Origin of the sequence: Mesorhizobium sp. YC-39 (assembly GCF_025753795.1) — a bacterium.
Classification (GTDB): domain Bacteria; phylum Pseudomonadota; class Alphaproteobacteria; order Rhizobiales; family Rhizobiaceae; genus Mesorhizobium.
On sequence record NZ_JAOWPS010000002.1, the window covers coordinates 672,001 to 727,917 of the forward strand.

The 55,917-nt window shown below is 63.2% G+C and carries 56 protein-coding genes (2 of these 56 cut by a window edge); 25 read left to right on the forward strand and 31 right to left on the reverse strand.

Annotated features, from left to right (window positions below; all coding sequences use genetic code 11):
- From OHD62_RS12680 to phnE (OHD62_RS12700), 5 genes are all read left to right on the forward strand, one after another.
- Positions 1-277 carry the end of a DUF1868 domain-containing protein gene (locus tag OHD62_RS12680; protein ID WP_263783077.1) on the forward strand. The gene continues 434 nt to the left of window position 1, outside the view, so 277 of the gene's 711 nt are visible here — the last part of the coding sequence; its start codon lies beyond the left edge, outside the window; its stop codon occupies positions 275-277.
- Positions 278-444: 167 nt separating this feature from the next.
- Positions 445-1,311, forward strand: a complete 867-nt coding sequence (gene phnC, locus OHD62_RS12685; RefSeq protein WP_263783078.1) for a phosphonate ABC transporter ATP-binding protein — start codon at positions 445-447, stop codon at positions 1,309-1,311.
- Positions 1,312-1,459: 148 nt separating this feature from the next.
- Positions 1,460-2,368, forward strand: coding sequence for a phosphonate ABC transporter substrate-binding protein (gene phnD / locus OHD62_RS12690; protein WP_263783079.1), 909 nt, complete (start codon positions 1,460-1,462; stop codon positions 2,366-2,368).
- A 55-nt stretch (positions 2,369-2,423) separates the two neighbouring features.
- Positions 2,424-3,383, forward strand: coding sequence for a phosphonate ABC transporter, permease protein PhnE (phnE, locus tag OHD62_RS12695; protein WP_263783081.1), 960 nt, complete (start codon positions 2,424-2,426; stop codon positions 3,381-3,383).
- A 61-nt stretch (positions 3,384-3,444) separates the two neighbouring features.
- Positions 3,445-4,812, forward strand: coding sequence for a phosphonate ABC transporter, permease protein PhnE (gene phnE / locus OHD62_RS12700; RefSeq protein ID WP_263783082.1), 1,368 nt, complete (start codon positions 3,445-3,447; stop codon positions 4,810-4,812).
- Positions 4,813-4,917: 105 nt separating this feature from the next.
- On the opposite strand, the gene OHD62_RS12705 is transcribed toward phnE (OHD62_RS12700), so the two are convergent.
- From OHD62_RS12705 to OHD62_RS12715, 3 genes are all read right to left on the reverse strand, one after another.
- Entirely contained in the window at positions 4,918-5,769 is an 852-nt protein-coding gene (locus tag OHD62_RS12705) for a sugar phosphate isomerase/epimerase family protein (protein WP_263783084.1), read from the reverse strand.
- Positions 5,770-5,804: 35 nt separating this feature from the next.
- The gene (locus OHD62_RS12710; protein WP_263783085.1) at positions 5,805-6,992 is read right to left on the reverse strand and encodes a Gfo/Idh/MocA family protein; all 1,188 of its coding nucleotides are present in this window, start codon (positions 6,990-6,992) and stop codon (positions 5,805-5,807) included.
- A 158-nt stretch (positions 6,993-7,150) separates the two neighbouring features.
- Entirely contained in the window at positions 7,151-8,206 is a 1,056-nt protein-coding gene (locus OHD62_RS12715; RefSeq protein ID WP_263783086.1) for a sugar phosphate isomerase/epimerase family protein, read from the reverse strand.
- Positions 8,207-8,605: 399 nt separating this feature from the next.
- Here OHD62_RS12715 and OHD62_RS12720 point away from each other — a divergent pair, with 399 nt between their 5' ends.
- From OHD62_RS12720 to OHD62_RS12735, 4 genes are read left to right on the forward strand one after another with little or no spacing between them, the layout of a single operon-like run.
- Entirely contained in the window at positions 8,606-9,493 is an 888-nt protein-coding gene (locus OHD62_RS12720) for a sugar phosphate isomerase/epimerase family protein (RefSeq protein WP_263783872.1), read from the forward strand.
- Between the two features lie 56 nt (positions 9,494-9,549).
- Positions 9,550-10,719, forward strand: a complete 1,170-nt coding sequence (locus tag OHD62_RS12725) for a mandelate racemase/muconate lactonizing enzyme family protein (RefSeq protein WP_263783088.1) — start codon at positions 9,550-9,552, stop codon at positions 10,717-10,719.
- Between the two features lie 2 nt (positions 10,720-10,721).
- The gene (locus OHD62_RS12730; protein ID WP_263783089.1) at positions 10,722-11,438 is read left to right on the forward strand and encodes a FadR/GntR family transcriptional regulator; all 717 of its coding nucleotides are present in this window, start codon (positions 10,722-10,724) and stop codon (positions 11,436-11,438) included.
- A 1-nt stretch (position 11,439) separates the two neighbouring features.
- On the forward strand, positions 11,440-12,420 hold the full coding sequence (locus tag OHD62_RS12735) for a hydroxyacid dehydrogenase (protein WP_263783091.1): 981 nt from the start codon (positions 11,440-11,442) through the stop codon (positions 12,418-12,420).
- 131 nt (positions 12,421-12,551) lie between these two features.
- On the opposite strand, the gene OHD62_RS12740 is transcribed toward OHD62_RS12735, so the two are convergent.
- Positions 12,552-12,677 carry a hypothetical protein gene (locus OHD62_RS12740; RefSeq protein WP_263783092.1) on the reverse strand — a complete coding sequence of 42 codons (126 nt, stop codon included), beginning with the start codon at positions 12,675-12,677 and terminating at the stop codon, positions 12,552-12,554.
- 187 nt (positions 12,678-12,864) lie between these two features.
- The gene (locus tag OHD62_RS12745) at positions 12,865-14,160 is read right to left on the reverse strand and encodes an amidase (protein WP_263783094.1); all 1,296 of its coding nucleotides are present in this window, start codon (positions 14,158-14,160) and stop codon (positions 12,865-12,867) included.
- Positions 14,161-14,281: 121 nt separating this feature from the next.
- Between OHD62_RS12745 and OHD62_RS12750 the strand changes: the two genes are divergently transcribed.
- Positions 14,282-14,629: a GFA family protein gene (locus OHD62_RS12750; RefSeq protein WP_263783095.1), complete on the forward strand. Its 348-nt coding sequence runs from the start codon at positions 14,282-14,284 to the stop codon at positions 14,627-14,629.
- A 37-nt stretch (positions 14,630-14,666) separates the two neighbouring features.
- On the opposite strand, the gene OHD62_RS12755 is transcribed toward OHD62_RS12750, so the two are convergent.
- The gene (locus tag OHD62_RS12755) at positions 14,667-15,575 is read right to left on the reverse strand and encodes an SDR family oxidoreductase (protein ID WP_263783096.1); all 909 of its coding nucleotides are present in this window, start codon (positions 15,573-15,575) and stop codon (positions 14,667-14,669) included.
- 95 nt (positions 15,576-15,670) lie between these two features.
- Between OHD62_RS12755 and OHD62_RS12760 the strand changes: the two genes are divergently transcribed.
- Positions 15,671-16,240, forward strand: coding sequence for a TetR/AcrR family transcriptional regulator (locus OHD62_RS12760; RefSeq protein WP_263783097.1), 570 nt, complete (start codon positions 15,671-15,673; stop codon positions 16,238-16,240).
- Between the two features lie 48 nt (positions 16,241-16,288).
- Here OHD62_RS12760 and OHD62_RS12765 read toward each other — a convergent pair whose 3' ends face one another.
- Entirely contained in the window at positions 16,289-17,503 is a 1,215-nt protein-coding gene (locus OHD62_RS12765) for an MFS transporter (RefSeq protein WP_263783098.1), read from the reverse strand.
- 90 nt (positions 17,504-17,593) lie between these two features.
- On the opposite strand from OHD62_RS12765, the gene OHD62_RS12770 reads away from it, so the two are divergent.
- On the forward strand, positions 17,594-18,562 hold the full coding sequence (locus OHD62_RS12770) for an AraC family transcriptional regulator (protein WP_263783099.1): 969 nt from the start codon (positions 17,594-17,596) through the stop codon (positions 18,560-18,562).
- 118 nt (positions 18,563-18,680) lie between these two features.
- On the forward strand, positions 18,681-19,112 hold the full coding sequence (locus tag OHD62_RS12775) for a DUF4437 domain-containing protein (RefSeq protein WP_263783101.1): 432 nt from the start codon (positions 18,681-18,683) through the stop codon (positions 19,110-19,112).
- Between the two features lie 84 nt (positions 19,113-19,196).
- On the opposite strand, the gene OHD62_RS12780 is transcribed toward OHD62_RS12775, so the two are convergent.
- The 7 genes from OHD62_RS12780 to OHD62_RS12810 all read right to left on the reverse strand — a co-directional run bounded on the left by OHD62_RS12780 (position 19,197) and on the right by OHD62_RS12810 (position 25,902).
- Positions 19,197-20,282, reverse strand: a complete 1,086-nt coding sequence (locus OHD62_RS12780; RefSeq protein WP_263783103.1) for an ABC transporter ATP-binding protein — start codon at positions 20,280-20,282, stop codon at positions 19,197-19,199.
- A complete protein-coding gene (locus OHD62_RS12785) occupies positions 20,282-21,391 on the reverse strand; it encodes an ABC transporter ATP-binding protein (protein WP_263783104.1) in 1,110 nt (369 codons plus the stop codon). The genes OHD62_RS12780 and OHD62_RS12785 overlap by 1 nt, the downstream gene beginning before the upstream one ends.
- On the reverse strand, positions 21,388-21,597 hold the full coding sequence (locus OHD62_RS12790; protein ID WP_095493280.1) for a hypothetical protein: 210 nt from the start codon (positions 21,595-21,597) through the stop codon (positions 21,388-21,390). Before OHD62_RS12790 ends, OHD62_RS12785 begins: the two co-directional genes overlap by 4 nt.
- The gene (locus OHD62_RS12795) at positions 21,594-22,553 is read right to left on the reverse strand and encodes a carbohydrate ABC transporter permease (RefSeq protein ID WP_263783108.1); all 960 of its coding nucleotides are present in this window, start codon (positions 22,551-22,553) and stop codon (positions 21,594-21,596) included. The genes OHD62_RS12790 and OHD62_RS12795 overlap by 4 nt, the downstream gene beginning before the upstream one ends.
- Before the next feature lies 1 nt (position 22,554).
- Positions 22,555-23,460, reverse strand: a complete 906-nt coding sequence (locus tag OHD62_RS12800) for a carbohydrate ABC transporter permease (protein WP_263783109.1) — start codon at positions 23,458-23,460, stop codon at positions 22,555-22,557.
- A gap of 73 nt (positions 23,461-23,533) precedes the next feature.
- Entirely contained in the window at positions 23,534-24,850 is a 1,317-nt protein-coding gene (locus tag OHD62_RS12805) for an ABC transporter substrate-binding protein (protein WP_263783110.1), read from the reverse strand.
- Between the two features lie 359 nt (positions 24,851-25,209).
- A complete protein-coding gene (locus OHD62_RS12810) occupies positions 25,210-25,902 on the reverse strand; it encodes a TetR/AcrR family transcriptional regulator (protein ID WP_263783111.1) in 693 nt (230 codons plus the stop codon).
- Positions 25,903-26,002: 100 nt separating this feature from the next.
- Between OHD62_RS12810 and OHD62_RS12815 the strand changes: the two genes are divergently transcribed.
- From OHD62_RS12815 to OHD62_RS12825, 3 genes are read left to right on the forward strand one after another with little or no spacing between them, the layout of a single operon-like run.
- Complete coding sequence (locus tag OHD62_RS12815; RefSeq protein WP_263783112.1) at positions 26,003-27,199, forward strand: Tm-1-like ATP-binding domain-containing protein; 1,197 nt, start codon at positions 26,003-26,005, stop codon at positions 27,197-27,199.
- Positions 27,200-27,211: 12 nt separating this feature from the next.
- Positions 27,212-28,075 carry a phosphoenolpyruvate hydrolase family protein gene (locus tag OHD62_RS12820; RefSeq protein WP_263783113.1) on the forward strand — a complete coding sequence of 288 codons (864 nt, stop codon included), beginning with the start codon at positions 27,212-27,214 and terminating at the stop codon, positions 28,073-28,075.
- 4 nt (positions 28,076-28,079) lie between these two features.
- Positions 28,080-28,499 carry a cupin domain-containing protein gene (locus OHD62_RS12825; RefSeq protein WP_263783114.1) on the forward strand — a complete coding sequence of 140 codons (420 nt, stop codon included), beginning with the start codon at positions 28,080-28,082 and terminating at the stop codon, positions 28,497-28,499.
- A gap of 6 nt (positions 28,500-28,505) precedes the next feature.
- Here the strand turns inward: OHD62_RS12825 and OHD62_RS12830 are convergent, their stop codons facing one another.
- Positions 28,506-29,696: a M24 family metallopeptidase gene (locus OHD62_RS12830; RefSeq protein WP_263783115.1), complete on the reverse strand. Its 1,191-nt coding sequence runs from the start codon at positions 29,694-29,696 to the stop codon at positions 28,506-28,508.
- A 383-nt stretch (positions 29,697-30,079) separates the two neighbouring features.
- Here OHD62_RS12830 and OHD62_RS12835 point away from each other — a divergent pair, with 383 nt between their 5' ends.
- The 7 genes from OHD62_RS12835 (at position 30,080) to OHD62_RS12865 (ending at position 35,905) form a co-directional block, all read left to right on the forward strand.
- Positions 30,080-31,690: an ABC transporter substrate-binding protein gene (locus OHD62_RS12835; RefSeq protein ID WP_263783116.1), complete on the forward strand. Its 1,611-nt coding sequence runs from the start codon at positions 30,080-30,082 to the stop codon at positions 31,688-31,690.
- 264 nt (positions 31,691-31,954) lie between these two features.
- Positions 31,955-32,941 (forward strand): ABC transporter permease, encoded by a 987-nt coding sequence (locus tag OHD62_RS12840; RefSeq protein WP_263783117.1) that lies wholly within the window; start codon positions 31,955-31,957, stop codon positions 32,939-32,941.
- On the forward strand, positions 32,938-33,768 hold the full coding sequence (locus OHD62_RS12845; RefSeq protein ID WP_263783118.1) for an ABC transporter permease: 831 nt from the start codon (positions 32,938-32,940) through the stop codon (positions 33,766-33,768). The genes OHD62_RS12840 and OHD62_RS12845 overlap by 4 nt, the downstream gene beginning before the upstream one ends.
- Entirely contained in the window at positions 33,765-34,562 is a 798-nt protein-coding gene (locus OHD62_RS12850) for an ABC transporter ATP-binding protein (RefSeq protein ID WP_263783119.1), read from the forward strand. The genes OHD62_RS12845 and OHD62_RS12850 overlap by 4 nt, the downstream gene beginning before the upstream one ends.
- Entirely contained in the window at positions 34,559-35,341 is a 783-nt protein-coding gene (locus OHD62_RS12855) for an ATP-binding cassette domain-containing protein (protein ID WP_263783120.1), read from the forward strand. Before OHD62_RS12850 ends, OHD62_RS12855 begins: the two co-directional genes overlap by 4 nt.
- A gap of 58 nt (positions 35,342-35,399) precedes the next feature.
- Entirely contained in the window at positions 35,400-35,537 is a 138-nt protein-coding gene (locus tag OHD62_RS12860; protein WP_263783121.1) for a hypothetical protein, read from the forward strand.
- Entirely contained in the window at positions 35,534-35,905 is a 372-nt protein-coding gene (locus OHD62_RS12865) for an L-2-amino-thiazoline-4-carboxylic acid hydrolase (RefSeq protein ID WP_263783122.1), read from the forward strand. The genes OHD62_RS12860 and OHD62_RS12865 overlap by 4 nt, the downstream gene beginning before the upstream one ends.
- A 15-nt stretch (positions 35,906-35,920) precedes the next feature.
- Here OHD62_RS12865 and OHD62_RS12870 read toward each other — a convergent pair whose 3' ends face one another.
- From OHD62_RS12870 to OHD62_RS12895, 6 genes are all read right to left on the reverse strand, one after another.
- Positions 35,921-36,709 (reverse strand): DeoR/GlpR family DNA-binding transcription regulator, encoded by a 789-nt coding sequence (locus OHD62_RS12870; RefSeq protein WP_263783123.1) that lies wholly within the window; start codon positions 36,707-36,709, stop codon positions 35,921-35,923.
- 143 nt (positions 36,710-36,852) lie between these two features.
- Positions 36,853-38,439 (reverse strand): gamma-glutamyltransferase, encoded by a 1,587-nt coding sequence (gene ggt, locus OHD62_RS12875; protein ID WP_263783124.1) that lies wholly within the window; start codon positions 38,437-38,439, stop codon positions 36,853-36,855.
- A gap of 32 nt (positions 38,440-38,471) precedes the next feature.
- Entirely contained in the window at positions 38,472-39,272 is an 801-nt protein-coding gene (locus OHD62_RS12880; protein ID WP_263783125.1) for an ABC transporter permease, read from the reverse strand.
- Positions 39,269-40,177 (reverse strand): ABC transporter permease, encoded by a 909-nt coding sequence (locus OHD62_RS12885; RefSeq protein WP_263783127.1) that lies wholly within the window; start codon positions 40,175-40,177, stop codon positions 39,269-39,271. The genes OHD62_RS12880 and OHD62_RS12885 overlap by 4 nt, the downstream gene beginning before the upstream one ends.
- A complete protein-coding gene (locus OHD62_RS12890; RefSeq protein ID WP_263783128.1) occupies positions 40,174-41,277 on the reverse strand; it encodes an ABC transporter ATP-binding protein in 1,104 nt (367 codons plus the stop codon). The genes OHD62_RS12885 and OHD62_RS12890 overlap by 4 nt, the downstream gene beginning before the upstream one ends.
- A 102-nt stretch (positions 41,278-41,379) precedes the next feature.
- Positions 41,380-42,417, reverse strand: coding sequence for an ABC transporter substrate-binding protein (locus OHD62_RS12895; RefSeq protein WP_318528597.1), 1,038 nt, complete (start codon positions 42,415-42,417; stop codon positions 41,380-41,382).
- A 245-nt stretch (positions 42,418-42,662) separates the two neighbouring features.
- On the opposite strand from OHD62_RS12895, the gene OHD62_RS12900 reads away from it, so the two are divergent.
- Positions 42,663-43,364, forward strand: a complete 702-nt coding sequence (locus OHD62_RS12900) for a GntR family transcriptional regulator (RefSeq protein WP_263783129.1) — start codon at positions 42,663-42,665, stop codon at positions 43,362-43,364.
- A 35-nt stretch (positions 43,365-43,399) separates the two neighbouring features.
- Here OHD62_RS12900 and OHD62_RS12905 read toward each other — a convergent pair whose 3' ends face one another.
- The 6 genes from OHD62_RS12905 to OHD62_RS12930 all read right to left on the reverse strand — a co-directional run bounded on the left by OHD62_RS12905 (position 43,400) and on the right by OHD62_RS12930 (position 49,982).
- Positions 43,400-44,281, reverse strand: a complete 882-nt coding sequence (locus tag OHD62_RS12905) for an ATP-binding cassette domain-containing protein (RefSeq protein ID WP_263783131.1) — start codon at positions 44,279-44,281, stop codon at positions 43,400-43,402.
- Complete coding sequence (locus OHD62_RS12910; RefSeq protein WP_263783132.1) at positions 44,278-45,123, reverse strand: ABC transporter ATP-binding protein; 846 nt, start codon at positions 45,121-45,123, stop codon at positions 44,278-44,280. Before OHD62_RS12910 ends, OHD62_RS12905 begins: the two co-directional genes overlap by 4 nt.
- Entirely contained in the window at positions 45,120-45,974 is an 855-nt protein-coding gene (locus OHD62_RS12915; RefSeq protein WP_263783133.1) for an ABC transporter permease, read from the reverse strand. Before OHD62_RS12915 ends, OHD62_RS12910 begins: the two co-directional genes overlap by 4 nt.
- Positions 45,971-46,894 (reverse strand): ABC transporter permease, encoded by a 924-nt coding sequence (locus OHD62_RS12920; RefSeq protein ID WP_263783134.1) that lies wholly within the window; start codon positions 46,892-46,894, stop codon positions 45,971-45,973. Before OHD62_RS12920 ends, OHD62_RS12915 begins: the two co-directional genes overlap by 4 nt.
- A 74-nt stretch (positions 46,895-46,968) precedes the next feature.
- Positions 46,969-48,540 (reverse strand): ABC transporter substrate-binding protein, encoded by a 1,572-nt coding sequence (locus OHD62_RS12925; protein WP_263783136.1) that lies wholly within the window; start codon positions 48,538-48,540, stop codon positions 46,969-46,971.
- A gap of 20 nt (positions 48,541-48,560) precedes the next feature.
- Positions 48,561-49,982: an amidase gene (locus OHD62_RS12930; protein WP_263783137.1), complete on the reverse strand. Its 1,422-nt coding sequence runs from the start codon at positions 49,980-49,982 to the stop codon at positions 48,561-48,563.
- Positions 49,983-50,128: 146 nt separating this feature from the next.
- On the opposite strand from OHD62_RS12930, the gene OHD62_RS12935 reads away from it, so the two are divergent.
- A complete protein-coding gene (locus OHD62_RS12935; protein WP_263783138.1) occupies positions 50,129-52,798 on the forward strand; it encodes a LuxR C-terminal-related transcriptional regulator in 2,670 nt (889 codons plus the stop codon).
- Positions 52,799-52,821: 23 nt separating this feature from the next.
- Here OHD62_RS12935 and OHD62_RS12940 read toward each other — a convergent pair whose 3' ends face one another.
- The 4 genes in view from OHD62_RS12940 to OHD62_RS12955 are tightly spaced (at most 41 nt apart) and all read right to left on the reverse strand, a layout consistent with a single transcriptional unit that may run on beyond the window.
- Positions 52,822-53,463 carry a ThuA domain-containing protein gene (locus OHD62_RS12940; protein ID WP_263783140.1) on the reverse strand — a complete coding sequence of 214 codons (642 nt, stop codon included), beginning with the start codon at positions 53,461-53,463 and terminating at the stop codon, positions 52,822-52,824.
- Between the two features lie 41 nt (positions 53,464-53,504).
- Complete coding sequence (locus tag OHD62_RS12945) at positions 53,505-54,356, reverse strand: TIGR01459 family HAD-type hydrolase (protein WP_263783141.1); 852 nt, start codon at positions 54,354-54,356, stop codon at positions 53,505-53,507.
- The gene (locus OHD62_RS12950) at positions 54,353-55,639 is read right to left on the reverse strand and encodes an FGGY-family carbohydrate kinase (protein WP_263783142.1); all 1,287 of its coding nucleotides are present in this window, start codon (positions 55,637-55,639) and stop codon (positions 54,353-54,355) included. Before OHD62_RS12950 ends, OHD62_RS12945 begins: the two co-directional genes overlap by 4 nt.
- 1 nt (position 55,640) lies before the next feature.
- Positions 55,641-55,917, reverse strand: partial view of a class II aldolase/adducin family protein gene (locus tag OHD62_RS12955; protein ID WP_263783143.1) — the end only. Its footprint extends 779 nt past the window's final position; only the last 277 of its 1,056 coding nucleotides appear in the window; its start codon lies beyond the right edge, outside the window — the gene reads right to left on this strand; it ends in the stop codon at positions 55,641-55,643.

Sequence of the window (55,917 nt, forward strand, 5' to 3'; positions counted from 1 at the left end):
AACCGACCGGGACGTGCGTATCATGAGCGCGTGGCGCGATGCCTTGTCGGCGCCGTTCGGATACCGGCATCCCGACCACGACACTTACGTCTTCCACATCACTTTCGCCTACCAGATCCGGCGTCTGTCGGACGAAAGGGCGCCCGAGTGGCAAGATCTGTTCGACGATTGCCTCTCGCTGTTTGCCCGCCAGGCTCCGGTCATCGAGCTGCGGCCGCCTGCCTTTTGCAGCTTCAGGGACATGGAACATTTCGAGGAGTTGCTGGTGCTCGGCTGATCCCATGCATGCCGCCCGGACGGCACGGGTTTGGGTCAACTCGCCTGCCCGCTCGACGCGCCTGTGGGCGGTAACAAAACTGACATCAATCCGACACCGCAGGTTCATGGCGTTGCGCTAGCGAGGGTTAACAGACCTTCAACCGCGACGGGACTGGAGCTTACCCCATGTCAGCAACGCAAGAAATGTCAGCAACGCTCGAAATTCGCGGCGTCACGCGCCGGTTTGGCAAGAACACCGCTGTCAGCAATGTCGACATCTCGATCCCGCACGGTCAGATGGTCGGCATCATCGGTCGCTCCGGCGCCGGCAAATCGACCCTTTTGCGCATGATCAACCGCCTTATCGACCCGAGCCAAGGGTCGATTTTTTTTGACGGCGCCGAAGTTTCCCGGCTGCGCGGCTCGCCACTCCGACGCTGGCAGCGCGACTGTGCCATGATCTTCCAGCAGTTCAACCTGGTGCCGCGCCTCGACGTGCTGACCAATGTGCTGCTCGGCCGGCTCAATCACCGTTCGACCGTGTCCAACCTGCTCGGCGTCTTCTCCCGCAACGAATGCGCCGAGGCGGTCGCCGCGCTCGAGCGCCTCGACATCGCCCGCACCGCGCTTCAGCCCGCCGGCACCCTGTCTGGCGGCCAGCAGCAGCGCGTCGCGATTGCCCGGGCCATGATGCAGCAGCCGAAGGTGATCCTCGCCGACGAACCGATCGCCTCGCTCGACCCTCTCAACGCCAAGGTGGTGATGGATTCGCTGCAGGACATCAATCTGCGCGAGGGCATCACCGTCGTCACCAACCTGCACACGCTGGATACGGCGCGGGCCTATTGCAACCGCATCATCGGCATGGCGGCCGGCAAGGTCGTGTTCGACGGCTCGCCGGAAGACCTCAACCGCGAAGCAGTGCGCATGGTCTATGGCGCCGACAGCAACGGCGCCGAGATTTCCGAGGCCATCACTTCGACCAGCGTCACCATCAAGCCGAAGATCACCGCATCCGCCGGACCGCTTGAGCCAGCATTCCCTGGTTACTGAGGCCATGATCCCGAAAAGTGGAAACCGGTTTTCGGGAAAGATCATGGACAAGCAAAAGAGCAACCCGGATCGCCAGCCAGCGTCAAAGGCACCTGTCAAAATTCGAACGCTGCCGGCGCGAGGCCGGAACAACAGGAGAGAGATCCACATGTTTAGGAAGATGGTTTTTGGCGCCGTATCAATGCTCGCGATAGTGGCGGGCGCTGCCCATGCCGCCGATATCAAGGAATTCCGCGTCGGCATCCTTGGCGGCGAGAACGAAACCGACCGGCTGCGCAACTACCAGTGCCTGGCCGATCATCTGAAGACCGAATTCGGCTTCGAAAAAGTGTCGCTGTTCCCGGCCGCCGACTATGACGGCGTCATCCAGGGCCTGCTCGGCGGCACGCTCGATTTCGCCGAGCTTGGCGCTTCCGGCTACGCCAGCGTTTATCTCAAGGACCCAAAGGCGGTCACCCCGATCCTCACCACCCAGCAGACCGACGGCGCGACCGGCTATTATTCGATCGGCCTGGCGCTCAAATCCTCGGGAATCACCGACATCAAGTCCGCGAAAGGCAAGAAGCTTGGTTATGCCGATCCGGATTCGACTTCCGGCTACCTGATCCCGCTGACCCAGATTCCGAAGGACACCGGCGCTTCGAACGAAACTTTCTTCGCTTCGACCCAGTTCAATGGCGGCCATGAAAACAACATCCTGGCGGTGCGCGACGGCAAGGTCGACGTGGCGGTGGACGATTCCTCGGGCATTGGCGACTTCAAGGACGGCTTCACTTCCGGCAGCTTCCACAAGGTGGTCGCCAAGGGCGCCATCGACCCTCAGGACTTCGTCGAGGTCTGGCGTTCCAGCCTGATCCCGAATGGTCCGCTGGTCGTGCGCACCGCGCTCGGCGCCGAGATGACCACCAAGCTCACCGACTTCTTCACCAAGCTCCCGACCACCGACAAGCCCTGCTTTGAGGCTGTGGAAGGCGGCGACTTCACCGGCTACGTTCCGGTCAAGGCGGACTTCTACAATGTCATCGTCGAAGCCCGCAAAGCCGCGATCGGCGGCTGACGGCAATTCAAGAAGGGCGGCGTTACCAGCGCCGCCCTTTTTGCATCTCCCGATCATGACATCAGCGACAATCCATTCTGACGCGACCCATCAGGCGGCCGATGCCTGGCGGCGCCAGACGTCCTTGCGCCGGCTCTATACGGGCCTGGGCATCGGCCTGCTGTTTGTGGCCTTGTGCGCCACCATGTGGTTCGCCGACGAAGCCAATGCCGGCCACTTTTTCGACCGGCTGCCGCACCTGCTGGATTTCCTGAGCTGGCTTATCCCCAAGGACTGGAACGATGTCTGGCGGGCGCTGTTCGACATCGCTTCCCCGCATGACTCCGGCTCTCAGGAATTCAATTTCCCGCTCGGCCGGGTCTATATCTCAGGCGGTTTCTACATACCCGAATATTTCGAGCTGATGATCACCACGCTCAACGTGGCTCTGGTCTCGACCTTTATCGGCTTCGTTTTTGCCGTGCCGTTCTCCTTCATCGCGGCGCGCAATCTGACCCCCCATCCGGTGCTGAGGCTCGTCGTCAAGCGCCTGATGGAACTGCTGCGCGCCTTTCCCGAAATCGTCATCGCCGGCCTGTTCGCTGCCGTCCTTTCGATCGGCCCGATTGCCGCCATCATCGCCATCGGCCTGCATTCGATCGGCGCGCTCGGCAAGCTGTTCTACGAGATCAACGAGAACATCGACATGCGCCCCGACGAAGGCCTGACGGCGGTCGGCGCCAACTGGTTCGAGCGGGTGCGCTTCGCTGGCCTGCCGCAGGTCCTGCCCAATTTCATGTCCTACACGCTGCTCAGGATCGAGATCAACGTGCGTGCGTCTACGATCATTGGCGCGGTCGGCGGCGGCGGTATCGGCGAGGAGCTCAAGCTCTCCATTTCGCGCGGCTTCGGCGCCAAGACGCTGGCGCTGGTCCTGCTCCTGTTCACCACCATCTTCATCGTCGACCAGTTCTCCGCCTGGCTGCGCCGCAAGCTGGTCGGCGAGCAGGCATTTCTGATGAACGGCTCGCCATGATCCCAAAAAGTGGATTCCGGTTTTTGGGAAAGATCATGGCGAACCACCAAGAAGACAGCCCATGGCAGCGATGACCGCCGACGAAATAAGCTCGATCGAGGAACGCTTCCCGCAAGTCTTCCGGCGGCCGTTCCACAAGCGTTTCGGCCCGCTGCTGCTGATTGTCGGCACCTTGCTCTACTTCGTCTATGCCTTGTGGTTCTTCAACCTGCCGCAGGTCATGCGCGAATCGCATTGGGAGCGGCTGCCGCTCTTCCTGACCCAGTGGATCAGCTACGACGTGCAGCCGATATTCCGCCTCGACGAGCCTGAGATTACGCCGAAATATCCACGCTTTTCCGCGCTCGGCGACGACCCGCATCCCGACTGGGTCAAGACCAATCCGGATGGTTCCGTCACGGTCCTGATCAATGGTGTCGCCAAATCCATCACCTTCAGCAAGACCGCGGCCACGCTGGTCGCTCATGGCCAGACGGTGCCGGTATCGCTGGCTAGCGGCAAGCCGGTGGTTTCCGGGCCAATTCCTGATTGGATCACCGCTCACGACGACGAGATCGTCGCCGATATGGGCTTTGCCGGCGAGGTCCGGGTCGCGACGGACCGCGTCAGGATACGCAAGCGCTTTCTCGGCTGGGCGAACTTCGTCTTCGATACGCGCTCGCCCTTTTTCGGCAAACCAGCCGGCGAGGTGGTTTCGCTGTTGATTTCGGGACCCGAGCTCAAGCCGGGCACATCCAACCTGGCGCTGGCCGCCAACAATATCTGGTACAATTCGCAGTGGCAGCACGGCGACGTGTGGACCAAGCTGCTGCAGACCATTGTCATGGCGTTTCTCGGCACCTTGCTCGGCGGCATCGTCGCCTTCCCGCTCGCCTTCTTCGCCGCCCGCAACATCACGCCGAGCGGGCTGCTCAGCCAGATCCTCAAGCGCTTCTTCGATTTCATGCGCTCGGTCGACATGCTGATCTGGGCGCTGTTCTTCACCCGCGCCTTCGGTCCTGGCCCCTTGGCCGGCAGTGCGGCGATCTTCTTCACCGAGATCGGCACGCTCGGCAAAGTCTATTCGGAAGGTCTCGAGAACATCGACGACAAGCCGCGTGAAGGTGTGCTGTCGACCGGCGCCAACGGCCTTTTGGTGCAGCGCTATGGCGTCCTGCCGGAAGTGATACCGATGTTCATCAGCCAGACGCTCTACCAGTGGGAATCCAACACCAGGGGCGCGACCATCATCGGCGCCGTCGGCGCGGGCGGCATCGGCCTGAAACTTTGGGAAGCGATGCGCACCAATTCCAACTGGGCCAATGTCTTCTACATGGTGCTGCTGATCCTGTTCGTCGTCTTCATCTTCGACAACATCTCCAACTTCCTGCGCCGCCGGCTGAGCCGGACGATCCATGATTATAACAGGATCCAGGCCGAGCAGGGGTGACCGCCTCGACGCCATGATCGGCAGCGGCCCACCCGCGCCTTCGTCATCCACGGGCGGAGCAAGGAGCGAAGCGGCGCAGAACCCGAGGATGACGAAGGGAGCAGCTTACGCGGCCTTCTTCCACCCGTCCCTGATATGCTTATACCCGTCCCGGTAAACCGCCTCCGGGCTTTCCGAAAAATCGCGCCACACCTTGGTCGCCGCCGCGAGGTCTTTCAACGAACGTCCGAAGGCCTCGATCGTCAGCCAGTCGTCATAGCCGCTCTTGCGGATGGCTGAAAACGTCTCCTGCCACGGAATGTGGCCGCGCCCCGGCACACCGCGATCATTCTCTGAAATGTGGATGTGGACGATGTTTTTCCGATTCCGCCTATAGGCGCCGATCGGATCGGCCTCCTCGATATTGGCATGGAACGTGTCGTACATCGCCTTGATGTGCGGCCGGTCGATGGTGTCGATATGCGCCGACAGATCGTCCATCGTGTTCACGAGATAGCATTCGAAGCGGTTGAGCGCTTCCAGCCCGATGGTGACATTCCGCTTGCCTGCATGATCGCCGATGGCGCGTTGCGAGGCGACCGAGCGCTTCTTTTCCGCCGCTGTCGGCCCAGTGCCGGAGAAGGCGCCCAATGTCGAATGCAGCGGGCCGCTCAACGTGTTCGCGCCAAGCGCCTGAGCGCAGTCGATCGCCCATTTCATGTAGGCGATGCCGGCCTTGCGCGTCGCGGCATCCGGCGAGATCAGGTTCATCGCCGGATCGCCCATGGCCGAGACCGCCGTTCGCTCCAGCCCGATGCGGTCGAGCAAGTCGCCGAGTTTGCGGTAGTCGTCGGGTGTGCCTGAGAACACCGGGATCTCGACACCGTCGAAGCCTGTCGCCTTGATGTCCCGGAGCAATGGCTCGTGTTTCTTCGACACGGCCGTCGTCCACAAGAACATGCACATGCCGATTTTCATCGACGCCCCCTCCCTTAAATTTCCCCCGACTGCTTTTAGAGCTTCGTCCACGCCCCATTCTTCTTCGACGACTTCACGCAGGCCTCGATGAAGGCCATGCCTTCGACGCCATCCTGGATGGTCGGAAAGACGACGTCCTTTGCCGGCTTGCCGCCCTTCTTGCGCGCCGCGCGGATGGCGCGGGCTGCCTCCTGGTAGATGTTGGCGAAGCCTTCGAGATAGCCCTCGGGGTGGCCTGACGGTACGCGGCTGACACGTCCCGCGACTGGCAGAGCACCTGCGCCATTTCGGGTGAGCAACTGCTTCGGCTGACCGAACGGCGTGTACCACAGATAGTTCGGGTCGGCCTGCACCCATTCCAGCCCGCCCTTCGTGCCGTAGATGCGCAGCTTCAGCCCATTCTCATGGCCGGGCGCCACCTGGCTCGCCCACAACATGCCCTTGGCCGGGTGCGTCTTGCCAACAGGTTTGAAGCGCAGCATCACGTTGACATTGTCGTCGAGTTGCCGCCCCGGCACGAAAGCGTCGAGATCTGCCGACAGTGCGTCAAGCTCCAGCCCGGAGACGAAACGCGCCAGATTGTAGGCATGCGTGCCGATGTCACCCAGCGCGCCGCCCGCACCGGCCTGTTTGGGATCGGAGCGCCAGGACGCCTGCTTCTGGCCGGTGGCGGCGAGGTCCTCGGTCAGCCAGTCCTGGGGATATTCCGACTGCACGATGCGGATGTCGCCGAGCACGCCCTTGGCCACCATCTCACGCGCCTGCCGCACCATCGGATAGGCGGTGTAATTGTGCGTCAGCACGAACACCTTGCCTGTCTTTTCGACCAGGGCGGCAAGCTTCTTTGCTTCTGCCAGCGTGGTGGCCAACGGCTTGTCGCAGATGACGTGGATGCCGGCTTCTAGAAAGGCTTTGGCTGCTGGCACGTGCACATTGTTGGGGGTGACGATGGCCACCGCCTCGATGCCGTCGGACCGCTTGGCTTCGGCCTTGGCCATCTCGGCGAACGAGCCGTAGCTGCGCGCGGGGTCGAGCCCGAGCTCCTCGGCTGATGCTTTGGCCCGTGCCGGATTGGACGACAGGGCACCGGCGACCAGCACGAAATCATTGTCCATGCGCGCCGCGATCCGGTGCACGGCACCGATGAAGGCGCCTTGCCCGCCACCGACCATGCCGTAGCGGATCGGGCCGCCTCCCGTTTCCGACTTCGATGCGCCGACCATGCTTTTTCTCCCGTGTTGGCTGAGATACCCCTCCCCCTTGAGGGGAGGGTGGCCCGAAGGGCCGGGTAGGGTCGGTTCATGCCGAGCTCTGCGCCCGACGACCCCATCCCGATCCGCTGTGCGGATCGACCCTCCCTCAAGGGGGAGGGTAAGCCGCGTTATATTCCCATCATGGCGCGCAGCATCTTCTTGTCGGTCGCACCGCCGGCAAAATCGTCGAATGCCTTTTCCGTCACCCTGATGATGTGGTGCTGGATGAAAGGAGCGCCCTCGGCCGCTCCGTCCTCGGGATGCTTCAGGCAGCATTCCCACTCCAGCACCGCCCATGAATCATAGTTATATTGGGCAAGCTTGGAGAAGATGCCGCCGAAATCCACCTGCCCGTCGCCGAGCGAACGGAAACGCCCGGCCCGGTTGGTCCAGCTCTGGTAGCCGGAATAGACACCTTGCCTGCCGGTCGGGTGGAACTCTGCGTCCTTGACGTGAAACGCCTTGATCCGCTCGTGATAGATGTCGATGAATTCGAGATAGTCGAGTTGCTGCAGCAGGAAATGCGACGGATCGTAATTGATGTTGCAGCGCTTGTGGCCGCCGACCGCGTCGAGGAACATCTCGAAGGTCGCGCCGTCGAACACGTCCTCGCCGGGATGGATCTCGTAGCCAAGGTCGACGCCATTGTCCTCATAGACATCAAGAATCGGCTTCCAGCGTTTGCCCAGTTCGGCAAACGCTTCCTCGATCAGTCCGGCGGGGCGCTGCGGCCACGGATAAAGGTAAGGGAAGGCTAACGCTCCGCAAAACGACACCGAAGCCTTCAAGCCCAGGTTCTTCGATGCCTTGGCGCCGAACTCCATCTGCTCGACCGCCCATTTCTGTCGCGCTTTCGGATTGTTATGCACCTCGGACGGCGCGAAGCCGTCGAACTGCGCGTCATAGGCCGGATGAACGGCCACCAGTTGCCCCTGCAGATGTGTCGACAATTCGGTGATCTCGACGCCGGCATCCGCACAGATGCCCTTTACCTCGTCGCAATAGGCCTTGGATGATGCCGCTTTCCTAAGGTCGAACAGCCGGCTGTCCCAGGTCGGGATCTGCACGCCCTTGTAGCCTAAGCCGGCAGCCCATTTGGTGATCGAGGCCAGCGAATTGAACGGTGCGGCGTCGCCCGCGAACTGCGCCAGAAACAGACCTGGACCCTTCATGGTCGACGGCATCGGCATCCTCCCTCATTGTTTACATGACCAAGCATAGCGCCGATTGAAAGCAGGGCCAGCCCGTTTGATGTTTTCCCGAAGACACTTGTTTGTGTCGCCATTCTGGTATTACCAAATATGGCCGAATGGTCAAGCGGCGGGACGTGCCACCGAAGAGCCAGCAGTCACCACAAACTACGAAAATACGCTAATCTATTCAATATAGTAATCGGCACAACGAGTTGCAGTGCGCGGCTTCTTGCCGTCCAGAGGAATTTGCTGTAGACCTGCCGTCAGGCCCAATTGGTCGAACCAGTTCGTCAAAAAACACTGGAACGTCCCTGGGGAGGAATCATGCGGCGGGCCTTGCTGGAGGGCGCCGCGGGAAACGTGACGGGCGAATTCTGGGAAGGACAGACCATGCATCTTTCGACGCACAACTGGATGCGGGCGGAACCGTTGGAGACGACGCTTAAGCGCATCAAGAAATTCGGCTACGAGTCGATCGAGATTTCCGGCGAACCCGAGCAGTACAAGACCAAGGAGACTCGCGCGCTCCTGAAGGAGCATGGCATTCGCTGCTGGGGTGCGGTCACGCTGATGCTGGGCGAACGTAACCTCGCCGCCAAGAACCAGGGCCAGCGCGAACGCTCGGTCCAGTATGTCAAGGACGTGCTGACGATGGTCAGCGAACTCGATGGCGAGATCATCACGCTGGTTCCCGCGACCGTCGGCAAGGTGGTGCCTGACGGCACCGAGGAGGAAGAGTGGAAATGGGTGGTCGACGCCACCAGGGAATGCTTCACCCATGCCAAGAAGGTCGGCGTCAAGATCGCGGTCGAGCCGCTCAACCGCTTCGAGACCTATCTGTTCAACCGCGGCGCCCAGGCGCTGGCGCTCGCCGATGCTGTCAGCCCCGAATGCGGTGTCTGCCTCGACGCCTACCACATCCACATGGAAGAATTTAACGTCTATGACGCCATCCGTAAGGTCGGCAAGCGCCTGTTCGACTTCCACGTCGCCGACAACAACCGCTTCGCCGCAGGGCTGGGGCAGATCGACTGGCCGAAGATCGTCGCGACGCTGAAGGAGGTCGGCTATGACGGCGCGCTGACCAATGAGTTCGTCGCCCCGGTCGACCGTACGCCGGCCGCGCCCTATCCCGATATGGTCGAGCGCCACCCGGTCGACATCTCGCCCGAACAGCTGAAGTTCATCCAGGATCACGGCTCCAGCGTGCTGACGGAGAAATTCTATACCGACCAGATGCGCATCACCGCCGAAACGTTGCTGCCGCTGATCAAGTAGCCGATCCGACTGGGAATGAGCCCTTCCGCCCGCTGGCGGCAGGGCCGGGGATGAACATGCGCATCAAGACGGTCCAAGCCTGGTGGGTCCGCGTACCGATCGAAGCCGCGAAGCAGCATCGCAGCGACTTCGGTCAGGTAACGACGTTCGACGCCGCCATTCTGCGCATCGAGACCGACGACGGGCTGGTCGGCTGGGGCGAAGGCAAGAACGCCGCCGGTAGTGCTGGCAGCTATGGCGCCCTCGTCCACATGCTGAACCACGAAATCGGCCCGCAACTGATCGGCTGCGATGCGGCCGATATCGGTATCATATGGGAAATGCTCTACAACGGCGTGCGCCACGACACGGCCGCACGTGCTGGCCACGCCATGCCGCAACTGGCGCGGCGCGGCATCAGCATCGCCGCCATCAGCGCCGTCGACATCGCGCTGTGGGACATTCTGGGTAAATCGCTCGGGGTTCCGGTCTGGCGGCTGCTTGGCGGCCGCAAGCTTGACCGCATGCCGGCCTACGCTTCCGGCGGCTGGGCTTCCAGCGAAGCGATCGGCGACCAATTGAAGTCCTACATCGCCAAGGGCGGCTTCAAGGCGCTGAAGATGCGGGTCGGCGCCATGGACGGCGCTCCGCATATTTCCGCTGCCCGCGTTCGCGCCGCAAGGCAGGCGCTAGGCCCCGCAGTCGACCTGATGGTCGATGCACATGGCACCTACACGGTGGCGGAAGCCAAACGCTTCATCCATCTCGCCGTCGATCTCGACTTGGCCTGGTTCGAGGAACCCGTCGTCGCCGACGACAAGTCGGGGATGGCCGAGGTGCGGGCCTCCGGCTCCATCCCGATCGCCACCGGCGAAAGCGAGGCGACGCGCTATGCGTTCCGCGACCTCGCCACGCTCAAGGCGGCCGACATCTTCCAGCCGGACCCCGCCTTCTGTGGCGGCATCAGCGAGGCGATGAAGATCGGCACCATCGCCAGCACCTTCAATCTCCGCTTCGCGCCGCATCTGTGGGCCGGTGCGCCCTGCTTCTTTGCCGGGCTGCATGTCTGCGCCGCCTCACCGGCGAGCTTCACCGTGGAATATTCGCTCGGTGCCAACCCGATGATCCACGACCTGATCGAGGAGACTGTCGAAGCAAAGGACGGTATGATAGCGATCCCCGAAAAACCCGGACTGGGATTCACCATTTCGGAGCGGTTCCTGGAGGCGCACGCGCAACGCAATTGACGATGAAAGAAAAGAACCTTCTCGCGGAGCTCGCCGCTTATCTGTTCTCCCACTCCGACAAGGGGACGGGCCGGACGCCCTCGGAGCGTGAACTGGCCGAGCATTTCGCCGTCAGCCGTGGCCAGATCCGCGAGGCGCTGGCCATCCTCGAAGCCATGCGCATCGTCGAGCGCCGCGCCAAATCCGGCATCTATATCGACACCAAACAGGCCAGCGTCGAGGCGATGGCGCTGTTTGCGCGGGCTGGCCTGCCGCTCGATCCGGTCCGGATCTATGAAACGGTCGAATTGCGCAAGATCCACGAGATCAAGGCGGCGGAGCTGGCCTGCTCACGCGCCACCGAGGAGAATTTCGAGCGGCTGCGCGAGATTCTGAAAGCTTCGGAAGAGCGCATTGCGGCGGGCGAAGGCCTCGCCAAGGAAGACCGCGAGTTTCATCTCGAGATCGTGCGGGCGACCAAGAACAGCGTCTTTCACAATGTGTGCAGCGTCTACTACATGATGGGCCAGCAACGCCTGCCGATCTATTTCAACGATCCCGAGCGCAGCCGGCGCTCGCATGTCGAGCACATCCAGATCTACGAGGCGCTGCTTCGCCGCGACGGCAATCTCGCGCAGGCGTTGATGAGCGCCCATCTGCAAGGCGCGGAAAGCTACTGGAAGGGCCTGATCGAAGGCGGCGGGACGCAACCCCAGAGCCCGACGCTAGAACAGGTCTGACATGCCGAGAATTCTGTCGACGCATACGCTGCACCCGCGCGCCTCCGCCATGCTGACTGGTGCCGGTGACCTCATTGTCGCCTCCGCCCTCGACGCCGCCACGCTGACCGCCGAGGCGCGGAACGTCGATGTCATCATCGTCCGCGCCCCGCTGCCATCGATGCTTTTCGAAGGGGCGAAGAAACTCAGGGCCGCAATCCGCCATGGCGCCGGGCTCGACATGGTCCCGATGGAAGCGGCCACCGCCGCCGGCGTGCTGGTGGCGAACGTGCCGGGAGTGAATGCGCGGTCCGTCGCCGAATATGTGATGTTCGCCGCCCTGGCGCTGCTTCGACGTTTCCGGGCGCTGGATCGCGACTTGCGGGCGAAGGGCTGGCTGGCCGGCCGCGAGCACACTGTCGTGGCCAGTGAGCTCGCCGGCAAGACGATCGGCATTGTCGGCCTCGGCGCTATCGGCCAGGCGGTTGGCCATATTGCGGCACATGGCTTCGACCTGAACGTGGTGGCGACGACGCGCAGCATGCGGCCGGCGCCTGACAGAGTCGGCTTCCTGTCGATCGATGCGCTGATCGAACAGAGCGACATCATCGTTCTGTGCTGTCCGCTGACACCGGAGACGCGCGGCCTGATCAGCCGCGAGCGCATCGGCCGGATGAAGCCGGATGCGCTGCTGATCAATGTTTCGCGCGGGCCAGTGATCGACGATGATGCGCTGATCGAGGCGCTGAAAAAGGGACGCATCGGCGGCGCCGCGCTCGACGTCTTTGCGACGCAGCCGCTGCCGCCAGATCATCCCTATTTCAGCTTCGACAATGTCATCGTCACCCCGCATATGGCAGGGATCACCGAGCAATCGATGATGCGCATGGGCGTCGGCGCGGCGGCCGAGGCCTTGTTGGTGCTGGCCAACAAATTGCCGGTCAATCTGCGCAATTCCGAAGTGGTCGAGCACTACCGGCGGCGCTTCCCGGCTGACACGTAGCGCATCGCGGTTTCGCCCCAATTCTTCGCGACGTTGAGAACCATGTTCGGTCTTCGCCTCGCCTTTCTGACCGTCGCCGCGTCTTCAATCGCGGTATTGCCATCGCTCGCCGCAGCCGAGAGCAGTTATGTCTATTGCGACAACGGCCTGCGCTGCGTCATGGCGCCCTGCCCGTCGAACAGCGCGCTCGACCTCGCCACCGGCAGGATCGTCAAGGGCGTGTCGATCGACATCAGCGGATTGCCGCGGACCGACAAGGCGACAACAGACCTTTCAGACGCACTTTATACCGGAAAAATCGTTTTCAGAGGCTCGATCGAGCGCCGCACCCAGACATCGCCGGCAAGGACTACAGCCTTCCCTGGTTGGTCGCGACCCGCATCGTGCGCACCGCCAGCGACGGCGAACGCAAGCACTGTTCGTCGCACTGATCCTCACGCCCGGTCACTGACCAAGCAGCCGCTCCACTTCAGCAGCAATCCGCAACAGATGACGGTCATGGCCATTGCGCGCCACCAGCATCAGTCCGGCCGACGGAGCGGTCCCCGGCATCGGTAATGAGATCGCGCAGAGGTCGAACTGGTTGGCAACCTGCGTGTTGCGCAGCAGCAGCCCCTCCGTCTGGTCGCACAGCACCTCGTCGCTGGCTATCGAGACAATGGTCGGCGCCGCGACAGGCGTGGTCGGCAGGGCCAGCACGTCGACCAATACCAGCCGTTCGTCCATGGCCGCAACCAGCGCCGTGCGCCGGCGGATCGTCCTGATATAGACGGACGCGGGAACGGCCAGCGCGCGCGACAACGGCCCGCTTACCCTGGGATCGACAGGGACCGGCACGCCCGTCGCCAGCCAGTCGGCGTGAACCTCGGCACCTTCCATTGATGCGATCGAGGCCCGCTTGGTGGCGGCGCGCATGTCGGCGAGGAGATCGTCAATGGACAGATCGGCGAGACGTGCGCCTCTGAGCTCTATCTTGCGAACACATCGGTCGAATGCCGCCGCGATCTCTTGTTGCGTATCGTCGAAGAGCATGCCGCGTGGAATGCCGATGCGCAGTCCCGCAAGCCCAAGCGGTACAAGCGCTGCAGGCTCCTCGCCCGCCATCACCGCGTCGGCCGTGGCACATTCGGCAACGGTGCGGGCGAGCGGGCCGATGGAGTCCAGCGTGGCGGACAGCGGGAACGCGCCATCAAGGGGCACGCGCCGCGCCGTCGGCTTGAGGCCGACGACGCCGTTCAGCGATGCCGGAATGCGCACCGAACCGCCAGTATCGGAGCCGATAGAGATGTCGCTGGTGCCCTCGCCGACCGAAACGCCGGCGCCGGAGGATGAGCCGCCGGGGATCAGGCTGGCGTCGGTCGCGTTGCCGGGTGTGCCGTAGTGCTGATTGTTGCCGATCGCGGTGAAGGCGAATTCGGTCATATTGGTCTTGCCGAGGATCACCGCTCCCGCCTGCCGCAGCCGCCGCACGATGACGGCGTCCCGCATCGCCGGCGCCGCGGTGGCGAGCAGCAGCGAACCGGCCGTGGTCGGTTCGCCGGCGACATCGAACAGATCCTTGATCGAGACGATCGCCCCGTCGAGCGACCCAAGCGTCACGCCGGCCCTCCGGCGAGTGTCGGCGGCATCCGCCGCAGCCCGCGCCGCTTCCGGATAGAGTTTTACAAACACGTTTTCATCATCCGCACGGGCGGCGAGACGCGACAGGATGGCTTCGAGACGATCGCGCGCTGATTGCATTTCGGTGTCGGACTCCGGCCACTTGCAACGTCTTAAAGGCTAACAGCCAACATGGCCTGCGCAGACATAACCCGGCAAAGCCGGATTTGCACCTGCCGGACGAAGGAAAGGAGAATGCCCGATGCTCTACAAAGGCAGCTGCCACTGCGGCAAGGTCGCATTCGAAGTCGAAGGCGAATTGACCGCAGCCCTGCGATGCAACTGCTCGATCTGCTCGCGCAAGCGTGCGCTGCTATGGGCTGTGCCGCATGGCACGTTGCGCGTGCTTGCCTGGGGCGATGATCTCGGCAGCTACACATTCGGCAATCAAATTATCGCACACCGCTTCTGCCGCACCTGCGGCATTCACCCCTTCGCCGAGGATGTCAGCGAAGGGAATGGACGAAGCGCCTACATCAACATCAATTGCCTCGACGACATCGATCTTGGCGCGGTGCCGGTGATCGATTTCGACGGCCGCTCGGCCTGAAGCCGGAGCGGCTGTCGGCTCGCGATCCCCTGCCAATCTAGCGGTACCCCGTCGCGTCGGCCGGCTTGCCGGCGTCCTGAATCTCGGGAACATAGCGCCAGGCATCGGGTCGCGAGCCGTCGACATCGGTGAAGCCATAGATCTGCGCCAGCCCGCCGCTCGATAATGACTGTCCGTTCCAGCGCGAACGGTCCGGGTCCGCGGCCAGCGCCGCTATCGCGCGGCCAATGAAGCGCGGTGTCTCCGAGATGACGAAGTGCGGCACCTTTGCGGTCGCGTCGCGCCAGTTCTCTTCGGTGACACCGAACGCCTCCAGCATCATTTCGGACCGCAACCAACCCGGCGTCAGCGACACCGAAGTGGCGCCGTGCGCGGCGAGATCCTTGGCGTAGGCCCATGCCATGCGCGTCACCGAGACCTTGGCGAGATCATAGAAAGGCGATAGCCGATAGTGATCGGCATTGTATTCGGCGGTACCATCGGTGACTTCGACCAGCAGCCCGCCGGGACGCTCAATCAGCAGCGGCAGCGCATGGTGGGCGGTAATCAGATGCGTGTCGATGCCGAGCCTGAGCATGCGCAGCCCATTGTCGAGATTGTGCTCCCAGACCGGCTTGTTCCATTCGAACAGCTTTTCGCCGCCCCATATGTCATTGACCAATATGTCGAGCCGGCCCTGTTCGGCGCGGATGCGCTCGACCAATTTACCCACGTCCTCGGAAATCAGGTGATCGACCTGCACTGCAATGCCCTTGCCGCCAAGCGCAGTGACCTGCTCGGCCGTTTCCTCGATCGTTTCGGGGCGGGCATATTCGGACGGCTTACCGCGCGTCGACCTGCCGGTGACGTAGACGGTTGCGCCGGCCGCACCCAGTTCGACCGCAATGCCCCGGCCGGCCCCGCGCGTGGCGCCGGCGACCAGAGCGACTTTTCCTTGAAGCGTCATTAGGCTCTCCCAAATCTCGATTCGACCAGGCAAGTGCTGGTTTTCGTCAGCGCCATAATATATAAATGATCATTCGGTTATAAATGGATGTCAAGATGCCCCGGCCAAAAACCCAGTCCGATGAAGACGTGCTCGAAGCAGCCCACAGGCTGATCCACGCCCATGGCCCGGAGGCGCTTACCTTCGAGCGGCTGTCCGAGGCGTGCGGGCTTTCGGGCTCGACTCTGGTGCAACGTTTCAAGAGCAAGGCCGCGCTGAAGCAGAAGGCCTTGCTGCAGGCATGGGACCGGCTGGACGACAAGACGGAGCGGCTGGCAGCGGCTGCCCCAAGAACGCCGGCCGGGGCGATCGGGCTGCTGGTGGCGTTGTCGCGCGACTATGGCGGCATCGAATCCTATGCCGAGGGGCTGCTCGTGCTGCGTGAGGACCTGCGCGATCCCTTGCTTCGCGCACGCGGCGCGTCCTGGAGGACATCATTGTGCGACGTGCTCGACACCTGCTTTGCCTCAGCCGGCAACGCTCCGCCTGACATCGGCCTGTTGATGGCGTCGCATTGGCAAGGCTCGCTGCTGTGGTGGAGTTTTGATCCCAGGATCGAGGTGGCCACCTATGTCGATGAGAGCCTGAATCGTTTCGTGGCGGCGATTTCAGCCCGAACCCCTTAAGCAGGTTTCGGGCTGATCGATGGTGATGTCGAGTTTCGGCAGCCTGATCTAGCTTGCGCGCTTTGGGCCAACCAGGAACGTCGCCAAGGCAGCCAGCAACGTCGCGATGCCGCAATAGGCGAAGGCGCTGGCCACGCCGGCGTGATCGACCAGCAGGCCACCGAAGACGGCGCCCAGCGCAATCGCCACCTGGAATGTGGCGACCATCAATCCGCCGGCGCTCTCGGCCTGGTCGGGAGCGGCGCGCACCAGCCAGGTCTGCAGCCCGACCGGCACCGCGCCGAAAGCAAAGCCCCAGGCTGCGACTGCCATTGCCGCCACCACTGGCGAGGCACCAAGAACGAGCAGCAGCAGCGCTGACAATGCTATCAGCAGAGGTGCCAGGCCGACGGCTGCCTTGAGATTGCGCTCGGCCATGAACCCGCCGGCGAAATTGCCGAAGAACCCACCGATGCCATAGGCGAGCAGTACCAGCGAGATCGTCTCGATATCCAGCGCCGGAACCTTCTCAAGAAATGGCCGGACATAGGTAAAGCCGGCAAAGTGTCCCGAGGCAACCAGCAGGACTACCAGAAGTGCTGCCCGGATCGTCGGCCGCTTCATGACCTCAAGCAAGGTACGAAAACTGGCCACGCCTGCCGGCGGCAAGCGCGGAATGGTGGCGATCTGCACCAGGAGCGCCAGGGCGCCGACCACGGCCGCGATCATGAAGGCGGTGCGCCATCCCCAGACGTCGCCGACATAGGCGCCAACCGGGGCCGCGGTGACAGTGGCGACCGAAACGCCGGTGAGGATGATCGACATCGCGCGCGGCATCAACCGCATCGGCACGAGCCGCATGGCCATCGCCGCCGACATCGACCAGAAACCGCCGAGGGCGATGCCAAGAACGACGCGAGCGGCCAGGAGAACGGGAAGCGACGACGCGAAGGCCGCCAGCAGGTTGGAGACGATCAGCAGCACCGTCAGTCCCCACATGACCAGCCTGCGGTCCAGCCGTTTGGTGACGATAGCCATGGTTGGCGCCGCGATTGCCCCGACCACAGCCGTTGCAGTGACCGCTTGTCCGGCCGCACCCTCGGTGATGCCGAGATCCTGCGCCAGCCGCGTCAGCAGGCTGGCGGGCAGGAATTCCGCGGTCACCAGGCCGAATACGCCAAGCGCCAGCGATACCACAGCGCCCCAAGCCGGCTCGGCTCGTTCTTCGGATTCGGAGGAGTCGAGAACAGCGGCGTCGATGACGCCTGTAGCGGGTTCGGTCATGATGGAGCTCCGGTCTGGTTGCAGCGCAACATTGGCTGCAATGCAACATAGGGAGTGACCGTCTGGAGTTTCCATGCTATAAACGCCGAAATGAATTACAATTCGTCCAAAACAACGCTGCCGGCTTCGAGCGATCCGCTGAGCGACATGCTGCGGGGACTACGGCTCGATGGCGTCGACTATGGCCGTTGTGTCCTGGGTGAACCCTGGGCGGTGTCCTTTCCGGCACAGAAGGCGGCACGGTTTCACTTTATTGGCCAGCAGGGCTGCTGGCTGTTCTCTCCGGCCAAGGAATGGGTGGAGCTGTCGGTGGGCGACGCGCTGCTGATCCCGCGCGGCGACGAGCATGTACTGGCCAGCGCGCCGGGCGTGACTCCGGTGCCGATCGGCCGCTACACGATCGAGCCGGTCTGCGAGAACATCTACGACGTTTCGAACGAGTGCGGGGGACCCAAGACCCTGCTATTCTGCGGCAGTATGCATTTCAACCTCGACGGCTCGCACCCGTTGCTCGACATGATGCCGGACTTGATGCAGGCGCATAAGCTGATGGCGAACGCGCCGGGCATCCAGCATCTGCTTGATGCGATGGCGGGTGAGGTGACGATGGATCGGGTCGGATCGGGTGGCATTCTGGCGCGCCTCGCCGACGTGCTGGCGGCAACAATCATTCGCTCCTGGGTGGAGAATGGCTGCGGCGACGCCACTGGATGGATCGCGGCGGTCAGGAATCCCGATGTCGGCAAGGTGCTGGCCGCCATTCATCTGCAGCCGGAGCGCGACTGGACGGTCGAAGCCCTGGCGCGGATGATGGGGGCTTCGCGCTCCGCCTTTGCCCAGCGCTTCGCGACGGTGGTCGGCGAGACGCCGGCCAAATATGTGCTCCGCGTGCGCATGCATCAGGCCCGCCAATGGCTGGCCCGCGACGGGATGAGGGTTTCCGTGGCCGCGGCAAAACTGGGTTACGATTCGGAAGCATCCTTCAGCCGCGCGTTTAAGCGAGTCATGGGCGTGGCGCCAAGCCATCTGCGCAACGGCGGCGACGACGCGGAACCCTGACGCTGAAAAGGCCTGACTTCCGCCGATTGGCCGCCTGGAGGAATTGCCAAATCTTTTGGACGGAGCGTCATGGCCCGCCGGCACCGCCTGAATAGTCTGGCCAGTGGAGGAGACCGCCATGGCTAACTATTTTGCATCGTTTGCGCTCGCCGCCTTGTCCGCAATTCCCGGGCAGGCATTTGCCCTCGAGGACAGTTACCTGCCTGCCGACAAGATCCCCTATGTCGCCGAAGTGCCCGACCAGCCGCACCGGCTGGGTGCGCTGTGGGGCGATCGAGCCAATGGCCCAGCGGGCACGTTGCTGAAGGTTCCCGGCAACTGGCGTGCACCGGTTCACGCGCACACCGCCGACTATCGCGCCGTGGTTATCCAGGGATTGTGGGCGCATTGGCAGATGGACGGTGGCGAAGCGACCAAGGTCGAACTCCCTCCGGGCTCCTACTGGACCCAGAAGGCCAACGAGATGCACGACGACGCCTGCCTGTCGGATACCGAATGCGTGATCCTGCTGATCAACGACACACCTTACGAAACCTACTTCCCGAAATAGTCAGGCGGCCGTCTAGAACTGCAGTGCGCTGCCGCTGCCGGTAGCGGCAGTCGGCAACTATGCCTTGCAAAGCAGCCCTCGAACTTAGCCGGCGTGTCGTAAGCTCACCCCGCTGCCCTTGTCGAACAGCACCACCTTGTCCGGGTTCCAGGCAAAGCGCACCGGCTGCTCGATCTCGACATCGGTTCTTGCCGGCACCGTGGCGCGCAGCATCGCGTCGCCGACCCGCAGCGTCAGTATCTTCTCGACGCCATGGTTTTCGACATCGTGCACGCGGGCCTCCACCGGCGCCCCGCTCTCGAGATAGACGTCCTCGGGGCGAATACCGAAGACGAGCGGGCGACCGTCGGTCGCGCCAATCGTCCTGGCTCCCACTGGAAGCGGTAGTTCGAAATTCAGAGGCGCCATCACCGCGCGGTTGTCGACGAGCTTGCCGTCGATCAGGTTCATCGGCGGCGAGCCGACGAAGCTCGCCACATAGGTGTCGCGCGGATTGTTGTAGATCTCATACGGCGTGCCGGTCTGAACGATGCGGCCATGGTTGAGCACGCCAACCTTGTCGCCCATCGACATCGCCTCGATCTGGTCGTGCGTCACGAACAGGAAGGTCTGACCAAGATTCATTTGGATGTTCTTCAGCTCGGTGCGCAGCGCTTCGCGCAGCTTGGCATCGAGCGCCGAAAGGGGCTCATCCATCAGGAATACGCGGGGCTTCCTGACGATGGCGCGACCAATCGAGACGCGCTGCATCTCGCCACCGGAGAGACGATCCGTCTTGCGGTCGAGCAGGTGCTCGATGCGCAAGGTCCTGGCAACGCGGTCGACACGCGTCTTGATCTCGTCGGGCTCGATGCGGCGGATTTTTGGCTTCAGCGGGAATTCGAGGTTTTCGCGCACCGTGTAGCGCGGATAAAGCGAGTACTGCTGCAGCACCAGTGCCACGTCACGCTCAGCCGCACCCCAGTTGGCGACATCGACGCCGTCGATGAAGACCTGACCTTCGGTCGGCTTCTCCAGGCCGGCGACCATGCGCAGCGTCGTCGTCTTGCCGGCGCCGGTCTCGCCGAGCAGCACGAAGAACTCGCCGTCGGCAATGTCGAGATTGAGCCCGGCCAATGCGATGTGATTACCGAATGTCTTCGAGATGTTCTTGAGCTGGATATGGGCCATCAGAGTCTCACCCCCAGCGAATTGCCGCTTGTCGTGTCGAAGAAATGCGCCTGGGCCGGGTCGAGCTTGGCGAAGACCTGAACCCCCGGCTTGCCGACGAAACCGGAACGGGTGCGGGCGCGCAACATCTGTGCCCCGACCTTGAGGTCGACGATGTCGTAGGAGCCAAGCGGTTCGATGATGTGCGCCTCGACCGGCAGATAACCGTCCGCCGCCTCGCGCGAGACCATCACTGCTTCAGGGCGGATGCCGAGCGCAAGGCGGTCCTGCCCGACGTTCGCGGCGTCGAGCTGGCCGACCAGTTCGGCCGGGAAAAGGAAACCTTCCGCGGCCCCGTCGACGGTGACCCTGGCGCCGGAGCCGTTCATCGTCACCGCCGCGTTGGCGACGTTCATCACAGGCGAGCCAACGAATTGCGCGACGAACAGATTGGCCGGGTGCGTATACACTTCCGATGGGCTGCCTACCTGTTGCAGAACGCCCTCATGCATAATAACGATGCGGTCAGCAAGGCTCATCGCCTCGATCTGGTCGTGGGTGACGTAGATGGTGGTCGAGCCCTGCTTGATGTGCAGCCGCTTGATCTCCGCGCGCATCTCCTCGCGCAGCTTGGCGTCGAGCGCGCCGATCGGCTCGTCCATCAGCATCGCTTTGGGACGCCGCACCAGCGCCCGGCCGATGGCCACGCGCTGCATATCGCCACCCGACAGCGCCGACGGCTTCTTGCCGAGCAGTTCGGTGATCTGCAGCACTTTTGCGACCGAGCGCACCTCGCCGTCGATCTCCGCCTTGCTCTTGCGCATGGCGCGCAACGGAAAAGCGATGTTCTCGTAGACGCTCATATGCGGATAGAGCGAGAACGATTGGAACACCATGGCGATGTCGCGGTCGGCAGCCTTGAGATGCTGGACCGGCTTGCCGTCGATAAGGACATCGCCGCCGTCGATCGTCTCAAGCCCGGCGATGGCGCGAAGCGTCGTCGTCTTGCCGCAGCCCGACTGGCCGAGCAGCACGATGAACTCGTTGTCGTCGATCTTGAGATTGAGGTCCTTGATGACCTGAACGGCGCCAAAATATTTCTGGACGCCACGAAGCTCGATCTGGGTCATGCGTGACCTTCTTTTTCCGGCGCGCCGGTCGCCTGCGGTTTCTGCCTTGGACCGACCCAGCCGGTGATCATGAACGTCAGCAGCCCAACGATGATGATCGTCAGCCCGTAGCGGTGCAGGAAGAGATTCCACGGCTGGCAGAGCGCGATGATGCCGCACACCATCACGATCTCGGCCGTGCGCTGAATTGTGGCATGGCGGATCATTTGCGGATCGCTCCGAAGGACATGCCGCGCAAGAGGTGGTTGCGGAGCAGGAAGGTGAAGATGGCGACCGGCAGCAGGAACAGGAAGGTTCCGGCGGCGATCACCGTCCAGTCCGACAGGCCGGAGCCGACCTGGCTGGGGATGAAGGGCGGTGCCGTCTGGGCGCGTCGGTTGGTCATGATCAGCGCGAAGGCATATTCGTTCCACGCCGTGATGAAGCAGAACACGGCGGTGGCGGCGATGCCAGTGGCCGCCTCAGGCAGCACGATCTTGAAGAAGGCCTCCATCCGCGTATAGCCGTCGACGAGGGCCGCCTCCTCGTACTCCTTCGGAATTTCGTCCATGAACCCCTTCATCAGCCATACAGAGAAGCTGAGGTTGAAGGCGGTGTAGAGGATGATCAGGCCCCAATGCGTGTCGTTGAGGCCGACGACCCGGTACATCAGGAACATCGGGATCGCCACCACCACCGGCGGCAGCATGCGCGTCGACAGGATGAAGAAGAGCAGGTCCTGTTCTCCCTTTATCTTGAAGCGCGAGAACCCGTAAGCCGTGAAGGTGCCCATGCCGACGGCAAGGACCGTCGAGGTGATCGCCACGATCAGCGAATTCATGAAGCGGTTGGGATAGCCGGACCACTGCACCTCGCCCCTGCCCGAGCGCACCACCTTCTCGCCGCCGTCAAACACCAGCCGCTCCCACCACGGGGCGGCGGCGTATTGTTCCGGCGTCGGCGCGGTGCGCAACTGCGACCGCTTGGTGAAGAGCTTTACGAAGGGCGATATCTCGGGCTGGAACAGCACCGTCGGTGGAATGGTGGTGGCAAGGTTGCGCGGCTTGAACGCCGTCGAGGCAATCCAGTAGATCGGCGCCAGGAAGATCATTGTGACGATCAGCACGCCGACGATGGCGAGCTTGTTGAGCGAACGCTCGGTGGAGGTAGTGACAGCGGCCATTCTAGCGCTCCTTCACCTTGTTCAGGTATTTGACGTAGATGTTGGTGATCGCCAGGATCATGATCAGCACGATGTAGGCGAGCGCGCAGGAGCGCCCAGTCTGCCATTCCTGGAACGCCATCTTGTAGAGCCGGATCGAGATCACCTCGGTGGTTGGCTGGCTGGTCAGGATGTAGGCGAGATCGAAAGTCTTGAACGCCTCCATGGTGCGAAAGATGATCGCGATCATCAGGATCGGCGCGACCAGGGGCAGCGTAATGCGAAAGAAGGTATAGAACGAGCCGGCGCGGTCGATCGCGGCCGCCTCGTAGAGGTGCTTCGGCACTGCCGACAGGCCGGCAAGCGATAGCAGCATCACGAAGGGCGACCACATCCAGATGTCGGTGATGGCAACCGCGTAGAGCGCCATGTCGGGATTGGACAGCCACTCGAAGGAGCCAAGGCCAAGCGTGTAGTTGATGATGCCGAAGGACGGATCGTAGAGCAGTTTCCAGAACAGGCCGACGACGGCCATCGACAGCATCATTGGCAACAGCAGCAGTGTCGTCAGCAGGCCCTTCAACGGGATATCGCGGTTGAGCAGCAACGCCACGCCGAAGCCGACAACGACCTGGCCGACCACGGAGACGATGACATATTTGGCGGTGATGGCGAAATTCGACCAGATGAACGGGTCGTTGAGCAGCTCGCGGTAATTCTGCAGTCCGACGAAATTGGCCGGCGCGGCGCTCGACGCGCGAAAGTCGGTGAACGAATAGCCGAGCGAATAGATCAGTGGAAAGATGTTGAAGACGATCAGGAAAACGATCGTCGGAATGATGAAGAGATTGCGGATCGTGAGGTCGCTCATGCCGCGGGCGGCGGAGCGCGAGTTGGGATCCAGCGTGGTCATGACTGCAGTGGCCAAGGCCCGTTCCTTCCTTGTCCGGAAAAGAAAACGGAAGGGGCAGGCTACCGCCCCCTCCGCGCGTTAGTGCCGTTCACTTCACGCGGTTGTATTTCTTGAATGTCGCGTTCCAGTCCGCGGCGAGCGAATCGAGCACTTCCTTGGCCGTGCCCTGATTGCCGGTGATGTACGGATAGACGCGTTGGTTCATCTGGATCAGCAGCTCGGCATATTCCGGCGTCGCCCAGAAGTCCTTCACCTTGAACATGGTTTCGTAGAAGGCCTTGTTGTAAGGCGTGGCGTTCTGGAATTCAGGCGACTCGAGCACCTTGGCGCTTGCCGTGTAACCTCCGAGTTCCGCCCATTTCTTTTGCGTCTCGTCCTTGATGAACCATTCCAGGAACTTCATCGCCTCTTCCTGATTCTGCGAATAGGAGATGACGGAGATACCCTGGCCGCCGAGCGCAGCGAACTGGTCGCCGTTCGGCCCTGGAGGGTTGGCGAAGAAGCCGGTGACCTTGGCATTCGGATTCGAGGCTTCGTTGATGAGCGCCGGGAAGAAGGCGAAGTAGTTCATGCTCATCGCCGCCAGGTTTTCGGTGATCGCCTGGTTGTCCTCGATGAAGAAGCTCTTGGCCCAACCAGGAGGGGTGAAGGAATAGAGCTCCTTGTAGGCCTCGAGCGCCTTGAGGTTCTGCTCAGAGTTGATGATGCCGTCGACCTTGTAAGTGGCATAGTCGCCGAGTTCGCCGCCGAAGGAGAAGATGGCGTTCTCGACGCCCATCACCAGAGCGTCATACGAGTTATCGGTATAGATGGCGACGCCGTAGCGCTTCTCGTCGGGACGGTGGAAGAATTCGGCGATGTCACGCAGCTGCTTCCAGTCCTTCGGCACGCCGAGATCGTAGCCGTACTTAGCTTTGAAGGCTTCCATCTCCTTCGGGTCTTCGAACCAGTCTTTGCGGTAGGACCAGCCGACCGCGTCGCCCTCGGCCGGGATCGACCAGTATTTGCCGGAGTTGGACGGATATTCGGCGTAGTATTTCACCGTCGCCGGCGCCATCACTTCCTTCAGATTGTGCTTGTTGAAGAAGTCGGTGAGGTCGACATAGTGGCCCGCCTCGGATGCGGCGCCGATCCACTGGGAATCGCCGACGACCATGTCGTAGGCGCTGCCCTTGGCGTTGAACTCGGTAAATGCTTTGGTCTGGAAGTCGGGCCAAGGCGTGGTTTCGACCGTGACCTTCACGCCGCTCTCGGCCTCGTAAAGGTTGACGAGTTCCTGCAAATAGTTCGCCGGATCCCATTCAGCCCAGAATATGGTGAGTTCCTTATCCTGCGCGTAGACGGACGTTCCGCAGGCGAGCACTAAGCCGATACCAGCAAGCATGCTGGTCATTGTCTTGCGCATAATGATTTCCTCCCTTGTGCGCATTCTACCCTGTCATGCGAGCCGGCTGCGAGGTCGGCCCTGGTAGTTCTTCCCGTGATGGCACCGTTCCGGTCTCGAGCCTCCTCGCCCAGCCGGAAATGGATCTTCGCCCTCACTTTCGATCCGCTTTATCAATCCTGATCTGGTATTACCAATTTCGGATGCGCGTCAAGCTCTTTCTTGGACGATCCCGGGCAGCCACGCAAGCAGATTACTGCATTATCTGCCTGTTTTCTCTCGATTTTCCTACTCCTTGATACGCGAAGGCCTTATTTCGATCGTAGCATTGCAACTATTGTGCGTAGCCAGCATTCCAATCTGGTCGAACCAGATTGAGGCTACTCTGCAGCCGTCGCCGGCGTAATTCCGTCTCCTTCACTCATCGATTCCGCCACCGCCGCCCGCACCAGAGCGCCGGCCGCCCATTGCGCGACCGACATCATCTTGCGGCTGTCCAGCCCCCATATGTCCTTCAGCACGATCAGCACCTCGACGCCGAAGATCAGTGACAGGGCCTGCGCCAGACGCTTGAATTCGCGCGGCGGCAATCGTTGCTTGAGCGGCGCGATCGCATCCTTCAGCAAGTCGACGCGATGGCCGCGCGTGAAAGCCGGCTCACCGCCCAGCGTGCCTGCCTGCCGCCGGGCCCATTGGTCGAGCGACAGTTTCAGCGCCGCCTTGAACGTCGCCTCGAAGGCCTCGATGCGCGGCATGGCCGTATCAAACAATTCGGCGACCCGGCGCTCGGAATCGGTCGAGCTGGAATGCCAGGTGAGGATCGGCCCGAGCCCCTCGTCGACCACCGCCTGCACCAATGCCGCCTGGCTTGGGAAATAGCGATAGGCGGTCGCGCGGGAAACTTCCGCCGCCTCCGCGACCTCGCTGACCGAGGGCGTTGCGCCTTCCTGCATCAGCCTCGTCGCCGTCTCGAGCATCAATCGCCTTGTACGTGCCCGGGCTCCGCGCTCGGCCCCTCGGCCGCCGCTCTGATCGGCATCGTCGTTCACCCCTTGTTGACGTGAGACTTTCATATCAATACGATACGCGCGTCTCAAAAAATTGCAATGGCCTTCGCGGCTGGGCAAAGAGCGGCAGGCAGCGACGCCGAGCCGCCGGGGAGCGGGAAACGCGATGAAGCGCATCTACCTGGTGGGCACCGCCGACACCAAAGGCGAGGAACTCGCCTTTTTGGCCGACGCGATCACCGCTACCGGCGCTGCTGTCGTGCGTGTCGATGTTGGCACGCGCACTGCCACCATACCGGCCGATGTCTCGTCTGAAGACGTCGCTGGCCACCATCCCGACGGCAGCGCTGCCGTGCTCGGCATCCATGACCGCGGCACCGCGGTCGCGGCCATGGCCATCGCCTTCGCCCGGTTCGCGCAGTCGCGCACCGACATGGCAGGCATGATCGGCATTGGTGGTGGCGGCGGCACCTCGATCATCACATCAGGCATGCGCACGCTGCCGCTCGGCCTGCCCAAGATCATGGTCTCGACGCTCGCCTCGGGCGATACCGCGCCCTATGTCGACGTCTCCGACATCATCATGATGCCTGCAGTGACCGACATGGCTGGCTTGAACCGGCTGTCGCGAGTCGTGCTGCACAACGCCGCCCAGGCGATATCAGGCATGGCGGCGAACCCTGCGCCACCGCCCGATGGCAAACCCGCTCTGGGTCTCACCATGTTCGGCGTCACCACGCCATGCGTGACGGCCATCGCCGACGAGCTTCGCTCGGCCTATGACTGCATGGTCTTTCACGCCACCGGCACCGGCGGCCGCTCGATGGAAAAGCTCGCCGACAGCGGTCTGCTCGCGGGCGTCATCGACATCACCACGACAGAAGTCTGCGATCTCCTGTTCGGCGGCGTGCTGCCGGCGACCGAGGATCGCTTCGGCGCTATTGCCCGCACCGGACTGCCTTATGTCGGTTCGGTCGGCGCGCTCGACATGGTCAATTTCTGGGCGCCGGCGACCATCCCGGAACCCTATCGCCGCCGCTTGTTCTACGAGCACAATCCGAACGTCACACTAATGCGCACGACAGCGGACGAATGCCGCCAGATCGGCGAATGGATCGGCGAGAGACTGAGCCGCTGCGAGGGCCCGGTCCATTTCCTCATCCCCGAAAAAGGCGTCTCGGCGCTCGACATCGAAGGTGGCGCCTTCTTCAACCCCCAGGCCGACGCTGCGCTGTTCGAAGCCATTGAGCGCACGATCCGGCCGAACGCCAACCGGCATGTGACCCGCCTGCCGCTGCACATCAACGATCCCGAATTCGCCGGGGCTGCCGTAGCAGCCTTCCTCAACATCACCAGCAAGTGAGATCTGACAAGCATGGCCGCCATACCGCGCAAGAAAATCCTCGAGAAATTCCGCAAGATGATCGCCGATGGCGTGCCGATCGTCGGCGGCGGCGCCGGCACCGGCCTCTCGGCCAAGGCCGAAGAGGCCGGCGGCATCGATCTGATCATCATCTATAATTCCGGTCGCTATCGCATGGCCGGGCGCGGCTCGGCCGCTGGCCTGCTCGCCTACGGCAATGCCAACGAGATCGTCAAGGAAATGGCCTATGAGGTGCTGCCGGTGGTGAAGAAGACGCCAGTGCTGGCCGGCGTCAATGGCACCGACCCTTTCGTCATCATGCCGCTGTTCCTGGCCGAGCTGAAGACGATGGGCTTTTCCGGTGTGCAGAACTTTCCCACCATCGGCCTGTTCGACGGCCAGATGCGGCTAAGCTTCGAAGAGACCGGCATGGGCTTCGGGCTCGAGGTCGACATGATCGCCGAGGCACACAAGCTCGACCTCTTGACCACGCCCTATGTGTTCAACCCCGACGAGGCGCGTGCCATGACACGCGCCGGCGCCGACATCGTTGTCGCCCATATGGGCGTGACGACAGGCGGTTCGATCGGCGCGACCTCGGCCAAGTCGCTCGACGACTGCGTGCAGGAAATCGACGCCATCGCGGACGCCGCACGTTCGGTGCGCAAGGATGTCATCCTGCTTTGTCATGGCGGCCCGATCTCGATGCCGGACGACGCCCGCTACATCCTCGGCCGCTGCAAGGGCCTGCATGGCTTCTATGGCGCAAGCTCGATGGAGCGGCTGCCGGCGGAAGCGGCGATCGCCAGGCAGACCGCCGATTTCAAGGCCGTGACGCTTGCTGCCAAAACGACTGCGAAGAAAAAGAAGGGATGAGACGATGACCGACAAGAGCAAGGTGTTTGTCTATCCGAAGGACGTCAGCGCCTTCGGCTTCGATTGGGGCAAGCTCTCGCTGACGGTGGCGCCTGAGGTGAATGGTGCTGCGCGCTTTTCCGGCGGCGTCGTCGACCTGCCCTCCGGCAAGGGCCACACACGTCACAACCATCCCGGCGCGGAGGAGATCATCTTCGTCATCTCCGGCCATGGCGAGCAGATGGTCGAGGACGAGAAAGGCAATCCGGTGGTCGAAAAGGTCGGCCCCGGCTGCACCATCTATGTGCCGGAAAGCCGCTTCCATTCGACGCTGAACACCGGCGACGGGCCTATGCAGCTCTTCGTCGTCTATTCGCCGGCCGGGCCAGAACTGGGCTTACGAGAATTGCCGGATTTCAGGCTGTTGCCGCCTGGCGGGAATTGAGGCGCGCTAAGCCACCCCGCCCCTGTTCCATCCCCGGCCCCGGTCGCCGAACATCACATAGCCGGTGTCGGTGACCGCAACCGTGTCCTCCAGCTTGATGAAGCCGCGCGTCGGATGGAGCATGGTCGTCTCGACCGACAGCACCATGTTTTGCTCCAGCGGCTTTTCGGCATAGGTGCCTTCGTAGGTCACAGGATGGTTGGTCATCAGGAACGGCGCCTCATGCGTGATCAGCCCCATGCCGTGGGCGAAGAAATCGGTATAGGACGCGACCTTGGATCTCTTCAGCACGCCCTCCGCGTGGGAAATCATGTCGCCGCCCGGCGTGCCTGCCTTGACCTTGGAGAAGGCCGCTTGCTGCACCGTCTCGACCTCGGCCAGCAGATCCTCCAGTTCGGCGTCCGGCTCGCCCAGAATGCCCATCCGGCAGAGATCGCCGATATAGCCGTGATAATTGCCGCCGGAATCGATCGACAGCACCTCGCCCTTCTTCCACGCCTGCGGCGAGGCGGCGCGGTTGTGGCTGGAGCCAAGCGTCAAAAGACAATATTCGAAATGCGCGCCGCGATTGGTCTCCTCGCGCCTGAGCTGTTCGATGATCTCGGTCTTGGTGGTGCCTTCGCGCGCCCATTGGATGGTCGTCAGCATGGAATCGGTGATCAGTTCGGAGGCGATGCGCAGCTTCTCCAGCTCGGCATCCGTCTTGATGGCGCGCATGCGTTCCAGCATGTCGGTCGCATCGGTCAGCTTGGCGTCCGGCAGCGCCTTGCGGATCAGCATATACGCGTCCGAGGGCAGAAAAGCCGGCTCGATGCCGATGCGGGCACTGCCCCTGCCGATCGTCTTCAAGTGCTCGACGGCGAGATTGGCGGCATCGAGCGTGCCCCAGCAGGCGGCATGCAGCGTCGGCGTCCAGAACGGGTGGTTCTGGTGCTCGCCGCCTTCCATGCGGTTGCCGATATAGGCGGCATGATCCGGCCCGCCCTTCTCGTAGACGACGACAGGCAGATAGCGGCTGTGGCCGATCGCATCCATGGCGGCAAAGAAAATGAACTTGTAGCCACCAAGCAGATACTGCGTGTTGTGCTTGGAAGTGGCGAGCAGCACATCGATGCCAGCCTCCTCCATCAGCCGGTCGACCCTGACATGGTCGAACGGAATGGCGCTGACGGCATTTTTGCCCGGGGCGATGTTCATTTCTCTCTCCCTGAATTCCCTGACTGGCCGGTCGGATCGCCGGCTGTTTCGATCCCGATACTCTCGCTATCGATCAAATCTGCACTATTTTGCCGGGTCTGGTCCAGCCAGAAATAGACCGAACGGCCACGCCAGCACGCTTTATCGCCCGCAACTCGTGGCATTAGCCTTATCTGGTCCTACCAGATCAGGTCGAATAGAACCGCTTCGCTATAACTGGTCCAGCGGGCAGAATTTTCAAAGCCACATGAAGATGCGCCAAATCCGTCTCTGGCGAAACCCCGGACAAGGCTCATAATCGCTGTTGCAGGATGCTGGCGGGCTCGCGAGTATCCGAGGGGTATTGGCGGACCGGCCGGTCGCGGAGAGGACGGAGTTCGATCATGTCAGATTTCAGGATTTCCAGACGCACCATGCTTGCCAGTTCGGCAATGCTTCTGGCCTCCACCGCCATGCCTGGTATCGGCTGGGCGCAGACGCCGAAAAAGGGCGGGCGGCTGGTGGTTGCCGCCGATTCCGAGCCGCGCAATCTCAATCCGGCGATCGTTGCCTCCAACGGCGTCTTCTTCATCTCGAGCAAGATCGTGGAGACGCTGGCCGAAGCATCCTTCGACGGCAAGGACGGGCTGGAGCCACGCCTTGCGCTCAGTTGGCAGAGTGCCCCCGACGGTCTGTCGGTGACGTTCAAATTGCGCGAAGGCGTCAAATGGCATGATGGCAAGCCGTTTACATCGGCCGACGTCGCCTTCTCGGCGCTGCAAATCTGGAAGCCGCTGCAGAATCTCGGCCGCAGCGTGTTCAAGGATCTCGAAGCCGTCGACACGCCGGACGATCTCACCGCCGTGTTCAAATTCGCCAAGCCAACGCCGTTTCAGCTCATCCGCAATGCCTTGCCGGCGTTGAGCAGCGTCGTGCCGAAGCACGTCTATGAGACGGGCAAGATCGAGGACAACCCGGCCAACAACGCGCCGGTTGGCACCGGTCCGTTCAAGTTCGCCGAATACAAGGCCGGCCAGTACTACCGGCTGCAGAAGAACACCGACTACTGGGGCAAGGATGAGCCTTATCTCGACGAGATCATCTACCAGGTGCTGCCCGACCGCACCTCGGCCGCCAGTGCCCTGGAAGCCGAGGAGATCCACCTCGCCGCTTTCTCCGCCGTACCGCTGGCCGATCTCGACCGCATTTCCAAGGTGCCGGGCCTGAAGGTGATTACCAAGGGCTATGAGGGGCTAACCTATCAGCTCGTCGTCGAGATCAACCATCGCCGCAAGGAACTCGCCGACCTCAAGGTGCGCCAGGCGATCGCGCATGCCATCGACAAGGATTTCGTCGTCAAGACGATCTTCCTCGGCTATGCCGCCACTGCCACCGGCCCGGTGCCGAAGAACGATCCACAGTTCTACACCGCCGACGTGCCGACCTATGCCTTCGACGTTGCCAAGGCCAATGCGCTGCTCGACGAGGCCGGCTACATCAGGGGTGCGAACGGCAAACGCTTTTCGCTGAAACTTTTGCCGGCTCCCTATTTCAACGAAACCAAGCAGTTCGGCGACTATCTGCGCCAGGCGCTCGCCGCCATCGGCATCGACGCCGAACTGGTCAACAACGACTCGCCCGCGCATATCAAGGCCGTCTACACCGACCACGCCTTCGATCTTGCGGTCGGCCCGCCGGTGTTCCGCGGCGACCCGGCGATCTCGACCACCATTCTGGTGCAGAGCGGCATCCCGGATGGTGTGCCTTTCTCAAACCAGGGCGGCTACAAGAACGAAGCGCTCGACGCCCTCATCGCCAAGGCCTCCGAAACGCTGGATTCCGCGGCCCGCACCGAACTCTACAAAGAGTTCCAGAAGAAGGTTGTCGAGGATCTGCCGCTCATCAACGTCGCCGAATGGAGCTTCATCAGCGTCGCGCGCGACACGGTCGGCAATATCGCCAACAATCCGCGCTGGGCGGTGTCGAACTGGGCGGACACTTATCTGGAATCGTGACACACTCGCGCGGATGAGAATTCGCGGCGAAATCGTCGTAGATGTCGAGTTCTACGAGACCCCCCTCTGTCCTGCCGGACATCTCCCCCTCAAGGGGGGAGATTGGCTTGCTTCGGCATCATCGCTTTCTTCTGCAGCGTTTGCGGTTGGCACCGAGGCCAATGACATCCAATCTCCCCCCTTGAGGGGGAGATGTCCGGCAGGACAGAGGGGGGTGCCTGGACGCCACCCTAACCAGCACATCGCCAATCCTTCGAGGCGCGCATGAACCGCGCCCTCATCCTCCTGCGCCGTCGCCTCGTCGGCAGCATCTTCGTGCTGCTGATTGTCGTCATCGGCACCTTCCTTTTGCTGGAACTTGCCCCCGGCGATGCGGTCGACGCCTATATCGTTTCAACCGGCGGCGACGCCGGCATGATCGAGCTGCTGCGCCATCGCTGGGGCCTCGACCAGTCGGAGCTGACGCGGCTGGCCAACTATCTCTGGGCGCTGCTCCATCTCGACCTCGGCCAGTCCGTCGCCTTCTCCAGGCCGATCCGCGATGTCATCCTCGAGCGCCTGCCGACAACGCTTATCCTGATGGGCAGCGCCACCGCCCTCTCATTCGGCCTCGGCTCGGCGCTCGGTATCTATGCAGGCGCCAGGCCCGGCAGCTTTCGCGACCGTTTCCTGTCGATCGGTTCTCTGGCGCTCTATGCCGTCCCCGGCTTTTGGCTCGGCCTGGTGCTGATCGTCATCTTTGCCGTCGACCTGCGTTGGCTGCCGATCGGCGGCATCGAGAGCATCGCGTCGATCAAAACCGGCCTTGGCCGCGCCGCCGATATCGCCGTCCATCTTGTCCTGCCGGTCTCCGCGCTCGGCTTCATCTATCTGGCGCTCTATTTGCGCATGACGCGCGCCGGCATGGCAGAGGCCTGGCGCCAGGATTTTGTGCTGGCCGCCCGCGCCAGGGGGCTGTCGCGCCGCCGCATCGTGTTCGCCCATGTCGCCCGCAATGCGCTGCTATCGCTGGTCACCATGCTCGGCCTGCAATCGGCGCAGATGCTGGGCGGCAGCGTCGTCATCGAAAGCGTCTTTGCCGTTCCCGGTCTCGGCCGGCTGGCGCAGGAAGCGGTGGCCGCACGCGACACGCCGCTGTTGCTCGGCATCATCCTGGTCAGCGCTGTGCTCGTCATCCTCATCAACCTTCTCGTCGACATCGCCTACGCCTTGCTTGATCCGCGCGTCGGCGCCAGCGAGACCGGCGCATGAACCCGCTTCGCCGCTTTCTTCGCGTCCCGGAAGCACGCGCCGGCGTGGTCATTCTGGCGGCGCTGCTCGCCATGGCGTTGTCGGCATCGCTGTTCTTTCCTGGTGATCCGCAGGCCATTGCCGGGCCGGCGCTGCTGCCGCCTTTCAAGGACTGGTCGCTGCCACTTGGCACCGACCGGCTCGGCCGCGACGTGCTGGCCGAGCTGTTCCACGGCGCCCGCACCTCGCTGGCGGTCGGGATCGCCGCGGCAGCCGCGGCCCTTGTCATAGGCGCAATAATCGGCACGCTGGCCGGCTTCGCCGGCGGCCTCATTGATGAGCTGCTGATGCGAACCACCGATGCCTTCCAGACCGTGCCGAGTTTCCTCTTGGCGCTGGCCTTCGTCAGCGTCGTCGGGCCGTCGCTCGGCGTCGTCGTCGCGGCAATCGCGCTCGGTGCCTGGACAGGGCCGGCGCGTGTGGCGCGCGCCGAAGTGCTGTCGATCCGCGAGCGCGATTTCGTCGCCGGCGCCCGCGTCACCGGCATGCATCCGCTGGAGATCGCCTTTCGCGAGATTCTGCCCAACGCCTTGCCGCCGGTGCTGGCATTGTCCTCGGTGATCGTCGCTGCTGCGATCCTTACTGAAGCCGCTCTGTCCTTCCTCGGTCTTGGTGACCCCAATCGCGTCACCTGGGGCGGCATGATCGCCGAAGGCCGCGCCGTTTTACGCACCGCGCCCTTCCTGTCGATCATTCCGGGTATCGCACTCGTGCTGACCGTGCTTGGCGTCTATCTCGCCGGCGAAGGCGTCGTCGAGACGACGGCGGTGAGACGGAGCCTGTCGTGACGGCGCTGCTTTCGATCCGCGATCTGACAGTGACCTATCGCCGCGACGGTGGCGAGGTGGCGGCGCTGAAAGACATTAGCCTGGATATCGCTGCCGGCGAGCGGCTGGCTGTCATAGGCGAGAGCGGTTCGGGCAAGAGCACGCTGGCGCTGGCTGTTGCCGGGCTGCTGCCGGCGTCCGCCAGGGTCGATGGAAAAATCGATTGGCCTGGTCTCGGCCACACTCCGCTCGGTGGCCGCGACATCGGCTTTGTCTTCCAGGATCCGTCGGCGAGCCTCGATCCGGTGATGCCTGTCGGCAAACAAATCGCCGAAGTCGCCTACACCCATCTCGGTCTCGGCTGGCCGCAGGCCTACGCGAAAGCCAGGACCCTGCTCGAACGCGTCCGCTTGCCCGATCCGGATGCCGCCTTGCACGCCTTTCCACATCAGCTTTCCGGCGGCCAGAAACAGCGTGTGGCGATCGCCGCCGCAATAGCCGCCGGGCCGAAACTGCTGATCGCCGATGAGGCGACCAGCGCGCTGGATACCATCGTGCAGGCCGAGATCGTCGCACTGGTCCGACAACTGGTGGCCGCGGACGGCATGACGCTGCTGTTTATCAGCCACGATATCGCGCTGGCCGCCGAGCTTGCCGAACGCATCGCCGTATTCCGGTATGGCGGACTGATCGAAATCGGTGCAGCCAGGCAGATCGTCAGTGCCCCGCGCCACGCTTATACAAGCTCATTGCTCGACGCCCATCTCGGCCTCGACGCCGAACCGCTTTCACTGCAGGCCGGAACGCCGACGTGAGCAGTCCTTTGCTGAGCGTTTCCGGCCTCACCAAACGGTACCGCCGCGGCGTCAAGATCATTGCCGCCGTCGACGATGTCTCCTTCCATATCGAGACCGGAGAGACGCTGGCGCTGGCCGGACCATCAGGCAGCGGCAAATCCACGATCGCACGGCTGGTGCTTAGACTGGTCGAACCCGACGCGGGCCGCATCCGGTTTGAGGGCGAGGATTTCCTCGCCCTCGGCGGCGCCGCCTTGCGCAGCCGGCGCGCGCGCCTGCAAATGGTGTTCCAGGATCCGCTCGCCGCTTTCAACCCCCGCGCCACCGTGGCGCGCGTGCTCGACGATCCCTTGCGCGTCCATGGCATCGCGTCCCGGCAGGAGCGCCCGCGCCGCATTGCCGCTCTGCTGGAGCGCGTTGGCCTTACTCCCGATCTCGCGCCGCGAGCCATCCACGAAATCTCCGGTGGCCAGCGCCAGCGTGTCGCGATCGCCCGCGCCATCGCCACGAAACCGTCGCTGATCGTGTTCGACGAGGCGGTGTCGGCGCTCGACCTGTCCGTGCGCGGGCAAATCCTCAGGCTGCTGCTCGACCTGCAGCGTGAGGAACGGATTGCCTATCTGTTCATTTCGCATGATCTCGGCGTTATCAGCGCCATCGCCCATCGTGTCGTCATCCTTGACGCCGGCACGATCGCCGAGAGCGGCAACGCCCGCGCCGTGATCGACGCGCCGCAATCGGCCATCGGCAAGGCGCTGGTGGCGGCAACGCCACGACTGAATAGAACCAGACCATGATCCCGCAAAGTGGGACCCGGTTTGCGGATCATGGTCAACCGATAAGTCAGGACGCATCATGACAAACCCCGAAGCCAGAGCCGAAAAACTGTGGCGCGAACTTGATTCAGCCTTTCGCAACCGGGCCGATCTCTATCGCCTGTTCCTTGACGAACTGACCGTGGAACTGGGCGCGAGAGAGCCGAGGCGATCATGACCCGCATTATCGAACAGCGCGGCCAGGAGGTGGCGGCGGCGGCCTTTGCCGGGTTCGGCCCCAACGATGCACCGGCAATCGGCGAGGCGTTCCTGGCCGTCAGCCCGGATGGCGGCCGCATGTATCCGACCGATGTCGAACGCAGCGCGGACCGCATCGCCTTCAAGGTGAAACGCTGCCCGCTGAAGGACGCCTGGGTCGAGGCCGGCGTTGGCGACGACAAGCTCGCCACGCTTTGCCGCATCGCCGGCGCCTTCGACCGCGGCCTGTTCGAGGCGACCGGCGTGCGCTTCGACAACGTCACCTGGACGCCGGATCACGGCTCTGGCTGCTGCCACATCGCCCTGACGAACAGGGATGCAGTTTAATTTAGGGCGAAATTCTCAATTGCCGGCGAAGACGTGCAGTTCCGGTCCGGCCTCTTCGATGACCGCACGCCATTCCGCCTGCGGCTCGCAATCCGTGACGATGTCGGAAATCGCGCAAAGTGCGCAGACGCGATTGAGGCTGCTGCGGCCGAATTTCTCGCAGCTCACCACCAGCACGGTCGACAGCGATCGGGACATCATCGCGCGTTTGATCGCCGCGGCACCGGAGATCATGTCGTTCGGACCATCCGCGGTCACGCCCGAAGCGCCAATGACGGCAACATCGGCATTGTAGCGACGCACGAACTCGACCGTATCTTCGCCGAACACGCTGCCTTCCCGGCTGTCATAGGTTCCGGGGCAAACGACGACGCGAAAGGTCGGATTGGCGCCTGCCACCGAAGCGACGCCGATGGAGTTGGTGATGATGATCAAGTCCCGATTCAACTGCGACAGGTTGCGCGCCACCTCAAAGGTGGTCGATCCGCCATCGATCATCACGATCTGCCCCTTGTCGATAAGGCTCGCTGCGCCGCGGCCGATGCGGGCGCGCTCCTCGACCAGGGTGAGGCCGCGTTCGGAAATCGCCGGTTCGGACGTCACCAGCGAAATGGTCGCGCCACCATAGGTGCGGTTGAGAAGCCCGGCCTCGCCCAGTTCGATGAGATCGCGGCGGATCGTCTCGCCGGCGACGCCGATGCGCCTGGCAAGCTTGGAAATGCGGATCGATGCTGACCTGCGCACTTCCGACAAAATCAGTTCGTGCCGCTCCTTCTTCGTCAGCCGGCCTTGACCCATGATCATCCTTGCCCCTGCTTGCGAAGTCGAGGACATTAGCGACGCCGGTGCGGTTGGGGAAGAAGCGACATCGTTGCCATCGCTGGAACTGTCGCCGACGAAAGCGGCTCTGGCCGATCCGATTTTGGGCACTCTTGCGCGACGGACCGTCAATAGCCCAGCGCGCAACCGTCCTTGCGGGGATCGGACGCGCCGGTAAGCGTGCCCTTGTCCCAATCGATCAGCACCAATTGGCCACCGCCATGCGGCTCGGCGGCGATCGACACATGGTGGCCTCGTTCGCGCAGGCCGGCGATCGCGGCGGCTGGAATGCCGCGCTCCACCTCCACTGCATCTTGTCGGTAAAACACCCTCGGCGCATCCAGCGCCTCCTGCGGATCCATGCCGAAATCGATCATGTTGGTCAGCAGGTGGACATGGCCGAACGGCTGATAGCCGCCGCCCATCACGCCGAACGGCATGATCGCCCGACCCTTGGCCGTCACGATGCCCGGCATGATGGTGTGCATGGGGCGTTTTCCCGGCGCGATGCGATTTGGGTGGCCTGCCGTGAGGCGGAAGCTGCTGCCGCGGTTCTGCAGGACGACCCCGGTCCTGGGGCCGACCACGCCGCTGCCGAACGAATGAAAGGTCGAGTTGATGAAGGACACCGCGTTGCGATCACGGTCGACCACGGAGATATAGACGGTATCACTCGGCTGGAACTCCAGGCGAGCCAGGTGCGTCATCGCGCGCACCGGATCGATCGCGGCGCGCAGCCGGTCCGCATGGGATTTCGACAGCAACTCCTCAACGGGGACATGGACGTGGTTCTGGTCGCCGATGAAATTGTCGCGGTCCTGATAGGCAAGCCGCCCGGCCTCAATCTCGAGGTGAAGGCGCTCGGCGCCGTTTGGTTCCAGGGAGCCTAGCGAAAAGCCTGACAGCACGTTCAGCATGATCAGCGCCGTCAGGCCCTGGTTGTTCGGCGGCATCTGATGGATGTCATAGCCTCGGTAGGACGTAGCAACGGGCCTGGCATAGTCGCCCTGCGTGGCCGCGAAATCCGCCAGCGTATGCAGTCCGCCGAGCGCGCTGAGCCGCGACACCAAGTCGTCGGCGATCTCGCCTTCATAGAAGCCGGCACGGCCGCGGCTAGAGACGATACGCAAGGTGTCGGCCAGTTGCGGCTGGCGGTGCAGGTCGCCAGCCTTCGGCGCCTTTCCATCCGGCAGGAAGATCCGCGCCGCATGTTCGTCGGCGGCGAGCAAGGTAGCGCTGTCGGCCCAGTCGAAGGCCACGCGGTCATGCACGACATAGCCCTGTTCGGCATAGCGTATGGCGGGTGCGAGCGCAGCGTCGATGCCCTTTCTGCCGTGATCCTCGAGCAGCCGGCACCAGGCATCTATGGCGCCCGGCACGGTGACCGCGTGCGGACCGAACCCCGGCAGTTCGTCATACCCCCTGTCCAGATACCACTCAGCTTCCGCCGCGGCCGGCGCGCTGCCCGAGCCATTGAAGGCCAGGACTTCGCTCTGGCCGTTGGGGCAATAGAGGACGAAACAATCACCGCCGATACCGGTCGATTGCGGCTCGACGACTGCCTGCACCGCCGCCGCGCAAACCGCCGCATCCATTGCGTTGCCACCCGACCGCAGCATGTCGACCGCCGCCAGCGTCGCCAGCGGGTGCGATGTCGCGGCCATGGCTTGCGTCGCACGAACCGGCGACCGTCCGGGGAACTGAAAATCACGCATGCAGGATCAATAGCCTCCAAGGAATTTGAAAATCAGCGGCGGCGGCCAAAGAGCTGCGCCGCCGAAAGTAGCAGGATCGACAGCACGATCAGGCATGTCGAGATCGCGGCGATCGTCGGATCGATATGGTCGCGCAGCGCGCTGAACATGCGACGCGTCAGCGTCGTCGTCTCGCCGCCCGATATGAACAGCGACACCACAACCTCGTCGAACGAAGTGATGAAGGCAAACAAGGCGCCCGACACGATGGAGAACCGGATCTGCGGCATGGTCACCTGCCAGAAGGCGGCAAAACGTCCGGCGCCCAGGCTGCGCGCGACGCGCTCCTGATTCATGTCGTAGGACCGGAAGCCCGAAAGCACCGTCAGCACGACCAGCGGCAGAGCTTGCACCGTATGCGCCAGCACCAGGCCTGTCAGCGTGTTGTTGAGGCCGATGCGCGCATAAAGGAAGAACGTGCCGATGCCGATCAGGATAACCGGAATGATCAGCGAGGCGGTCAGCACCGCATTGACAATACCGGCGAGACGCAGCGCGCCGGAATTGAGCGCATAGGCCGCCGCGACGCCGATCGGTGTGGCGACGATAGTCGTCAACACCGCCGCCTTCAACGAGACAATCGTCGCGTCGCGCCATTCGACCGACTGGAAATAGGCTTCGTACCATCGTAGCGACCAGCTTTCCGGCGGGAATTGCAACAGCGTCGAACCGGAGAACGACATCGGCACGATGATCAGCGACGGTACGATGAGGAACAACAGCACTAGGGCACCGACACCATAGAGCCAAAGCCGTCGCCAATGCGAAATCGGCAGGCCGATATCGTCGTTCATTGCGAACCCCACACGCTGGCCGCCCGCGTCCCCAGCAGCCGCCGGAACAGACCGAGCAGCCCAAGCGTGACGGCAAGCAGGACGACGCCCAGCGCGCTGCCAGCACCCCAGTTGGAATAGAGGCTGGTGGTCTGCTCCATGCGCATCGCCCACATGATGACCTTGCCACCGCCCATCAAAGCTGGGGTGACGAAGAAACCGAGGCACAGAATGAAGACGATGACCACTCCGGCGGCGAGGCCAGGAAGCGAAAGCGGAAAGAACACCTGCCAGAAGGTCGCCGTCGGTGGCGCGCCAAGGTTCATCGCTGCGCGAAGATAGTCGGCATCGATCGCCTTCATCGAGGCGTAGAGCGGCAGCACCAGGAACGGCAGCAATATGTGCGTCATGCCGATGATGACACCGGCGAAATTATGGGCGAGCGGCAATGGCTGGCTGATCAGGCCAAGGTCGATGAGCCAGTTGTTCACCAAGCCCTTGCGCTGCAGGATCACCAGCCAGGCATAGGTGCGCACCAGCACCGATGTCCAGAACGGCAGCACCACGAAGATCAGGCAGATGGAAGCGGCGCGCCGCGGAAGCTGCGACAGCATGTAGGCCAAGGGATAGCCGATGAGGACGCACAGGCCGGTGACAATGAAGGCCACTTCGAACGTCGTAAGGAAAGTCCTGATATAGGAGGCCTGTTCGACGAAACGGGCATAGTTCGCACCGCTCAGTTGCCCGGTCTCATCGAACAGCGACAGCCAGAACAGCCAGCCGATCGGCAGGACGATGATGATCCCGACCAAAGCGAGGCCCGGAGAGCAGAGGCCGAGCAGGCCCAGCGACTCGCGACGGGCATCGGCCTTCAACGCGTCCGCATTCACGCCGCGGCTGACGAATTCTGCTGGCCGGACGCTCATGTTTCGTCCGCCACCAGGATTGCGTCCTGTGCATCGACGCGAAGCCGCACCGGTTGGCCGGCGATGGGCAGACGCGCCAGCACGTCGCTGCGGCAATAGTCGCGCAGCGCGATCTGCTGGTCGTCCGCCAGATTGGCATAGCAGATGAAACTGTCACCCTGATAGACGATGTCGCGCACCGTGGCGTCGAGCATGTTGGCGTTGGCGACCAGGCCGGCATCGGCGGCGAGCCCGGCATCGGCGACGAGCCTAACCTTTTCGGGCCGTACGACCAGCCAGTGCCGGCCCGACGACGGCAAAGGCGATGCGGTATGCACCTTTTTCCCGGCATACCAGACGCTGCCGTCGCGGCACTCCACGGGGATGAAATTCGATTCCCCGATGAAGCCCGCGACAAACCTGGTGCGCGGACTGGCATAGAGCGTCTCGGGCCGGTCGAGCTGCTCGATGCGGCCCTTGTTCATGACCGCGATACGGTCCGACATGGTGATCGCCTCGCGCTGGTCGTGGGTCACGTACACGGTGGTCATGCCCAGCCGGCGGTGCAGACTGCGCAGCTCGATCTGCATATGCTCGCGCAATCCCTTGTCGAGCGCCGACAGCGGCTCGTCCATCAGCACGATGCGCGGTTCGAACACGATCGCCCGCGCCAGCGCGACACGCTGGCGCTGCCCGCCCGACAATTGATCGACGCGGCGGTCAGCCAGGCCCTGCAACTGCACCAGATCGAGCACCTTTTCCACACGCTCGGCCGTTTCCGCCGCCGATGTGCGGCGCTGCTTCAGCGGAAAGGCGATGTTGTGGAAGACATTCATATGCGGGAACAGCGCGTAATTCTGGAACACCATGCCGATATTGCGCTTGTGCGGCGGCTTGGTGATGACTTCCTCGCCGCCAATGCCGATGCTTCCGGCATTGGCGCGGACGAACCCGGCCAGGATCATCAGCAGCGTGGTCTTGCCCGATCCCGATGGGCCGAGCAGCGTCAGGAATTCGCCGGGAGCCACATCGAGGTCGAGGTCGCTGAGCACCGGCACGCTGCCAAAACGTTTGGCTATGCCCCGAATGTTGATCGGCGGCGCCGAACGCGCGATGGACAATTTCAGTGCTCCTTGGAAATCTGCAACGAGTGCGTGAGGGCGTACAGCGGGCCGATCGAATCTGCATCGGCCGGCTGCGGCAGCCAATCGTCGATGGCCTGCTCACTGCTGGATCAGATTGTCGAATTTCTCCGTGGCGTCTACGAGGTTGTCACGCCAGAATTCGGCATCCTGCAGAACCTGCTTCTTGGCGTTTTCGGGGGCGGAATTGATGTCCTTGATCCTTTCCGGCGGAATCTTGCCGGTCTCGAAAGCCCTCTCGTTCACCGGCCCATTATCGACATACAATGGCAGATTGGCCTGGAGTTGCGGACTCACGAACATGGCCAGCGCCTTCATGGCGATATCCTTGTTTTTCGAGCCCTTGGGAATGACCATGCAATCTGCGGTCAGAACGCCTTGATCGAACGAGAAGCTGACCGGAGCCCCTTCCTTCTTCAAGGTCCCGGCACGTCCGTTCCAGATGCTTGCCATGTCGACTTCGCCGTCCTTGACGAGTTGCATGGCCTGGGCGCCGGAGGTCCACCAGGCATCGATGTGACCGCGGATCTTGTCGACGGATTTCAACGCGCCGTCGACATCGACCGGATAGACCTTGTCGATGGGGATGCCTTCGGCAAGCGCCGCAACGCTGAGCGTTTCCGTCGCCTGGCCGCTGCTCAGAGCACGGCGTCCCGGAAACTTCTCGACGTTCCAGAAATCGGCCCAGGTCTTCGGTCCTTTGTCGCCGAACACATCGGTCCTGTAGATCAGCACGACGGAGGTATAGGAGATGCCCACCCAGTCATCGTGCACAAGCTTCGGATTGATCCCGCTCTTGTCGATGACATTGTAGTCGAGCTTCTCGAACAGGCCTTCCTTGGAGCCCCGCGCGCATTCGTCCGCGCCGAGCTCGGTGATGTCCCATTTGACGGCATTGCCGGTCACCTGAAGCCGGACGTCGTCGAGACCGTTGGTGGTATCTTCCTTGATCGTGATGCCGAGCGCATCGGCGGTCGGCTTGAAGAACGCCTTGGCCTGCGCTTCCTGATAGGTTCCGCCCCAGGATGCCACGGTAATCGTCTCTGCCGCCTGCGTCGGCGCAACAGGCGCGGTCAACCCAATCACCGCTAATGCGCTGATAAAACTTAATTTTCTCATCGTTGTGTTCCCCAAAAGCCAATGTTACCTTGGCGTGCTATTTTGTATACAATTTTGAATGTAACTTGGCCGGAAAACAGATGTCAACTTGAAAGATCGCGGCTTTCGCCAATGCGCTTGCCGCACCATGAGGTAAGATGCACCTTGGCTTTCCGCGGCGATTGCGGTCATGCGTCCAGCGTGATTTCGGCAGAAACACTTTTTGGACCAGCCGCGACGACCAGTGAGGAGAACGGGATACCGCAATGCCCACGAGAAAAAAGAACACGCTTCGTGTATCCGTCTACGGGTCGATGAAAGCGATGATCGTCACCGGACAACTGCCTCCCGGAGCGCGCGTCACCGAGAACGATCTGGCGCTGAGGTTGAAGGTCAGCCGCACGCCGGTACGCGAGGCGCTTAACCGGCTTGAGCAGGACGGCCTGGTGGTTGGCCGTCCGCGCCAGGGCTACCTCGTCAAGGAATTCGACATCCAGATGTTCCGCGAGGCCTTCGAGATCAGGGAATTGCTGGATGGTTATGCGACCGAGCTGGCGACCGCTAAGATCACGGCTGCGGACAAGGAACGCCTCCGCGACATGGTGCGGGAATGCGAGCGCCTAGCCGCGCTGCCGACACGCGGTTCGGACGACATGTTCCAGGAACTCCAGATCGGAATGGACATCCACCGCACCATCGCCGAGATCAGCGGCAATGTGATGCTGTGCGGCCTGCTGAACGGCATTCTCGACAAGTGCCAGCACTATGTCTGGATGGAGCTGCTGAGACTGGACGAATGGGGAATCGCCCGCGACGAGCATTTCGAGATCGTCGAGGCCATTTGCGCCGGCGATGCCGCGCGTGCCGTCGAGCTCACGCGCGCCCACATCCGCGGGTCGCGCAACAACATCCTTCGCTTGCTGCAGGCGAAGTCGGACTACCAGAGCTTTCTCGCGCGGGCATCGTAGCGCAGAACACCGAGGGGGTGCTATCGTTCGCCTCTTCAGGAGGCCGTGCCGAGCACGCCATGCTCGGCCGATACCATGGCGAAAAGATCATCGTCCGTATGGCTGGGAAACAGCTCCAGCTGGCTGCGTTGGCCGCTGCGCCTTCGCCCCAGGCGGGGGACAGCGTCGAGCAGGCTTTTCGTATAGGGATGCCGCGGATCGGCGACGATCTCGCCGGTCGGGCCGAATTCGACGACCCTGCCGCGATGCATGACGGCGATCCTCTCGCTGATATGGGCGACCACGGCGATGTCGTGCGAAATAAACAGATAGGAAAGCCCTTCGCTCTCCTGGATGTCGACGAGAAGATCAAGGATCTGCGCCTGGATCGTGACATCGAGTGCCGAGACCGGCTCGTCGGCCACCACCACCGCCGGCCTCGGCGCGAGCGCCCGGGCGATGGCGATACGCTGGCGCTGGCCGCCTGAGAATTCATGCGGATAGCGGTCGAGCTGGTCCGGCCTCAGGCCGACCTGGTCGAACAATTGGGCGACACGGGTGCGAATGGCCTGCCAGTCGTCGATGCCTTGCGCGCAAAGTGCCTCGCCGATCTGCCGCGCCACGGTCAGCCGCGGATTGAGCGAGGAATAGGGATCCTGAAAAATCATCTGGCAGGGGCGGAAATGCCGGCGCAGCAGCCCGGGCGAGACGTCGGTGACATCCGTGCCCATGATCGAGATGCGGCCGGAACTCGGACGATCAAGGCCGACGGCGATGCGCCCGAGGGTCGTCTTTCCCGAGCCGCTTTCGCCGACGACGCCAAGCGTTTCACCGCGCGACAGCGTCAGCGACACGCCGTTCACCGCATTGACCAGCCGTCCGCCCGAGGTGAATACGCGCCGGATCGTGTCCAGAACCATGACCGGAGCATCGTTCATACCGCGCCGGCCTTTTCTGTGAGGCGGGACGGGCGGGACCCGCGTTTGGTCATGACCCGGTCGAGCGTCAGATGCGAGGCCAGAAGCCCCTTGGTATAGGGATGCTGCGGCGCCGAAAGCACCGCCTCGACATTGCCCATCTCGACGATCCGGCCTGCCCGCATCACGGCAACACGATCGGCGGTTTCCGCGACCACGCCGATATCATGGGTGATGAGCAGGATGCCGGAACCGAGCCGGTTCTTCAGGTCCACCAAGAGATCGAGCACCTGCGCCTGCACGGTGACATCCAGGGCTGTCGTCGGCTCATCGGCGATCAGCACGCCAGGATCGAGCGTCAGTGCCGCCGCGATCATCACCCGCTGGCGCATGCCGCCGGAAAGCTGATGCGGGTATTGCCGCATCACACGGTCCGGTTCAGGAATGCCGACATCGGTGAGCGCGGCAAGCGCCCGGACCGCCGCTTCGCCCCGCGAGATGCGGCGATGGCGGACGAGCCCCTCGGTCATCTGGCGGGCGATGGTCAGCACTGGATTGAGCGACGTCATTGGCTCCTGAAAGATCATGCCGACACGCGCGCCGCGCACGTCCTCCATGGCGCGGCGACCGAGCGCGAGCACGTCCACGCCGTCGATAAGGATGTCCCCAGTGGCGGTCGCCGTCTCCGGCAAAAGCCGCATCATTGCCAGCGACGTCATGCTCTTGCCGCTGCCGGATTCCCCGACCAGCGCCAGGATCTCGCCGCGCGCCAACTCTAAGCTGACATCGTCCACTGCCAGGAACGGTCCGTCCTTCGTCTCGAAGCGGACGCTGAGGTTCTTCACCTCGAGAAAGGCCGTCATGACGTCCTCTTGCGGCGCGGATCGGCCAGGTCGCGCAGGCTGTCGCCGATCAGATTGAACGACAGCACGGTGAGGCAGATCGCCAGGCCGGGAAAGATCAGGATCCATGGCGCCTTGGTGATGTAGTTGCGGCCGGAAGCCAGGATGGCGCCCCATTCCGGTGACGGCGGCTGCACGCCAAGCCCCAGGAAAGACAGGCCGGCAGCCGACAGGATGGCCGAGGAAAAGCCGAGCGTTGCCATGACGATCAGGCTTTGGCCAATATTCGGCATCACATGCACCCGCACCAGCCGACCGGAATTGATGCCGGCAAGCCGTGCGGCTTCGATATAGGGCTTGGCCCGCTCCGCCGCCGCCAGCCCATAGGCGACGCGGGCATAGAACGGGACCAGGCTGATGGCGATGGCGATCGTCGCGTTGACGATGCCCGGGCCGAGAAAGGCGACAAGCGCCAGGGCGATCAGCGTATCGGGAAAGGAATAAAGCACGTCGATGACGCGCAGCAGCACCGCCTCGGCCAGCCTGCCGGCGAAAGCGGCGACAAGGCCGACGAGGCCGCCGACGGCAAGGCCACTCACCACGGCGCAAAAGCCGATGCCGAGCGACAGGCGCGCGCCCGTGAGCACGCGGCTGAAGAGATCGCGGCCGAACTCGTCGGTGCCGAACAGGAACTTTGCGCTTGGTCCGGCAAGGCGCGGACCAACCGCCATCCGCGTCGGATCGAAGGGTGCGATCCAGGCCGAAAGCAGCGCCGCCGCGAGCACGATGCCCGCAAGGCCAAGCCCCAGCGCGATGTTCCAGGGAACATGCCAGCCACGCCGCTTTCTCTTCGTCTCCAGGACAGCGCTCACCGCTGCCTCATTCTGGGATCGAGGAAGCCGTAAAGAATGTCGAGGCTCATGGAGACGACAACCACCGATGTGGCGAATATGACGATGAAGCCCTGGATCATCGGGTAGTCGCGCTGCAGCATCGCCTGCACGGCAAGGCGGCCGATGCCGTTCCAGGAGAACACGTTCTCGACGATGACCTGTCCGCCCATCAGATAGGCGAAAACCAGGCCGACGACAGTGACGATGCTGATCAGCGCCGGCCGCAGCGCATGCACGATCAGCACCTGATGTTCGCGCAGGCCGCGGGCGCGGGCGGTGCGGATGTAGTCCTCGGCGAGGATCTCGACCAGCGCCGAGCGCGTCATGCGGGCGACCAGCGCGCAATAGGTGAGACCTAGCGTCAGCGCCGGCAGGATGAGATTGCGAAAGTCCGTTCCAGCGACCGGCAGCCATCGCAGATGCAGTGAAAAGACCTGGATCAGCACCAGCCCGAGCCAGAAGCCGGGGATCGACACGCCGAGCACGGCGACGATCATCACGGCGGCGTCCGCGGCCGTGCCGCGGTTGACGGCAGCGACGAAGCCGAGCGGAATGCCAAGAAGAAGGGCGATGCCGAGGCCCGCGACCGCCAGCATGAAGGTGTTCGGCAGACGTTCGAGAAGCAGGCGGGCGACCGGCTCGTTGCCGCGAATGGTCGTGCCGAGATCGCCCGACAGCGCGTTGAGCGCATAGCGGCCGACCTGCATCCACACCGGCAGGTCGAGGCCGAGACGCGACCGCATCTCGTCCATCGCTTCAGGCGTCGCAGTGACGGACTGCGCCATCATCGCCGTCACCGGATCTCCCGGCACCACATGCACGAGCACGCCCGACAACAGAATGACGGCCAGCACCGTGGCGAAGGCGGCCGCCAGTCGTTTCGCGATCAGCCTGATCATGTCGTGGCGATATCCACCCTCGTCGCTGCCATCTTCCGCCGCTCGTACCCGAGTGGCGGAAGATGCGGGAATCGTCACTCAGCGACTTTGACGTCGTTGAACAGGAGCGACACCATATAGCCCATCTTGAAGCCGTCAATCTTGGCGCTCGACGCCATCAGCCAGCCCCAGCCGGGCGACAGCAGCGGGATCGCATAGGCATTCTCCATCAGATATTTCTCGATGTCGTGGATCTTGGCCGCGCGCGCATCGCCGGAGAGCTGGCGCTGTTGTTCCAGCATCGCGTCGAGGTCGTCATTGAGGCCCATATTGACGAAGCCGGGCTGCTTCCACAGGAAGTAGAGATAGTCAGGATCGACGCCCGACATGCCCATCGTCCACACGGCCGGTTCGCCGTCGGTCTTCTCGTTCACGCCCTTCATATAGTCGAAGAAGGCGGCCACTTCGCGTGTTTCGATCTCGGCATCGACGCCGATCGCGGCGAGGTCCTGCTGCATGATCTGGTGCATCTGATCCCAGCCCGGAAGCTTGTGCACGAGAAGCTTGACTTTCAGCGGGTGGTCAGGTCCGTAGCCAGCCTTGACCATCAGCGCCTTCGCCGCGTCCGGATCGTATTTCACGCCCCAGCTCGCGCACAAAGCCTCGTCGGTGGCGAGGAGATTGGGGGCGACCGGGCAATTGCCGGTGCCGACCAGCCCCTCGAAGGCGATGTTGGCATAGGCGTCCCGGTTCATCGCCATGCCGATGGCCTTGCGGATGTCGGGATTGTCGAGCGGCTTGATCTTCCAGGTGAAGGCGGCGACCATCTGTTGGCCGGAAAGGTCGGCCGCATAGACCTTGAAGCCGGCATCGGACTTCAGGTCGCCGGCCTCCTCGAGCGACGGCTCGGCCATGTCGACTTCGCCCGACCGCAACGCCGCCATGCGGGCGACAGCTTCAGGGATCACCTTCAGCGTCAGTTTGTCGATATAGGGCTTGCCCGGATTCTGGATCAGCGGATTGACGTTCTTGTAGTCGCCATTGGCCTCGAGCTGGATGCTGTCATTGCGCGTCCAGCTCACGAATTTGAACGGTCCGGTGCCGATCGGCTTGAACTCGGCGCCGGCGACCGAGGACGGGCAGATCAGGCTGGACTGGATGTTGGTCAGGAACGAGGTGAACGGGCCATAGGGCTCCGAGAGCTTGACGGTGACCACATTGCCGTCCACTGACGTCCCGCTGACCGGTCCCCACGCCGAGGCGTTGGGATTGACGGTTGCTGGATCGACGGCGCGGTCGACGTTGAACTTCACGGCGGCCGCATCGAAGCTGCTGCCGTCATGGCACTTCACGCCGTCGCGGATGGTGAAGGCATAGGTTTTGCCGTCATCCGAGACCGTCCATTTGTCGGCGAGGCCGGGATGCACCGAACCGTCCTTGTCCATCGTCAGAAGCGTATCGAAGATCAAATTGGTGATCTGCAGCGACTGGGTGGTGCCGGTCTTTTGCGGATCGAGGCTGTCGGCGTCGACCGACCGCGCCACCGTAAGGTTCGCGGCCGCGGCCGGTAGCGCCACGATGGCTGTCGCCGCCACAAGGGCGGCTGCCAGCGATCGCCGGATCGCCTGTCTTGAAAGCGTGGTTCGCAAGATCATCTTCGCACTCATCATGGTTCCCCTTTTCTTGTTTAGTCGATGCATATTTGCGGACGTTTGCCCGCCCATGGCCGCGCCTGTTCCAACTGACCCGCCAGCCTGAGGAGCAGCGCCTCGCCGGCGGGTGCCGTCGCCAACTGGATACCGATCGGCAGCCCCGCCTCGTTCCAATGGAGCGGCAAGGAGGCAGCGGGCGAGCCGTTGACGTTGAAAACGTGGGTGTAGGGCATCCAGGACAGATAGAACTCGTAATGGCCGCGCATATCGGCGGAAACCGGGAAAGCGTCGTGCGGCAAGGGCGGCTGCGCCAGCGCCGGCGACAAGAAGACATCGTAATCGGAAAACACCGACGTTACCGCTTCGGCGACCTTGTGCAAACCGGCAACGGCCATGTTGAGGTCCACGGCCGAAATGCGATTGCCGGCCTCGATCATCTCCCACAGCATCGCCGGGAAATCCGCTTGCGTCAGCTTGCGGCCGAGTACACTCTCCTCGGCTCGCATATCGGCGGCGTATTCGGCGAGAATGAAGGTCTCGAAGGCATCCCACCCGCCAGTGGGTAGCACGATGTCGCGCTCCTCGCAGACATGGCCGAGGCTTTCGAGCAGCTTGACGGTCTCGGCGACCGCTGCCTTGCAGTCGGGATGTGTGGGCGCCCCATAGGGCGCCTTGGTCGAGACGGCAATCTTGAGTCGGCCTGGATCGCGCCCCACCTCGGCCGCGAAGTTGCCGCCGGGCGGGTTGTTGAAGAACTGGCCGGGATAGATCCCCGCCGTGGCGTCGAGCAGGGTGGCGCTGTCGCGCACCGAGCGGGTGAGAGCATGCTCCACCAGCATTCCCTGCCATGTGTCGCCGGCTGGCGCGACCGGGTTGCGGCCGCGTGTCGGCTTGAGGCCGAAGCAGGCGCAGCAGGAAGCCGGCACGCGGATCGAGCCGCCGCCATCATTACCGTGCCCCATGGGGACCATGCGGGACGCGACCGCCGCAGCCGTCCCGCCGCTCGATGTTCCTGCCGTATGGCCGGTATTCCACGGGTTCGACGTGATGCCATGCGCGGTCGAACGGGTCGTCCAGTCCATAGCGAGCTCGGGAACGGCCGTCTTGGCGAAGATGACCAGGCCCGCCTGTTTGAAGCGACGGACGAGCTCGCTGTCGCGCGCGGCCCTGTAGGCCAGGCGAGGCGGCCAGCCCGAGCCGGTTGGCTGCCCGCCATAATGGGCGGTGAGGTCCTTGAGCACGAAGGGAACGCCGGTGAACGGCCCATTGGGCAAGCCGGCCTCTATGCGCTGTAAGGCTTCGTCGGCGAAAGTCGCGACCACCGCATTGAGAGGGCCGTTGACGGCACTGACGGCGTCGAGCGCTGTTTCGAGGAGTTCGCGCGGCGTGACAGCGCCTTCAGCCACAAGGCCAGCCAAACCGGTTGCGTCGAAATTCGAATATTCGCTCAGTTTCACAAGACAGGTCCCATCACAGCCAGGATGCAGAAAACCTACCGAGCGTCCGGTCTGCCGGCATGATGCCGACGGGTGGGATCGAAGAATAACTTCACCTCACCCGAAAGGGTGATATAGAGAAAACGAGCGAAACCAGACGAGGCGCCATGAGTTCAGAGCTGCGGTCATCCGCCAGGCCCCACCTCGCCAACCGGCGCATCATTCCGCCGCGCATTCCGCTCGATGTCGTCGGCCGCCCGCGCCTGAACAGGATCGCCGGTCTTCTCACCCGCTACCGGCTGACACTGGTCCATGCGCCGGCCGGTTCGGGCAAGACCACACTTCTGTCGCAATGGTACAGCGCGCTGAAGAACGAGGGCACCACGACCGCGTGGTATTCGGTCAGCGATGACGAGAGGGATCCGCTCGGCCTTGCCGACTATCTGACGTTGGTGATGAGCGGAGCGGCCAAGGGGCAGAGCGCGCGCGGCCTTCCCATGAACAGGGACGAAGCGGTGGCGCGGCTTCTGGGCCTTGTCGAGGAGGCGACGGCGCAAGGGCCGGTCGTCCTGTTCATCGACGACTATCACCTTGCCGATGAGAATGATGCATCCACCACCATCATCGCGCTGCTGGACGCCGAGTTTCCTCAGTTCGGCATCGTGCTGGCGAGCCGCACCCGGCCTTCGCTGGCGCTCGGCCGCTACCGCGCGCATGGCGAGATGATCGAGATCAGCGTCGACCAGCTTCAGTTCAGCGCCGACGAAACCGTCGACTTCTTCCGCGCCGCGCGCGGCGTCGAACTCTCGCCCGACGAAAGCCGCATCATGCGTCAGCACACGGAAGGCTGGGCGGCGGGCCTGAGGCTGGCTTCGCTCGTACTGGGCCGCGACGGCGACCGCAACATGATGGCATCGGCGCCGCCCGGAAGCCATCGCGCCTTTGCCGACTATTTCCTGGAAGAAGTCCTTTCCGGATTGCCGGAACACATCATCGATTTCCTGGTCGAAACCTGCATCCTCGAGACGCTCAGCGGCGAACTGTGCGACATGCTGACCGCGCGCACGGATTCGGCTGGTATTCTCGAACATCTCGAGGAAGCGCAGCTCTTCATCGTCGCATTGCCGGGACAGCAGCGCTGGTACAGATATCACCATCTGTTCCAGGAATTCCTCTACACGCGGCTGCTCGCCAAGGGTGATGCGCGGATCGACGAACTGCATCGGAAGGCCGCGCACTGGTTCATCGGCTCGGGCAGCCCGGTCGAGGCGGTGCGGCATGCTTTCCTCGCCCACCAGTCGAAATGGGCGGCCGAACTGATCGAGCGTTACTGCGTCTACGACTATCTCAGCCACGGACGCTTCGAGCTGTATTTCCGCTGGATGCAGCAATTGCCGCGCGAGGCGCGCGAAGCAAGGCCGCTGCTGATGTTCCTGCTCGTCTGGCGCCACATCAACGGCCGTCGTTTTCCCCAGGCCGAGCAGACGCTCGCCACGATCGAGCTCAGCGCAGCCAATCCCGACGGCGAATGCGCGGCGATTCTGCGCGAAACCGGTCTCGACCTTAGCGGCCGCCTGCATCTGATGCGGGCGCTGATCGGCGCCTATGGCGGCGATCTTGCCGCTTGCCGGTCGCATATCGACGCCATCGGCGAACGCGAGCTCGACCATCTCGCCTTCGGACAAGTCGACCTCGATTCGATCCACAGCTATCTGGCCTTTCATGAAGGCGCACTGGAGGCGGCCGAACGGCTGACCTGGAAGGCCAGCAGCGTCTATGACGACATCGCCTGCCATTGGGGTGGCATCCACTCGCGCTGCATCGCGGCAATGGCCTACATGGCGCGCGGACTGCCGGGCGAAGCCGAGTCGGTGCTCGTCGATGCGCTCGCTAATGGAGAGAGCTTTTTTTCCGAACAGTCCTACATGGTCGCCCTGCCCTCGGCGCTGCTTGGCATGATCGCCTATGAGAAGGGCGATTTCGAGCGAGCCGAGACGCTCTGGACGCGGGCGATGCCACCGGAAAAGGCCGTCGATGTCTTCGGCCTTTGCGAGCGGGTCCTGATCGCGACCATTGGCCTGTCGCGTCTCTACGACGCCACCGGCCGGGTCGAGGCCGCAGACGCCCTGTTCGTGCGCGCCAGCCGTCGTGCCTATGAGGCGGAGGATTTCAGGCTGGAGTTCCAGCTGGCGCTGGAGCGCGCCGACCGGGCCTTCCGCCAGGGACGCAGCGCCGACGGCATCCGCGAGATGGAGCGGTTCGGCACGCAGCTCGACGAGGCGCGCGCCCGCTTTCCCGCCTCGATATGGCAGATATGGGAAAGCCATCTGATCGTCGAGGCACGAGCATTAGCCGCGCGTGGTCAGACAGCCGAGGCGGTTGCGCGGCTCGCCGAAGGCAACGCCCAGGCCCGCGCCCAGAACCGGCTTGCATCCGCCATGCTCATGGAGCTGTTGCAGGTCAAGTTCCAGGAACAGTCCGGGATTTCGCCTGCCGAGGACCGCCGCGCGGCGCTGGCCGCCCAGGCAAGAAGGGCAGGATTGCAGCAAAGCCTGGCCGATCTCGTCTACTGGCAGCCGGCCACTCCCGATCGCGCCAGACAGGAAGGGGCCACCCCGGTTGCATCCCGCCCCGAGCGCCAGCGATCCGAGCCTCGCCTGCTGCTGACGCCCAGGGAACACGACGTGCTCGAACTGATGCGGCAAGGCCTGTCGAACCGCGAGATCGGCACGAGGCTCGATATCAATCTCAACACCGTGAAGTCCCACGCCAAGAACATTTTCGAGAAGCTGCAGGTCAAGAACCGCACCCAGGCGGTGCTGAAAATTCTGGCCTGATTGTTGTTTTGCGATCGCCGCCCTCAACGCGCCGCCCAGACCAGGCCGCGACGAAATATCGTGCGCATCTGCGGCACCTCGAACTCCTTGGCGGCATGCCCGAGCGACGAGTAGAACACCCTTCCCTTGCCATGCCGGCGCTTCCAGACCACTGGCATGACGACGCCTTCCAGCCAGGATGCGTGCTCGCCGGAGAAGGTGGTGGTCGCCAGCACCTCATTCGACGGATCCACATGCATGTAATACTGCTCGGAGCGATACGAAAAATCGTCGATGCCGTGCATGATGGGATCGTCGCCCCTGGTGATGTCGACCTTGTAGTCGATGATGTTGCCGGGATGGGCTACCCACTGGCCGCCGCACATGAATTGATAGTCCGTGGCTTCACGAAACGCATCGCACATGCCGCCGTGATAGCCGCCAAGACCGACACCGCCCTCGACTGCTTTTGTCAGATTGAACTCCTCGTTCTTGGCCAGCTTGGACATCGTGTAGATTGGCACGATAAGGCTCAGCTCGGCGATCGCAGGGTCAACGAAAACCGCGGTCGTGGTTTCGACGCGGACCTCGAACCCTTCCTCCTCGAGCATTGCCTTGACGACGCGCGCGCCTTGTTCCGGCTCGTGTCCATCCCAGCCGCCCCATACGATCAGCGCTTGCCGCATTGTCCGCTCCTTTAATTGGCTGCGTCGTTTTGCCGGCTCGGTCAGCCGAACCTGAACAGATCGACGGTGTAATCCGGATAGGCGCCCAGCCCGTCGAAAAGTCCGGCAAGGTCGGCAGTGTCCGCCAATATTCCGGACAAGACCAGCGCCGTCGCCACGCCGGCGCCAAGCCCGCCGGCAATATCGTGTTCGACACTGTCTCCGACACACACCACCGTGCCGCGATCGGGATCGCCCGCCAGCGCCAGCGCGGCGGTGAAAATCGGAAGATAGGGCTTGCCGATGCGGGTGACGCTGCCGCCGAGACTTTCGTAGAGATCGGCAAGCCGACCGGCGCCGAAACGCGGCCCCACGGCCGTCAGCATGATCTTGTCGGGATTGGTGCAGAAACATGGCACCCGCCGCGACGCTGCCAGCGCGAGAAGTCCGCGATAATGGTCGAGGTCGTAACGGTCACCCTCGCTGGCGGAAATCAGCACCAGTTCGGCATCGTCGCCACTCTTGGCCAATTCGAACGGCAGCCCCTCGATCGCCGAGCGGTCGTCGTCGCGGCTGATCAGCAGGCATTTCGTGCCCAGACGCAGGCTTCCATGTGCCACCATGTCGTGGAAGGATCGCCACGCCACCTCGCCGGAAGAGACGAAGTGGTCCCAACTCCCCGCTTCGAAGCCGAGCTTCAGCAGGCGACGCTCGTTGGGCTCTGCCCGCTTGCCGGAGTTCGAGATCAGCACGACGGTCTTGCCTGCGCGCTTCAGCGCGGACAAGGCTTCCACCGCACCCGGATAAGGACTGGTGCCGTCATGCAGCACACCGAACTGGTCGAGCAGGAAAACGTCATACCGTGTGGCCAGCGCTCCGATATCGTCGAGATGTTCAACCGTTCTCGTGCTCACAAAAGCCCCGCTGTGCTTGCGCCCATCAGCGCCAGCCGCGCCGTGCCGGCGGCGGCCTCGTCCGAAAGCGCTGGCCGAAAGGGGACGCTGAGCTTGCGCTGCCGGATCGCGGTCCAGGCGGGATTTGCCGCACCGCCGCCGACGCTTCTGACCGATGTCAGCCGAGGCGCGCCGAGCTCTGCAAGCCTGTTGTAGCCGAGCGCCTCGATCGCCGCGATCCCCTCCAGCATCGCCTTCAGATAATCGGTATCGTCAGCCGGCCGCGGCGTCAGACGTGATGGCAGCGCCGGATCGGCGATCGGAAAGCGTTCGCCCGTTGCTGGAAGCGGATAGTAGTCGAGGCCGGTCTCGGTCGTCGGGTCGATAACCCCGCTGAGCTCGATGATGCGCGCGAGGGAAAAGTGCTGGGCGAGCACCTTGCCGCCGGAATTCGACGCGCCGCCCGCCAGATACGCATCGCCGAGCCGATGGCTGTAGATGCCGAACCGCGGCGCCGAGATCGGTCGGTCGGACAGGATCTTGATGGTCAGCGACGATCCCAGCGCGGTGACGCCGTCGCCGACCGTAGCAGCGCCTGTTGCCAGGAACGAGGCGCAGCCATCCGTCGTGCCGGCGATGACAACCACGTCGCGCGACAGGCCGAACAGCCCAGCGGCACGCGCCGCGATCGTGCCGATGACATCGCCCGGCCTGACGACGCGAGGCAGCAATTCCATGCGCATGCCGATCGTCGCGATCCAGTTCGGCCAGCGGCGGGCCTCGACGTCGTAGCCGGTTTTCAGCGCGTTGTTTTCGTCGCTGATATCGAAGCGGCCGGAGAATTGTCCGGCGATCCAGTCAGCCTGGTGCAGCACGGTGGCGGCACCGGACAGCCGCTGGAAAGACAGCGCCTTGGCGAGACCGGACGTCGCCCCAAGTGCTGCGCTCGTTGCTGGCGCTTCGCGGACGATTGTGTGCAGAATGGCGTCGTCGGCGACCTTGTCGTTGTACATCAGCGGTTCGGCCAGCGGCCGCCCGGCGCCGTCTACAGGCAGGAGCGTGCCCGACGTACCGTCGACGGCGATCGAGCGCACCGCCGCGCGATCGATACATTTGAGCAGCTCCGCCAACGTCGCGCCGACCGCCTCCCACCACACCGCAGGATCGCGGCCGTTCGGCCCAAATCGTTCGAGGGCAATGGCGGAGTGCGCGGCAATCGAAAAATCCGGCCGCATGGCGACGGCGCGCGCGCCCGACGTGCCTATATCGATGCCTATGGCAAGCGGCCCGGGCGAAAGCGACATGTCAGTTGCCGGCGGCGTTGAGTTTCTGGCGATACTGCTCGGCGTCCCAGTTGATTAATTCGTCATTCTCGGCATCGGTAAGGTAGTTCAACCTCGCCGTGGCGTCGACCCGCGCTGTCACGTCGGCGAGGCAGCGCTGCATGGCATCGGCACCGGCGCTGGCATCACCGCGCATCAGCACGCCAAGGCCGGGAAACAGGATCGCCGCCGGCGCCGTGCCCAGCCGCTCGATGATACCGGCCACATCCTCGCCGGGCCTGGCCACGATGGAGCCTCGG

Excerpts from the sequence above, each read along its gene's own strand:
- OHD62_RS12835 (WP_263783116.1), top strand. The coding sequence starts at position 30,080 with ATGTCAGATTTCAGGATTTCCAGACGCACCATGCTTGCCAGTTCGGCA.
- OHD62_RS12780 (WP_263783103.1), bottom strand. The coding sequence starts at position 20,282 with ATGGCCCATATCCAGCTCAAGAACATCTCGAAGACATTCGGTAATCAC.
- OHD62_RS12895 (WP_318528597.1), bottom strand. The coding sequence starts at position 42,417 with ATGAGAAAATTAAGTTTTATCAGCGCATTAGCGGTGATTGGGTTGACC.
- OHD62_RS12925 (WP_263783136.1), bottom strand. The coding sequence starts at position 48,540 with ATGAGTGCGAAGATGATCTTGCGAACCACGCTTTCAAGACAGGCGATC.
- OHD62_RS12905 (WP_263783131.1), bottom strand. The coding sequence starts at position 44,281 with ATGAACGATGCTCCGGTCATGGTTCTGGACACGATCCGGCGCGTATTC.
- OHD62_RS12840 (WP_263783117.1), top strand. The coding sequence starts at position 31,955 with ATGAACCGCGCCCTCATCCTCCTGCGCCGTCGCCTCGTCGGCAGCATC.
- OHD62_RS12750 (WP_263783095.1), top strand. The coding sequence starts at position 14,282 with ATGCTCTACAAAGGCAGCTGCCACTGCGGCAAGGTCGCATTCGAAGTC.
- OHD62_RS12745 (WP_263783094.1), bottom strand. The coding sequence starts at position 14,160 with ATGCAATCAGCGCGCGATCGTCTCGAAGCCATCCTGTCGCGTCTCGCC.
- OHD62_RS12815 (WP_263783112.1), top strand. The coding sequence starts at position 26,003 with ATGAAGCGCATCTACCTGGTGGGCACCGCCGACACCAAAGGCGAGGAA.
- OHD62_RS12900 (WP_263783129.1), top strand. The coding sequence starts at position 42,663 with ATGCCCACGAGAAAAAAGAACACGCTTCGTGTATCCGTCTACGGGTCG.
- OHD62_RS12785 (WP_263783104.1), bottom strand. The coding sequence starts at position 21,391 with ATGACCCAGATCGAGCTTCGTGGCGTCCAGAAATATTTTGGCGCCGTT.
- OHD62_RS12775 (WP_263783101.1), top strand. The coding sequence starts at position 18,681 with ATGGCTAACTATTTTGCATCGTTTGCGCTCGCCGCCTTGTCCGCAATT.
- OHD62_RS12720 (WP_263783872.1), top strand. The coding sequence starts at position 8,606 with ATGCATCTTTCGACGCACAACTGGATGCGGGCGGAACCGTTGGAGACG.
- OHD62_RS12705 (WP_263783084.1), bottom strand. The coding sequence starts at position 5,769 with ATGAAAATCGGCATGTGCATGTTCTTGTGGACGACGGCCGTGTCGAAG.
- OHD62_RS12845 (WP_263783118.1), top strand. The coding sequence starts at position 32,938 with ATGAACCCGCTTCGCCGCTTTCTTCGCGTCCCGGAAGCACGCGCCGGC.
- OHD62_RS12885 (WP_263783127.1), bottom strand. The coding sequence starts at position 40,177 with ATGAGCGTCCGGCCAGCAGAATTCGTCAGCCGCGGCGTGAATGCGGAC.
- OHD62_RS12765 (WP_263783098.1), bottom strand. The coding sequence starts at position 17,503 with ATGACCGAACCCGCTACAGGCGTCATCGACGCCGCTGTTCTCGACTCC.
- OHD62_RS12725 (WP_263783088.1), top strand. The coding sequence starts at position 9,550 with ATGCGCATCAAGACGGTCCAAGCCTGGTGGGTCCGCGTACCGATCGAA.
- ggt (WP_263783124.1), bottom strand. The coding sequence starts at position 38,439 with ATGCGTGATTTTCAGTTCCCCGGACGGTCGCCGGTTCGTGCGACGCAA.
- phnE (WP_263783082.1), top strand. The coding sequence starts at position 3,445 with ATGGCAGCGATGACCGCCGACGAAATAAGCTCGATCGAGGAACGCTTC.
- OHD62_RS12870 (WP_263783123.1), bottom strand. The coding sequence starts at position 36,709 with ATGATCATGGGTCAAGGCCGGCTGACGAAGAAGGAGCGGCACGAACTG.
- phnD (WP_263783079.1), top strand. The coding sequence starts at position 1,460 with ATGTTTAGGAAGATGGTTTTTGGCGCCGTATCAATGCTCGCGATAGTG.
- OHD62_RS12860 (WP_263783121.1), top strand. The coding sequence starts at position 35,400 with ATGACAAACCCCGAAGCCAGAGCCGAAAAACTGTGGCGCGAACTTGAT.
- OHD62_RS12865 (WP_263783122.1), top strand. The coding sequence starts at position 35,534 with ATGACCCGCATTATCGAACAGCGCGGCCAGGAGGTGGCGGCGGCGGCC.
- OHD62_RS12825 (WP_263783114.1), top strand. The coding sequence starts at position 28,080 with ATGACCGACAAGAGCAAGGTGTTTGTCTATCCGAAGGACGTCAGCGCC.
- OHD62_RS12880 (WP_263783125.1), bottom strand. The coding sequence starts at position 39,272 with ATGAACGACGATATCGGCCTGCCGATTTCGCATTGGCGACGGCTTTGG.
- OHD62_RS12935 (WP_263783138.1), top strand. The coding sequence starts at position 50,129 with ATGAGTTCAGAGCTGCGGTCATCCGCCAGGCCCCACCTCGCCAACCGG.
- OHD62_RS12770 (WP_263783099.1), top strand. The coding sequence starts at position 17,594 with ATGAATTACAATTCGTCCAAAACAACGCTGCCGGCTTCGAGCGATCCG.
- OHD62_RS12735 (WP_263783091.1), top strand. The coding sequence starts at position 11,440 with ATGCCGAGAATTCTGTCGACGCATACGCTGCACCCGCGCGCCTCCGCC.
- OHD62_RS12710 (WP_263783085.1), bottom strand. The coding sequence starts at position 6,992 with ATGGTCGGCGCATCGAAGTCGGAAACGGGAGGCGGCCCGATCCGCTAC.
- OHD62_RS12940 (WP_263783140.1), bottom strand. The coding sequence starts at position 53,463 with ATGCGGCAAGCGCTGATCGTATGGGGCGGCTGGGATGGACACGAGCCG.
- OHD62_RS12810 (WP_263783111.1), bottom strand. The coding sequence starts at position 25,902 with ATGAAAGTCTCACGTCAACAAGGGGTGAACGACGATGCCGATCAGAGC.
- OHD62_RS12730 (WP_263783089.1), top strand. The coding sequence starts at position 10,722 with ATGAAAGAAAAGAACCTTCTCGCGGAGCTCGCCGCTTATCTGTTCTCC.
- OHD62_RS12820 (WP_263783113.1), top strand. The coding sequence starts at position 27,212 with ATGGCCGCCATACCGCGCAAGAAAATCCTCGAGAAATTCCGCAAGATG.
- OHD62_RS12805 (WP_263783110.1), bottom strand. The coding sequence starts at position 24,850 with ATGCGCAAGACAATGACCAGCATGCTTGCTGGTATCGGCTTAGTGCTC.
- OHD62_RS12920 (WP_263783134.1), bottom strand. The coding sequence starts at position 46,894 with ATGATCAGGCTGATCGCGAAACGACTGGCGGCCGCCTTCGCCACGGTG.
- OHD62_RS12760 (WP_263783097.1), top strand. The coding sequence starts at position 15,671 with ATGCCCCGGCCAAAAACCCAGTCCGATGAAGACGTGCTCGAAGCAGCC.
- OHD62_RS12910 (WP_263783132.1), bottom strand. The coding sequence starts at position 45,123 with ATGACGGCCTTTCTCGAGGTGAAGAACCTCAGCGTCCGCTTCGAGACG.
- OHD62_RS12795 (WP_263783108.1), bottom strand. The coding sequence starts at position 22,553 with ATGGCCGCTGTCACTACCTCCACCGAGCGTTCGCTCAACAAGCTCGCC.
- OHD62_RS12790 (WP_095493280.1), bottom strand. The coding sequence starts at position 21,597 with ATGATCCGCCATGCCACAATTCAGCGCACGGCCGAGATCGTGATGGTG.
- phnE (WP_263783081.1), top strand. The coding sequence starts at position 2,424 with ATGACATCAGCGACAATCCATTCTGACGCGACCCATCAGGCGGCCGAT.
- OHD62_RS12950 (WP_263783142.1), bottom strand. The coding sequence starts at position 55,639 with ATGTCGCTTTCGCCCGGGCCGCTTGCCATAGGCATCGATATAGGCACG.
- phnC (WP_263783078.1), top strand. The coding sequence starts at position 445 with ATGTCAGCAACGCAAGAAATGTCAGCAACGCTCGAAATTCGCGGCGTC.
- OHD62_RS12715 (WP_263783086.1), bottom strand. The coding sequence starts at position 8,206 with ATGCCGTCGACCATGAAGGGTCCAGGTCTGTTTCTGGCGCAGTTCGCG.
- OHD62_RS12830 (WP_263783115.1), bottom strand. The coding sequence starts at position 29,696 with ATGAACATCGCCCCGGGCAAAAATGCCGTCAGCGCCATTCCGTTCGAC.
- OHD62_RS12755 (WP_263783096.1), bottom strand. The coding sequence starts at position 15,575 with ATGACGCTTCAAGGAAAAGTCGCTCTGGTCGCCGGCGCCACGCGCGGG.